This window comes from Agaribacillus sp. DX54 (genome assembly GCF_056858335.1).
Genome location: NZ_JBXEQE010000011.1, coordinates 115,344 through 173,014 on the forward strand (window position 1 = coordinate 115,344; position 57,671 = coordinate 173,014).

The 57,671-nt window shown below is 43.7% G+C and carries 39 protein-coding genes and 1 pseudogene (1 of these 40 only partly in view); 15 read left to right on the top strand and 25 right to left on the bottom strand.

The genetic code is table 11. The features are described from left to right. From nrfA to AC04NP_RS13840, 4 genes and pseudogenes are all read right to left on the bottom strand, one after another. A pseudogene (gene nrfA / locus AC04NP_RS13825) lies at window positions 1–223 on the bottom strand (ammonia-forming cytochrome c nitrite reductase) (it extends 1,283 nt beyond the left edge of the window). Continuing rightward, the gene (gene nrfH, locus AC04NP_RS13830) at window positions 220–828 is read right to left on the bottom strand and encodes a cytochrome c nitrite reductase small subunit (RefSeq protein WP_482860353.1); all 609 of its coding nucleotides are present in this window, start codon (window positions 826–828) and stop codon (window positions 220–222) included. The pseudogene nrfA and the gene nrfH overlap by 4 nt, the downstream one beginning before the upstream one ends. A 47-nt stretch (window positions 829–875) precedes the next feature. Then, entirely contained in the window at window positions 876–1,907 is a 1,032-nt protein-coding gene (locus AC04NP_RS13835; RefSeq protein WP_482860407.1) for an alginate export family protein, read from the bottom strand. A gap of 15 nt (window positions 1,908–1,922) precedes the next feature. Next, window positions 1,923–2,138 carry a hypothetical protein gene (locus tag AC04NP_RS13840; RefSeq protein WP_482860354.1) on the bottom strand — a complete coding sequence of 72 codons (216 nt, stop codon included), beginning with the start codon at window positions 2,136–2,138 and terminating at the stop codon, window positions 1,923–1,925. A gap of 254 nt (window positions 2,139–2,392) precedes the next feature. Here AC04NP_RS13840 and AC04NP_RS13845 point away from each other — a divergent pair, with 254 nt between their 5' ends. Further along, on the top strand, window positions 2,393–3,790 hold the full coding sequence (locus AC04NP_RS13845; protein WP_482860355.1) for a neutral/alkaline non-lysosomal ceramidase N-terminal domain-containing protein: 1,398 nt from the start codon (window positions 2,393–2,395) through the stop codon (window positions 3,788–3,790). A 19-nt stretch (window positions 3,791–3,809) separates the two neighbouring features. On the opposite strand, the gene AC04NP_RS13850 is transcribed toward AC04NP_RS13845, so the two are convergent. Further along, the gene (locus AC04NP_RS13850) at window positions 3,810–4,277 is read right to left on the bottom strand and encodes a hypothetical protein (RefSeq protein ID WP_482860356.1); all 468 of its coding nucleotides are present in this window, start codon (window positions 4,275–4,277) and stop codon (window positions 3,810–3,812) included. Window positions 4,278–4,720: 443 nt separating this feature from the next. Further along, the gene (locus tag AC04NP_RS13855; protein WP_482860357.1) at window positions 4,721–6,157 is read right to left on the bottom strand and encodes a sulfatase family protein; all 1,437 of its coding nucleotides are present in this window, start codon (window positions 6,155–6,157) and stop codon (window positions 4,721–4,723) included. A 568-nt stretch (window positions 6,158–6,725) separates the two neighbouring features. Between AC04NP_RS13855 and AC04NP_RS13860 the strand changes: the two genes are divergently transcribed. Continuing rightward, window positions 6,726–7,919 (top strand): glycoside hydrolase family 18 protein, encoded by a 1,194-nt coding sequence (locus AC04NP_RS13860; protein ID WP_482860358.1) that lies wholly within the window; start codon window positions 6,726–6,728, stop codon window positions 7,917–7,919. Window positions 7,920–8,161: 242 nt separating this feature from the next. Here AC04NP_RS13860 and AC04NP_RS13865 read toward each other — a convergent pair whose 3' ends face one another. Further along, on the bottom strand, window positions 8,162–8,311 hold the full coding sequence (locus tag AC04NP_RS13865) for a hypothetical protein (RefSeq protein WP_482860359.1): 150 nt from the start codon (window positions 8,309–8,311) through the stop codon (window positions 8,162–8,164). Between the two features lie 65 nt (window positions 8,312–8,376). After that, on the bottom strand, window positions 8,377–9,339 hold the full coding sequence (locus tag AC04NP_RS13870) for a Rossmann-fold NAD(P)-binding domain-containing protein (RefSeq protein WP_482860360.1): 963 nt from the start codon (window positions 9,337–9,339) through the stop codon (window positions 8,377–8,379). 333 nt (window positions 9,340–9,672) lie between these two features. On the opposite strand from AC04NP_RS13870, the gene AC04NP_RS13875 reads away from it, so the two are divergent. Further along, window positions 9,673–9,951, top strand: a complete 279-nt coding sequence (locus AC04NP_RS13875) for a type II toxin-antitoxin system RelE/ParE family toxin (RefSeq protein ID WP_482860361.1) — start codon at window positions 9,673–9,675, stop codon at window positions 9,949–9,951. A gap of 29 nt (window positions 9,952–9,980) precedes the next feature. Continuing rightward, window positions 9,981–10,358: a HigA family addiction module antitoxin gene (locus AC04NP_RS13880; RefSeq protein ID WP_482860362.1), complete on the top strand. Its 378-nt coding sequence runs from the start codon at window positions 9,981–9,983 to the stop codon at window positions 10,356–10,358. Between the two features lie 236 nt (window positions 10,359–10,594). On the opposite strand, the gene AC04NP_RS13885 is transcribed toward AC04NP_RS13880, so the two are convergent. The 3 genes from AC04NP_RS13885 to AC04NP_RS13895 form a co-directional block, all read right to left on the bottom strand. Continuing rightward, the gene (locus tag AC04NP_RS13885) at window positions 10,595–11,875 is read right to left on the bottom strand and encodes a hypothetical protein (protein WP_482860363.1); all 1,281 of its coding nucleotides are present in this window, start codon (window positions 11,873–11,875) and stop codon (window positions 10,595–10,597) included. 53 nt (window positions 11,876–11,928) lie between these two features. Continuing rightward, the gene (locus AC04NP_RS13890) at window positions 11,929–12,486 is read right to left on the bottom strand and encodes a YceI family protein (RefSeq protein ID WP_482860364.1); all 558 of its coding nucleotides are present in this window, start codon (window positions 12,484–12,486) and stop codon (window positions 11,929–11,931) included. Window positions 12,487–12,735: 249 nt separating this feature from the next. Then, window positions 12,736–12,969 carry a hypothetical protein gene (locus tag AC04NP_RS13895; protein ID WP_482860365.1) on the bottom strand — a complete coding sequence of 78 codons (234 nt, stop codon included), beginning with the start codon at window positions 12,967–12,969 and terminating at the stop codon, window positions 12,736–12,738. A 69-nt stretch (window positions 12,970–13,038) separates the two neighbouring features. Between AC04NP_RS13895 and AC04NP_RS13900 the strand changes: the two genes are divergently transcribed. From AC04NP_RS13900 to AC04NP_RS13915, 4 genes are read left to right on the top strand one after another with little or no spacing between them, the layout of a single operon-like run. Further along, a complete protein-coding gene (locus AC04NP_RS13900; RefSeq protein ID WP_482860366.1) occupies window positions 13,039–13,212 on the top strand; it encodes a hypothetical protein in 174 nt (57 codons plus the stop codon). Between the two features lie 15 nt (window positions 13,213–13,227). Beyond that, window positions 13,228–14,532: a hypothetical protein gene (locus tag AC04NP_RS13905; protein WP_482860367.1), complete on the top strand. Its 1,305-nt coding sequence runs from the start codon at window positions 13,228–13,230 to the stop codon at window positions 14,530–14,532. 10 nt (window positions 14,533–14,542) lie between these two features. Continuing rightward, a complete protein-coding gene (locus AC04NP_RS13910) occupies window positions 14,543–15,322 on the top strand; it encodes a hypothetical protein (protein WP_482860368.1) in 780 nt (259 codons plus the stop codon). 8 nt (window positions 15,323–15,330) lie between these two features. Then, the gene (locus tag AC04NP_RS13915) at window positions 15,331–18,414 is read left to right on the top strand and encodes a transglycosylase domain-containing protein (RefSeq protein WP_482860369.1); all 3,084 of its coding nucleotides are present in this window, start codon (window positions 15,331–15,333) and stop codon (window positions 18,412–18,414) included. A 110-nt stretch (window positions 18,415–18,524) separates the two neighbouring features. On the opposite strand, the gene AC04NP_RS13920 is transcribed toward AC04NP_RS13915, so the two are convergent. Genes AC04NP_RS13920 through AC04NP_RS13930 form a run of 3 tightly spaced genes read right to left on the bottom strand, consistent with a single transcriptional unit; the run spans window position 18,525 to window position 25,987 of the window. Then, complete coding sequence (locus tag AC04NP_RS13920) at window positions 18,525–19,874, bottom strand: OmpA family protein (protein WP_482860370.1); 1,350 nt, start codon at window positions 19,872–19,874, stop codon at window positions 18,525–18,527. Between the two features lies 1 nt (window position 19,875). Next, a complete protein-coding gene (locus AC04NP_RS13925; protein WP_482860371.1) occupies window positions 19,876–20,880 on the bottom strand; it encodes a PorP/SprF family type IX secretion system membrane protein in 1,005 nt (334 codons plus the stop codon). 40 nt (window positions 20,881–20,920) lie between these two features. Next, on the bottom strand, window positions 20,921–25,987 hold the full coding sequence (locus AC04NP_RS13930; RefSeq protein WP_482860372.1) for a Calx-beta domain-containing protein: 5,067 nt from the start codon (window positions 25,985–25,987) through the stop codon (window positions 20,921–20,923). A gap of 285 nt (window positions 25,988–26,272) precedes the next feature. Here AC04NP_RS13930 and AC04NP_RS13935 point away from each other — a divergent pair, with 285 nt between their 5' ends. Further along, complete coding sequence (locus AC04NP_RS13935; RefSeq protein WP_482860373.1) at window positions 26,273–28,972, top strand: ATP-binding protein; 2,700 nt, start codon at window positions 26,273–26,275, stop codon at window positions 28,970–28,972. 230 nt (window positions 28,973–29,202) lie between these two features. Here AC04NP_RS13935 and AC04NP_RS13940 read toward each other — a convergent pair whose 3' ends face one another. From AC04NP_RS13940 to AC04NP_RS13975, 8 genes are all read right to left on the bottom strand, one after another. Continuing rightward, the gene (locus tag AC04NP_RS13940; protein ID WP_482860374.1) at window positions 29,203–30,180 is read right to left on the bottom strand and encodes an outer membrane protein assembly factor BamB family protein; all 978 of its coding nucleotides are present in this window, start codon (window positions 30,178–30,180) and stop codon (window positions 29,203–29,205) included. Between the two features lie 564 nt (window positions 30,181–30,744). Beyond that, on the bottom strand, window positions 30,745–32,211 hold the full coding sequence (locus AC04NP_RS13945; RefSeq protein WP_482860375.1) for a Gfo/Idh/MocA family protein: 1,467 nt from the start codon (window positions 32,209–32,211) through the stop codon (window positions 30,745–30,747). A 68-nt stretch (window positions 32,212–32,279) separates the two neighbouring features. Continuing rightward, the gene (locus AC04NP_RS13950; RefSeq protein WP_482860376.1) at window positions 32,280–34,871 is read right to left on the bottom strand and encodes an ABC transporter permease; all 2,592 of its coding nucleotides are present in this window, start codon (window positions 34,869–34,871) and stop codon (window positions 32,280–32,282) included. After that, window positions 34,868–35,206, bottom strand: a complete 339-nt coding sequence (locus tag AC04NP_RS13955) for a PadR family transcriptional regulator (protein ID WP_482860377.1) — start codon at window positions 35,204–35,206, stop codon at window positions 34,868–34,870. The genes AC04NP_RS13950 and AC04NP_RS13955 overlap by 4 nt, the downstream gene beginning before the upstream one ends. Window positions 35,207–35,692: 486 nt before the next feature. After that, window positions 35,693–37,327: a tetratricopeptide repeat protein gene (locus AC04NP_RS13960; protein ID WP_482860378.1), complete on the bottom strand. Its 1,635-nt coding sequence runs from the start codon at window positions 37,325–37,327 to the stop codon at window positions 35,693–35,695. A 477-nt stretch (window positions 37,328–37,804) separates the two neighbouring features. Then, complete coding sequence (locus AC04NP_RS13965; RefSeq protein WP_482860379.1) at window positions 37,805–38,737, bottom strand: PorP/SprF family type IX secretion system membrane protein; 933 nt, start codon at window positions 38,735–38,737, stop codon at window positions 37,805–37,807. Window positions 38,738–38,749: 12 nt separating this feature from the next. After that, a complete protein-coding gene (locus AC04NP_RS13970) occupies window positions 38,750–41,347 on the bottom strand; it encodes a LamG-like jellyroll fold domain-containing protein (protein WP_482860380.1) in 2,598 nt (865 codons plus the stop codon). A gap of 11 nt (window positions 41,348–41,358) precedes the next feature. After that, window positions 41,359–48,018: a T9SS type A sorting domain-containing protein gene (locus AC04NP_RS13975; protein WP_482860381.1), complete on the bottom strand. Its 6,660-nt coding sequence runs from the start codon at window positions 48,016–48,018 to the stop codon at window positions 41,359–41,361. Between the two features lie 782 nt (window positions 48,019–48,800). On the opposite strand from AC04NP_RS13975, the gene AC04NP_RS13980 reads away from it, so the two are divergent. From AC04NP_RS13980 to AC04NP_RS14005, 6 genes are read left to right on the top strand one after another with little or no spacing between them, the layout of a single operon-like run. Continuing rightward, on the top strand, window positions 48,801–49,196 hold the full coding sequence (locus AC04NP_RS13980) for a YbjN domain-containing protein (RefSeq protein ID WP_482860382.1): 396 nt from the start codon (window positions 48,801–48,803) through the stop codon (window positions 49,194–49,196). A 9-nt stretch (window positions 49,197–49,205) separates the two neighbouring features. Then, the gene (locus AC04NP_RS13985; protein ID WP_482860383.1) at window positions 49,206–49,934 is read left to right on the top strand and encodes a PspA/IM30 family protein; all 729 of its coding nucleotides are present in this window, start codon (window positions 49,206–49,208) and stop codon (window positions 49,932–49,934) included. 19 nt (window positions 49,935–49,953) lie between these two features. Then, the gene (locus AC04NP_RS13990) at window positions 49,954–50,508 is read left to right on the top strand and encodes a DUF4178 domain-containing protein (protein WP_482860384.1); all 555 of its coding nucleotides are present in this window, start codon (window positions 49,954–49,956) and stop codon (window positions 50,506–50,508) included. Window positions 50,509–50,554: 46 nt separating this feature from the next. Next, complete coding sequence (locus tag AC04NP_RS13995) at window positions 50,555–51,277, top strand: hypothetical protein (RefSeq protein WP_482860385.1); 723 nt, start codon at window positions 50,555–50,557, stop codon at window positions 51,275–51,277. 38 nt (window positions 51,278–51,315) lie between these two features. Beyond that, window positions 51,316–52,185, top strand: a complete 870-nt coding sequence (locus AC04NP_RS14000; RefSeq protein ID WP_482860386.1) for a DUF350 domain-containing protein — start codon at window positions 51,316–51,318, stop codon at window positions 52,183–52,185. 40 nt (window positions 52,186–52,225) lie between these two features. Then, a complete protein-coding gene (locus tag AC04NP_RS14005; protein ID WP_482860387.1) occupies window positions 52,226–53,764 on the top strand; it encodes a polyamine aminopropyltransferase in 1,539 nt (512 codons plus the stop codon). 26 nt (window positions 53,765–53,790) lie between these two features. On the opposite strand, the gene AC04NP_RS14010 is transcribed toward AC04NP_RS14005, so the two are convergent. From AC04NP_RS14010 to AC04NP_RS14020, 3 genes are read right to left on the bottom strand one after another with little or no spacing between them, the layout of a single operon-like run. Then, a complete protein-coding gene (locus tag AC04NP_RS14010) occupies window positions 53,791–55,308 on the bottom strand; it encodes an NAD(P)-binding protein (protein ID WP_482860388.1) in 1,518 nt (505 codons plus the stop codon). Between the two features lie 12 nt (window positions 55,309–55,320). Beyond that, window positions 55,321–56,772, bottom strand: a complete 1,452-nt coding sequence (locus tag AC04NP_RS14015) for a spermine/spermidine synthase domain-containing protein (protein WP_482860389.1) — start codon at window positions 56,770–56,772, stop codon at window positions 55,321–55,323. Further along, window positions 56,769–57,560: an ion transporter gene (locus AC04NP_RS14020; protein ID WP_482860390.1), complete on the bottom strand. Its 792-nt coding sequence runs from the start codon at window positions 57,558–57,560 to the stop codon at window positions 56,769–56,771. The genes AC04NP_RS14015 and AC04NP_RS14020 overlap by 4 nt, the downstream gene beginning before the upstream one ends. Window positions 57,561–57,671: the final 111 nt, after the last annotated feature.

Genomic DNA, 57,671 nt, shown 5'->3' on the forward strand with positions numbered 1-57,671 from the left:
AGAAGGAAGTATCTCTTGTCAACATATATGATTGATATTGGCGCGGGAAGTTCTTACCCCAGATTTCACTCCTGGGCTCATTTTCATTGATATTTACCTGTGGTTGGTAGGCAAACTGACTTTCCGCTTTTCTGTTGACGATATTATTGGCCAATACACTCAACAGCAAGACGATGATAATAGTAGCTATAAATAACAGCCAGTTTTTCACTTGATTCTTCATGGATTTTTGTTTTGGTTTTGCGTAGCCGCTTTCAGCCACTTAGGAATAATAAGTTTTTGCCCCTCTTCCTCAGACAAGGGCTCCAGATGAAAACCTACAGCAGAAAGACTTTTTACCCTTCCATGCGGTGTTTCTCTATGACACTCCCAGAAGGTACGGTCCAACCGGTCATTGAGATGTGCGTCTATCCATGAGGCGGTTTTAGCATCCGTCACCTGATTAAAATGGCACCTGATACAGTTATTTTGGACCGCCACCTGCCCATCTTCATGCATGACAATAGCTTGTGGCTCTGTCCTTAAGGTATAAACAGTAGCATGATACAAGCCGTCTTTGGCTTTAAATGCATATTGTTTAAAAACATTATCCTGAGGAACATGGCAGTCATTGCAACTGGCTACTTCCCGGTGTGAACTATGATTCCAGGTGATGTATTCTGTAGTCATCACATGACAATTAAGGCAAGCCCGCGGGTCGTCGGTTAAATAGGACGCCACATTAGCTATTTTTATCATGTAAATAACCAGGGCGGTCATTGCCCCTAGTAAGACGATGACTACTGGTTGCCAGGGCCTGGGAGGAATTAGCCTGTGAAAGATTGCCATATTTAAAAATAAATAGAAAGTGTCCGGCAATTAAGAATCGGTTACTATTATCTGTCGCTCGTAAAAATTGTCGGATTAAAATTAATCATCAACCATACCCAATTATTAAAAGAGGTGTGATCACCGGGTGTTGCCTTGACAAGCTCCATAGATGCTCCTGCAAACATTTGGGAATAACCTAAGTTAAAGTTCACATTTTTGTCCGGATTCATGTTAAAAACCAGATCTACTTCCGTACCCAGGTATTTACTTTCCGATTGATCTGCGTCTGTCGGATTGTATAATTCGGCAGCACTGTTAAATATATGGGTGTTGGCCACCAAAGAACTTTTCGCACCGGTTTTAAACCGGGTCTTTACGTGTACATCCAGCAGCCCGGCGATGTTACCTTGTTGCCCATGTGCATTGCCTACGTAGAAATAATCCATATAGCCATAAAACTTGTGATTGGTGCCGTAAAGCGGATTAAAGGACTTGTCTTTATTGTCATTAACGGAAGTTCCCAATACATAATCAAAACCCAGGGTCAGTGGTGTGATACTCGTTTTAATTGTCGCATAGGCAGAAACCAGAAAGGCACTGACATCCGTATCCGCGCCATTTTTGCCCCCTTGAAAATAAAACTCACCGCCAACATCCAGCCCGGCTACTTTTCCCGAGCCAATCAATCCGTAAGTTTGTCTCATCGCTAAAGATGAATCTGAGGCCACCTGTCGCCCATCGTTATGAACAAGCATGGAAAGCTTGGCTCCGGCGAATTTTTTGTGCAGCCAGGCAAATTGCATGGTTTTGTAATTATTCACCCCGGCATAAAAGGTTTCTGAAAGCTTGGTCGGTTCAAAACCGATCTGGTTGAAAGCCCCTCCGACATCCAGGCGGAGATCACTACTATCATTTTTAAAAGAAATAAGGAAGGCGTCATGACTTCTTCCCTGTGCTGCCCAATCCAGATCTCCTAAAAAACGGGCATTGTCATAGTCCAGATCCATTCTACCGATTTTAACAGACCAGTTGGGATTAAAATGGTAAAGTCCCCAGGCTTCATAAATATTGGTCAGTGTGGGATCCGATTTGTAGATCTGACTGGTCGATCCCTAGATACGCACATCCTGGAAGTTGATCTTAACCTGAAAGGGGCCAGCCTTATAATCAGCAAACAGCCGGCTTCTCTGCTCAATGAAAAATGCCGGGTCACGTCCTTCTTCTGTCAGGGTTTTAAAACCATTTCTAAATTCTGCCCTTGGACGAATTTGGGTTCCGATGATCAACTGGGCAAATAGCGCATGGTGGAAAAATAGTATTCCGACCAAAGGCAACAGGGTTTTGACTGGTTTTATGGTGTTTTTGTTCGGTTTAATTGAATCGGTTATAGGATGGTTTAAGGCCAACTTCGCCAGCCAATCATTGACGGCATTCCTTCACTGGTAACCACTTCAGGAAACTATCGAAATTTTGTTTAGCATCCAATTTATCGTAGTGATCAAATTTGGTCAGGCAAACAAAATAATTTTGTTTTAATTTGAAACAGCTTTCAATATTTTTGTTTTTTGGCATTCAGTGAACAATGATTAAAAAAATTTTAAAGGTTCTTTTTGTAATCGTTATACTGATTACAGTCTTTCTTTTCTGGGCATTAAAAAATGTAGACAATACGCCCTACCTTCAATCAGATTATTATTCCTCCACCAAGGTACGATTAGACAGCATCGTTTCGGATCTTGGTATTTCCGGAGGGCGTGTCCGGATAGGGCTGAGCAAGAACAGTATCACACCCGTATTGTTGGGAGATATGGACGATCCTTCTGCAGGAAAATTTGTGGTAGTACCTTTGTCAGGTTACGGAGGCAGAAAAGGAGCACCGGCTACCGGAATTCATGACAGCTTGTTTGTTAAAGCCATCGCCATCGAAGTTAATGAGAAAATCATGGTTTTTGTTGGCTCGGATTTATTAATCATGCCACCGGATGTAAGCAACCTGTCGGACAAGACGGTTGCTGAAAAAACAGGGTTAACGCGGGAAAACATATTTTACTCTGCAACACATACGCATTCAGGGCCGGGAGCCTGGTCCGGCAGTGCTGTTGGAAAGATGTTTGCCGGTGAATTTAATCCAAATGTTGTTGACTGGCTTTCCCGGCAGGTTTCCAAAACAATTATTGAGGCGGTCGAAAACCTGAAGCCCGGGAAGATTGGCATAGGAAATTTCCGCGCCAGGGAATTTGTGAAAAACCGGCTTGTAGGTGATGAAGGTACTGTGAACGATGATTTTTTAATGATTGTCGCCGAACAGCCTGGCGAAAAAAAGGTGATAATGGGTTCGTATGATGCCCATGCCACCACCCTGGGTGATTCGAATATGGAGATCAGTGCCGATTATCCCGGATACTGGCAGCGAAAACTGGAGGCCAACGGATTTGATATGGCCGTGTTTTTTGCCGGAAGCGTTGGAAGTCATGGCTATCGAAGCAAAGGCGAAGGGTTTGAAAAACCGAAGTACATGGGGGAAGCCCTGGCAGACAGTACGATTAAATATGTACAAAAAATCACTACAAAAGATAGTACAGTGGCTGCCTCTCTCACCCTTAAAATCGATTATCCGGAATTTCAGATTCGTGTATCAGATGGACTCCGCTTAAATCCGGTGATTGCCCGGAGATTATTTCCTGAGGTTGGGGATGTTTTTTTACAAACCATCCGCCTCGACAGCCTGATTTGGACCACTACACCCTGTGACTTTAGCGGGGAAACAGCAATTACCATTAAAAATGCCATGCATATAAAAGGCTTCCGGGCCATGGTCACAAGCTTTAATGGCGCCTACACGGGTTATGTTATCCCCTGTAAATATTATCACCTCAACGAATACGAGTCAAGAATGATGAATTGGTTTGGGCCGGGATACAATCCATTTATCAATCATATGGTTGGGGAATTGACCGAAAAAGTATCCTCATCCCAATAAACATGGCCGGCTAATCCAATTATAAAACCTGAACACTATCGACCACAAACATCCTGGTGCTTTGGACAAATTCTTCCCCATTGGGAACAACGGCCTTATTTTTTTTGACAAGTATCACCATATTCTGTGTAAGCTCATCATCATATCCCTTCAGCCCGGGTTTCCCATTTTTGAGACTGCCACCCGTAATAAATAACAGTGCCCCATCGTGCACTAGCTCATCAGGCACCAGCATTGTTAATTGATGCTTCCGGACAAACTCTCTCCATTGCCGGGAGGTAAGTATCAAATCATAGGCCGTTACTGACTCGTCACCGGTTTGGTAAGATTCTATAACATGCCATTGAAAATTATCATCATCATCATTGTTTACATAGCTTTGCAAAGCTGTTTCCGCCGTAACCGGGACCTCTTTTTTCGAGGTACAGTGATTAAAAGATAAAAAAGAGGTGATTGTCAGCATAAGGTAAGTGCCTTTTTTTTTCATTTTCTTGTTTTTAAAAATTTGATGCCGATGGGTTTTCCCGAATGAGGGCCAGTGCTTCTTGAATCGCAACGTTTTCAACGATAGATAAAGCCTGATCTGCTAATAGAAAGAAAACAGGGACCATTCGAAATACTTTGTTGAGCATGGCAGATAAAAGATTGTATGATTGTTTCAGCGGTAAAAATTTACTTGTGATTACGGCATTGGTACAAACATTTTTAATAATTACTTAAATAAGTGGCCGACAGGCTATTTAACTACACGAAAATTTCTATTTATTTCCTGCGCTTTACCTTTATCAGGCCAAAAACAGACAAGGAAAAAAGCAATGCCCAAAGAAACTATTTACACCAGTGTCCTTGCTATGTGCCCTTAACCCGGAGATGGCCAGCTACTGAAGATTTGGGTATCTCATTCCTGGCAGTTTCCGTGTCCGAATGACTTTAAAAAAGTTCCCGCTTGTCTTTTTTTCTTTGTTTCACAAACATAGCATGAAGCAGTTCCAACTTTTCCGGGTGTTTCGATGCTAAATTTTCTGACTCCATCGGATCTTCCCCAAGGTGGTACAGCTCCCAATCCTCAGGGCTATCCGGCTCTTCCAGGTCGTATTTCACGATTTTATAGTCTTCGTAGTAAAGGGCCCACCGATTGGTGCGCGTATGCCAAATCCAATACAAGTCACGTGATTCCAGGGATTTATCCTCGAAAAGCACCGGGCTAATGTCCACACCATCAAGATCATATTGTCCCACTTGCGTGAAATTAATCAAGCTGGCAAGCGTCGGGAACCAATCGATGATATGCAACGGTTCGGATATTCTTTTGGGTGGCAACGTACCGGACCAGTTGGCAAATCCAGGCACATGTATGCCTCCTTCCCAAACATCCTTTTTGGATCCTCTCATAGGAATGGGTTGGTTGAAGTCAGTTAAATGCAGGTCGTCCGGATAGGCATTTCCACCCCAGTTTACCTGAGGGCCGTTATCCGATGAAAACAGTATCAACGTATTTTTTCGCTGCCCGCTTTCATCCAAAGCCTTAATGACTTGTCCGATGGCATCGTCAAGATGATTCACAGCAGCGAGGAACAATCGCTTTTCCGGATCCGGTTCTTTTTGAATGATTCCTCGAGGATCGTTAAACCATTTTATTTTGTCCTCATTCAACCAACGGCCGGGGTTTTCAGGATCCAATTGTGTGGGTATGTCGACAAAAGTTCCCCTTTCATCAAGCGGCGTATGAGGCGCATGGAAGGCCAGGTACAAAAAGAAAGGATCATTACCCTGGTTGCCGATGATTCGTTTAGCCTCTTCAGCGACAAGGTCCGTGGCATGCACGCCATTATCGCTGCCTCCAATCAGTTTAAGGTTCCGGTGCCAGGTGTTTTCGTACGTACCTTCCCGGTAGCGGTGGTCATACATGCCTACCGCCCCGGCCAAAGATCCGTAACTTTCGTCAAAACCAAAATGATTGGGGCCGTGGTCTATGGAAGAGCCCATGTGCCATTTTCCACTTAGATAAGTCTTATATCCGGCTGCCTTGAACATGCTGGCCAATGTTGGGGTTCCCTTCGAAAAAACAGTATCGTTACTTGCCTGGAGTCCGGCTGTCCCAAAACGCCCCGGATAACGTCCCGTGAAGGCAGCCACGCGCGTCGGGGTACATTGAGGCATGGTGTAGTGCCGCTCAAAAGTGACACCTTCCGCAGCAAGCCTGTCAAGATTTGGCGTGTACACATTTTCCGGGTTATTGTACCCAATGTCGCCCCATCCCATGTCGTCAACCAGTATGACCACAACATTTGGTTTTTCCGGCGACTTTTTTTCCCCGCATGAGGAAACCAGAAGTAGAACAGCCACTATAATTCCTATGTTTTTCATAATTTTTTTAGACACAACCTGCCAGCATCCACTTTTTTGCCTCTCTCCTCCTTCAATGTTGTTTAAATGCCAGCTTTAACTCCTTTACTTCCTGCTTCTTTCCAATAAATAGCATGCATAACAGTACGTGTTTGGAAAGTATAAAAATTATTTCCTTTTTCAAAGCCAAACTTTGCCGCTAAGATGGCTATACCGCCCTGTCGATATAGTGCCACAGCCTGGAACACAGAGGGAGTCGGTACAATCTGTTCAAGGTAAAATATTTTACAATGGAAAATTTACAATTGATAGTTGACAATGGACAATTATTTTATGGTGGCACCCTTGGGGGCGGCGATTATGAAATCATCGCATCCTCTTATTAGTAAGGCTATCGGATAGGGTAGGTAAGTGTCTTGTGGGTGTTGGATAACTTTTACCGCCATTGATCTGTTTTGAAGAAAATTGTTTCTATATTACCTTTTTGTAAGAGGATAGCAATTCATCTTCACGCATAAAACCCAGTCGGGGCTTTGCCGAAAAGCGGGGCTGTAATAAAAGGGTAACACCATAAAGAATCTCAAATAAAATGATTAGAAACTGCATTTTTTTATTCCTGGCATGGCTGTTTTTCTGTTGCTCTCCTAACCGGAAAGCGTCGGACAAACAAGAAAGGCCCTTTGCCGTCATGGCTTATTATGTCCCTGAAAAGGATTATCATCCGGATCAACTGCCTTTGGATAAGTTGACCCACATCATCTTCTCATTTACCCATGTTATTGATGGGCAAATGAATTTCAGCAACGAAAAAGCAGCGGAAAAATTAAAATTGCTCGTAGCGCAGAAAAAGAACCACCCCCACTTAAAAGTTATGATTGCCTGCGGTGGCTGGGGGGCCGATGGTTTTTCGGATATGGCGCATACGGAAGAAAACAGAACCAAGTTCGTCAATAGCGCCATCAGGTTTATTGAAGCCTATCGACTGGATGGACTGGATATTGACTGGGAGTATCCGGGCATTCCGGCCGCCGGGATAAAGCACAGAAAAGAAGATAAAGAAAACTTCACTTTACTCATGAAAGCCCTGAGGGAGGAAATGAATAGCCTGGACCGGCCGCAGGTTCTCACATTTGCGGCAGCCGGGTGGAAACGTTATTACAAGCATATCGAGGTGCCGGAAGTGATGAAGTATGTGGATTTTATTAATGTGATGACTTATGATCAAATTGTGGCTACCTCACCTTACACCGGGCATCACACCGCTTTGGGTTGGATCACGGAGGAAGATATTGAAAAATATCCATATGGGAAATACATGGCAGCTAGAAAAGAAGCAATGGCTAAGCGGGGATATACCTGGGAGCCCCGGTCCGTGGAAAGGATTGTATCATTCTGTATCGACCAGGGCATTAAACCTGGGCAGATTGTCATTGGCGCGGCCTTCTACGGCCGTGCCTGGAAGGGAGTGCATCCGGAACAGCATGGATTGTACCAACCGAATGGAGGTTCCTACATAGGGTGGAGTGCATACCATCAGATCAGGGAGGAATTTGAAGGAAAAAATGGCTTTCAACGACACTGGGACCCTGTTGCCAAAGCCCCTTTTTTGTATCATGCTGAAGATAGCCTATTCATTTCTTATGATGACACCGTATCGGTCAGGTTAAAAACCCAATATGCCCGGGATCAAAAACTGGGGGGTATCATGTTTTGGGAATTAGGCAATGACACCAAAGACGATAACAGTCTGCTGGATGCGATTTACAAAGCTTCCAATCTATGAGAACAGGTCAATTTTTTTTAGATTATTAGACCTGTTTATCCGGTATATGCCATTATTTTTTTAAATTGCGAGGCAAACGGTGCATCGGGCGATTAGAATATTGCAGCGTTTTAAAGGGGCATACCGGATTTTGAAGGCCTGAAACCATGTTTTGAACACTACACAAGTCACGTAGCGCCTGGATGGTCCTACGGAAAACCAAAACCATCGGCGGCCAGGTTTTCATAATGGATGGGTATTCATCATTCCAAGTACATTATCAGTGAATTGGCTCCCAGGCTTGCATCCAATGCCATCAGGTCGTGATGAAGGCGGGTGGTATCTTTAATCGCTTTTCTTCCCACCACTCCCCTACCATGCCTGATCAGCACCCTTGAAAGTGTACCACCCATATCATAGCAATTTTGAAGTGATAGATCCAATGCTTTCAAGGTCAAAAATTCTAATGTTCATAATGTTAAATTTTATAGTTACTAATTATTGCTGTAGCTATCATAATGTCTTGTACTGCAACTCCGGTTAAATCTGCTACAGTTATTTGATTATTAGTTTGCCTACCCAATGCAGGATTCTTTATAAGATTTCCTAACTCAATAAGTGTATCTTGATTTAAGCAATTATCTTGTCTTGCTCTAAAAATTTCTCCTCTTGTTTTAGATTGCTCAATACTATCTGAAACTACGATATCTGCTTTTTTCATAATGGTAGATTCTAGTTCTGTTTTTTCAAAAGTATCAGAACCTATGGCAGTTATATGCGTTCCTTTTTTGATTTGCGATGCAAGTAGTAATGGTTTTTTAGAAGGGGTAGTAGTAATGATAACATTGCAGTTGTTTGTCAATTCTTCTATAGAAGAAGCTATTTTAATCTTATAGTCAGAATCTTTAAAAGAATTTTTGTAAGCTATTACCTTTTCCGCTGTTCGTCCCCAAACAAATATATCTTTACAATTACTTACTGTATTAAGATATTTTAATTGAAGTTTGCCTTGTATGCCAGTGCCTATAATGCCGATTTTGATATTTTGTTTAGGAGCTAAATATTTTAAGGTAATCATACTGGCGATAGCAGTACGAATGTCGGTAAGATGTCCTTCGTCCAATAATATGGCTTTAAGTACACCTGTTTGTTGACTAAAAGCTAACATTAACCCTTGGCTAGATTTCAACCCTAGTTTTGGGTTTTCATAAAACCCAGATGCAATTTTTATAACATAATACGGCTGATTGAGAATATAACCGTATTTGATATGCGTTTCACCTCTTGGGTTTTCAAACAGTAATTCGCCTACAGGAGGAACAATAGCCTTGTTAGATGACAGAGCAAGAAAACCTTCCTCTATTAAAGGAATTAAATTTAAGGTCTCTAAAATGCTTGTTATTTGAGATAAGGATAAAACTAAAGGTACTTTTGTAGTCATTCTAATAAAAAATTAATTTTATTAGAGTAGCACAATAGTTGTACAAGAATGAAACTTATTTCCCAAAATCTTCTCTAATGTTAGAAATAAGCTCAACACAAATTAATGTGTCTAAAATTCTCCCAGAGCAAATATAAAAATACTTTTTAAAAGAGTCCCGTTTTGAGTTGTAAATTACTACGAATCCAAAGATGTCGTTCAAAGTAGATTCGATAGTCTGAAAAACGTCTTGTCAGCAAAAGACAGCAAAGCGTCAGGCGACACTTGACACTTCATATAATTGATTATTGAATAAAGGTTGCTGAAATATGAGATTTTTACTCATGAGAAAAAATGATTTTGACATTTCGACACAAAGATCTAAGAAAGTTCTTTGAAAAGGGTGATCCAAAAGGTTTACCCGCACAATATTTAGCGAAAATAAGGCTTGTATTGACTGTTTTAGACACTATTTCTGAGATAAATGAAATTAACATACCAGGTGGTAACCTGCATCCATTAAAAGGAGATCGAAAGGGACTATGGTCTTTAACCATTAAAAAAAACTGGAGAATTACATGCCGCTTTGAAAATGGAGACGCTTTCGATCTTGACTATGAAGACTGTCACTAACCGGAAGATAAGAAAACGACAATTAAATCATGGAAAAGAGGGTAAATCAAATCCAGGAAAGAAGTAAAATGCATAACCCGCCCCAACCAGGCGAGGTCTTAAAAGTTCTTTACCTGGATGAGTTGGGGTTAACAATTACAGCAACTTCAAAAGCGTTGGGGGTATCCCGCCAAAATTTGTCTGAAATTATCAACGGGCATACCGGCATAACCCCCGAAATGGCCTTGAAGCTGGCCAAAGCATTAAATACCAGTGCCAGTATGTGGTTGAAGATGCAACAGCACTATGATCTTTGGCAAGCGGAAAAAAATAGTAATTCGGCATGCTCCAATAACAATTTATTGGGTTCTCGTGGCACCACCCTTACTAACAACGTATCTGAAAGGCTTTTTACATATTGGCAATGAAATTTAGTGAGATTGGTCCTGCCATGAACAATTAAATAACTACCCCCATTAATGTGTACTTTCACTAATGGGGTGTTATGTTTATGAGGCTCATCATTACATAATAAGGTGGCAAATGATACTATTGGAATCAAAAATGATTTTATGGACATAAGTTGGGGATTTACACACCTGATTCGAGTTATAAGGTAAAAAAGGCGGGAAAACGATTTTCCCGCCACCCGGAAGCGCATGTATTAAAAACTGATTACCGCTTCGAATACGAATCCATCAAATTCGCCACCATCGTATTTGCTACCTGTCCAGCCATCTCCGGAATATTCCTGTCTTACATATTCAAGTTTTGCCATTATGTTATTGGTAAGATACCACCCCCCGACAAAGTTCAATCTACTAATTTCACTGGTACTGGCTGTTTCTGTCATCTCACCTTCTATCGTATTGTACTTGCTGCCAACGTACAATTGCTCCTTGCCACCAAATCTGTAAATAAGTTCACCGGCCACCTGGGTGAACGATCCGTCACCCATATCATCCCCGTTGCCAATTCTTTCATAAATTCCAAAGAATTCGAGGCCCTTATATTTAATAAACGGATTAATCTGAATAGAGGTTAACTGCAGGAATCTCGGATTGAAACGACCATCAAAATCACTGCCTGAGCGTGTCGAAGCTTCTTCCAGCGATTGCATTACCTGATAGTATCTTGTGCCTGCCCTGTCGCCACCATACAGGTAAAAGCCTGTACTTGTACCATTATTTGTGTACCAGGAGCCGGTAAGTCTGACACGCAGATCTTCATCCATCTGTCTGTCAAAACCAAGTTTTCCGTAGAAAGATGCTTGATTGTCAGAGTTGTCATTGACCACAACATTCTGGTTGAGTTTACCATTGGATATACCAAGCACTCCGATAAAGCCATTCATTTGGAAATTTACCTCTCCAAAGGCCTCGGTAGTGAAAGAATCCATGAGATAATTACCCACAAACGGGTTAAATATTGCCCTGGCGTTGTCACTTCTTCTAAAGTGTGCATCCCCATAGTTAATCTCATCCAGGCCTATGATAATGGTTACCTTGTCCATAATTTCAGCAGCAAAGCCCGGCTTTATAAAATCCAGCTTGTCAACTTTAAAGTGACCTCCTTTTACCCAGGCTTCTTCATGATGCCTGGATGACAGGTAAGTTCTCAGGTGCATAGTCAATCCATCGTATATCTGTACATCCAGGTTTAGGTTGGCATTTGGCAGGTTAAAGTCGGTACCCAGTTCAACGAGACTGTCTGTGCTGTTGCGTTGATTCAGGCCTTGAAACTGCATGGCAAAGTCGCCTCCTACGCGCACTTTGAAACCATCGAAGGTGACTGTGTCTTTTTTGGAAGTTTCAAAAACGTTTAACCCTCTTTTGTCGTTGTACCGGTAGTACTGTATGTCAGGCTGGAAACCCTGTGCCATGGAACTGGTGGCCAACAAGAAAACGCTTATTTGTAAGGTGATTTTTAGTAGTTTGATCTTCATTTTTCCATATTTATAATTGAACAAAAAATACTTTAAAATTTAGTAGTGATCTCCTATCCTGTTTTAATTGCACCTGGTAATGCTGTCGGTGGGTCTACATTAAATCCGGTCATATTGATCTTAATTTCGCTTGTAAACGCTGCCTTTTCAGGGGCGTGAATAGGGTAGTTTACTTGCCTTTGTACTTGCTTTGTAAGACGGGCTATTTGTAGTTCACCGGTGGTATTCAGCACATTGCCAGGCTTTAAATCATCACTGGTCAGGACATATTCGATTTCAGGATGCTCTGCGGATTTTAGAGCTACGCAGGTGTTTTTGTCCATACTCCTTGTGCCACTTTTTATGGCTGTTACAGGTATGGTGACCTTCAGGCCTTGGATATCCTGAAGTTTTTCTTCGTTAAGACCGATGTTTGCCTGTCCCTCAATCCTATTCACAGTAGACACCCGGTCGTGCAACGAGGAGGTTCCGCTGATGGTTACTTCGCTTGATGGACCTGGTTTTAATGTGACTTGCGACCATGACAAATGAGGTAAAAGGAGCAAAAAAAAGATAGCTTTCACCCATTTCAGGCCACCAATAGCCGGAAACCGGGTTTGGCGGATTTGCATCGTTAATTAATTTCGTTTCACAAGTATAAGGCAAACATGGTGTTGTTAATCAAAGCCTTATAAAAAGTAAATATATGATGATTGTAGATTTAATCGTGCAATGAGAGCTGATTAATTTAAAAAAAAGTCACCACCAAGGCACAAAGAAATGTGCCTACTTACGCACTAGCGCAAGCGTCTCGTGACTGTTGCACAAAGTGTCGGACAAAATCCTTTGTGCCTCTTGGTGTCTTAGTGGTTAACCATTGTTCACCACGGAGGCACAAAGGCACCAAGAGACACAGAGGGTTTTGCCTCTAAATAAAAATAAAGGTATATTTTGATGTTGTGCAACAGCCATGCAACGCTGGCACTATCTCTTATCTGGCTTTCAATACATCCGGAAGTATTCAAGGTGTTAACTTTCTCCGGATTGTCCATCACCGGACAACTTTCAGGTTTTCTTCCGGTGGAGTATATTATCTCACAATAAAGCCAGCCCATTTACAGTTATTATACACAGAAAGTTGCTACGCTATCTAAAATGTGTTGTGATTAAAATGTGTTATGTAAATGAAAACCACCGAAAAGTATGTTGACAAGGTGAAGCAAACTGCTGCACCCGATACTTCTGAAACCAAAACGCAAATAACTGAAGATTTGCCGCCAACGCCTTGCCCCCGGGATATTGTATTGATGCGCATCCACCATATTTTAAAATCAGCGCAAGATGTTTCGTCATCATAACTAAATTCCCGTAGCATGAAAGATTTGCAAAATTATACCATCGTCCAACGGGACGTTGGCCTGGATAGTACACCCCTGAGAAACGAGTCTGGCCAGTATTGCTGGTCTAACGGGCAATTGGAAATACTCAACCGGCCGGAGTTTAATGAACTGTGTATCAATAAGGTGAAAATCGCTCAGGCAGACACATCCCTTAAAAACTTAAATGAGGAAATACTGGCGTTTGAGGCACCCACCCAGGCCTTGGAACAGGAAGGCAATGGATTATTGACCGGAAACCAACAGGAGATCGAAGACCAGCAGGCCCAGCTTGAACAATTCAGGGCCTCATTGGATCAACTCGATAAGGATATGCTCCTGCGGGGTTACATTCCTCCCGCAGAAGAACCACCAGCCAAACCGTCAGAACCACCAGCCTTACCACCCAAAAAGCGTTCCCGGGTCACTGTTAAAGAAGTTTTAGGCTTTCTTTTGATATGGCTGATCGGTGAGGTATTTATGACTTACGTGCAGTGGAACAGCCTGCGGGATGGCAGGGGCATTGAAGACATGATTGTGCGCAGTATTTCACTAGGGGTGGTGCTTTTCCTGATCCATTTGGTAGGGCGGTTTTTTAAACGTGATGGGCGCCCTGTGCAAATAGTATTCCTGGGTTTCAGTTTTCTGATGCTTTTTACCATGCTTTTAGGTCCGTTGTTATTGAATGAAGCCTATCCGCCTCCGGAAGGGAACACCGATAGTGCATCGCTATGGGCTTTGCAGGATGAAACCGTAGTCCCACAGGCTGATATAGCGTCACCTTATCCCTGGTGGGTCGGCTTCTATCGTAAAAACGATATGTTGCCGGGTATTTTTGTGTTTTTGTTTTTTGTCATTATGCAAACCTTTGTAAAACACAAACCTGTGGTTTCCAAACCTATCGCCCCCCTGCCCGCTCCTCCAACTGATAAAACGCAGGTGACGGATAAAACACAAATCGAGGAAAGGAGACAATATTACCTGCAACAAATCCAACGTGCGGAAAAGCGGTTAAAGGAACTACACCAGATTCAAAACAATGCCATAGTGCCCAACACCAGGCAGCTTCAAAGCATCCTCGATGAACTACAGGTCAAGAAGACCGAAATGATGGCTTTGAAAAAAGAAAAAGACCGCTTATTGATGGACAACGACCAACTGTTGCGAAAGTTGGAAATGCACCTGAACCATTATCAGACAGAATACCTCAACGTGCTGAAGAATGATGCTGTCAAGGCTTTGGTGGTACAGCCCGGCTGGCCTACCAGACAGGACATTAAAGCTTATTTTGATTTACCATAAAGACGAACCCATGATGCGATTCATGAATCTTTTCATACCGATGGCTTTCCTGGTATTTCTCGCAGGATGTAATGCATGGACAGAATGTGAAAGTGTTAAATCCCGTGAAGCCATTCTTTTGATCGATGTGACTGATAAACAATTATTTGCCGATATTGAATCAGACCTTCATGCCAACCTCCCCACATTTATGGCAAAAACCGGATTAGGTGATATTTCCCCCTGTGAAAGTTTTACCCTGACCCTGATACCTATTAGTGCCAAAGAAGGGTTGCAAACCGCTTCTGAAACCATTGCGATTACACGAAAGGGTCAAAGCTATCAGACAGAAAGACAACAAGCCAGTCCGGCACCTTTGGTCAACCTTCTGAGGGCTCAGTTGACTGCGTTCAAAGCCCTTACCGATGATAAAGGCAGCACCTCGGGCAGCAGCATTGCCAACGTAATGGTGAAGGCTTTAACTCACGCCAATATCGGGTCAGAGACCACGTTGATTATTTTTTCAGACATGATTGAAAATAACCGGTACCTGAACATGTACCGGAATATTCCAGCCCATGAAAACCTGGCAGAAGTAGTTCCGAAACTGATTGATCCAATGGTGCTGCAGGAATTTGAAGTGCGGCAAAGAGAAGGGTTGGATGCCAATATAATTATCGTATGCAAAGACAGTGCAAACGAAAAGGTCAATGCCAGACAACGGGAAGTAAAAAGCTTCTGGGCCGGTTTGCTGGCCGAAATGCGGCTGCGGAACGTCCGGTTTATGGATAATCTCTCTAATGTAAATTAAAGTCACCCATGGTAGTGGTTATTGCGATCGCTGGCTGGCTTTTATTACTGGCCGCTATGTGTTTTATTCTTCGTGATTTTTCACAGTTTATCTTCCGTAAAACCTTTTCCCGCCAGCGCCAGGGTGATTTTGTAGACCTCGGGGAGTACACCACCACCTGGTTTGGTGTGCTGGTCATGGCTGTGGCGGGTTTTATCTTTTATAAAGTGGGCACTGCGTTGCTGGCTTACCTGCTTTCGGCTGACTTGATTTCTTTTTTCCGGATGATGAGAGGTGTATTTACTGTCAACAGTACCGTGCAGAACCCCTTTACGCTCAAGCACTTTATCTCAGGCATGTTAGGACAGTCTGTCTTGCAGTTGGCCACCTGCTATGTTATCTACCGTGGTCTGCGATCTTTTATGCATTGGGTAAATACAAAGTATGGGAAGCCTGCTTACAATGAGGGCGATGTATTGTATTTTGGATTTTTTGCCGTAGTGTTGTTTATGGCTTTGGAAATCCTTTCTTACAGCCAACACATGCCCCGGGTCTCGGGTGTGGTTCACCTGATTTATTTGTCGATGGCCAAGCTCGCCCTGGTTTGTTATTTTGTGGCGGTTTCTCATTTGCACCTGCTCCGAAGCGAGCAATATCGCGCGTCGCTACCTCAATACATCCGGCTGGGGTCCATAGCAAAAATTGTCGTTTTTCAACCTTTGGCAACGGTCATATTTACGCTGGGAATAGGAATGGCATTAAGTATCCCCCTGTATCTCGGCACACAATTTCTGGAAAACAACTGGCTTGTGATCGGCTTTGCCCTGGTATCTTGTTATTTGCTGTATAAAGTAGTACGGAGTTTTATTGCCAAGGGCTACAATTACTTTGGCGCTATCATGTTCTTTGACGCCGACAGCCCGTTGGTTCAGCCAATGCAGCATGTCAAACCGATATTGTTGCGACAAAAGAATCTATATCCGGTATCGATAGGTTTGACCTTGGTACTCCTGGTGTTAAAGCCAAAACTATGGATCTTCCTGTTGTTCTTTGTGATTGTTATTGCCCTTCTTTTTGGCTTTTTACATGTTGTTACCTACGGAGTGGGATTAGGTACGGCACTACTATGGACTTTCATTCGTGGCAGACGGCTTCCTCCAATCAGGAAAAATACCATGCTGGCCTATCTTCACACTACTGCCAGGGGGCTTGGACGGGCCGTAACACCTATCGGAGTTTTGGCGGCAGGAGCCTTTGTCCTCTTTAGCATCTTTCCAAAAAAATATGATTATGCAGCCGATGAGCACTATGTGAATACTGTGATTGATAAGAATTACTATCCATTGCTAATTGGCCGCTATGACTATGATGGCAATATTTGTGCCCCTGCAAGCTCCGGAAACTTGCCGGAGTTCCTGGTGCGATGTCTGATATTGCAGGAAGACCGGGATTTTAGCCGGCAACAAAGCTGGTGGCCCAAATGGTCAAATTGGCATGGGATATCCATCGCCTCACTGTACCGTATGGCAACGGGTACCGGAGGAGGTTCTAATCTAAACATGCAACTGATCAAAAACGAGGCTTTTCCCGGACGGTTTCCGCAGGACTTCCAGAGAAAATACACGGAAATGCTTTCCGCCTACCAGCTCTCGTTGCAACTGTCGGCAGAGGAAATTGCTACCCAGTATTTCAATAAGGTAGGCATGATCGGAGGAAATGGTCAGCAAGGGGTGGTGATGGCCGGGCTTACCGCTTTTAAAAGGCCGCTGCCGGAGCTCAATCACTTGGAAATGATGTACCTGGTGGCTTCTTTAAAACGCAGCTCCCAATTTAAAACCCAAAATGGCTTTGTCGACTACACAGCAGCAGCAGATTACGCCATCGAAATCAAACAAGTCTTAGTGGATCAGGCCAATATATGGGTACAACAAGGGTTGATCGAACCAAAGGAATTAAAACTGCTTAAGCAACAGGAACTGCGATTCAGTGATCATACACTTTTAGGCAACATAGCTACCACTACCAAGGAGTTTTTAAAAAAACAATTACCTGATAAGGAGCATGCCGGCTATACTTATGTTACTACACTCAACCATAAAAACCAGATGCGAATGGTCAAAGGAGTGCGCCGCTTTAAGCAACACTTTCGCCAATATCAAAAACAATCGGACTTCGACCTGTACTCAGCGGCGCTGGTCGTCGAGGTGACCACCGGTAATGTTCTGGGGCATCATGGAGGTCAGGGAGTCACCGATCTTACTACTTTCGCAGGAGGCAATCCTATGGGCAGTGTCATCAAACCTTTTATCATCCTGGAATTGTTGGAAAACAACATGGCTTCCAAAGAATTGAAACTCTACGATGGTAAAATCAAAGGAAAATTCACCCCCAATAATTACAGCCGCCGGTATTCCAAACGTATGATCGGGATCAATGAAATTTTAAGTAAATCCTTAAATGCACCCATGGTGAATGTTCGCCAGGTAACCGAACCTGTGCCTTTGTACCAGCAATTGGAAAACAAGTTTGCCACACTGGGTATCAGTGAAGATGCATTTTTGCAGATCGATGACCCCGACAAATCATCAGAGCATGAGGTAAACTATCCATTGGGTTCACGCAACATGACCCTCTTCGGTATCGCTCAGGCCTATCAGGCACTTTTCAACGACGGCAGGTACCGTGAACTCAGGGTCTTCGAAAAGGCCTATGACCCCTTCCGCACCAAGGAACAAGAACTCTACCAACGGCGAAAGCCGGTCTATGCACCGGAAAACACGAGAATCATCAAAGAGGCCCTCCACCATACCATGCTAAAGGGAGGCACCGGGACGCATATCACCCATTTGTTGCCTGAAACTCCTCAGTTTTACGCCAAGACCGGCACCTCTGACAAAGCGATTCACGGATACACGGTCTTGTGCGATGGCCGGTTGCTCATTGTATCCTATGTGACCTACGGGAAAGTGACCGGCGATCATTTGGAACTGAATGAAACCCCACCGATTCCTTTTGAGTCGGGCGTAAGAAGTGCCGGAGTCCTGGCCGCCTATATTTACAGAGCGTGGGAGCATTATGATGAATATAAACCTCAACTCGCGATGAAGTATTAAGCCCTGGAGTTGAATTAGGGTTATATCGAAAAGGATTTTTGAAGCTTGAAAAGGCTTAAAGCGAAAAGCCAGCAAAACCATGTATGATTAATTCATGGTTTGCCTGCAATTCAGTTAAGTTGCTGATAGATTATTTCCACTCTTCTATTCAGTCGATGGTGATGGTGATCATCGGCTTCGGCCCCACTGGCTGTCGGTTTTGTTTCCCCATAATAGAATATTTTCAGCTTTGAAATAGCTGATTGATTTTCAGACAGGTATTTTTTTACAGCTTCAGACCTTCTTCTGGACAAGTCATAGTTAAAACTTTCATTGCCGCGTTCATCGGTATGACCATGCAATTCCACTATAAGATCCATTCTGCTGCTGATTATTTTCAAAACTTCCGTTAGTGTATTTTTGGACTCAGTGGTTAGTACATCACTACCAAAATCAAAATATACAATTTGTTGAACTGGCAGTGGCTTGGGGCCCGGGGTCTCAATAGCCTCCGTAACAGCTTCCGGTTCTTTCCTTTCAACCACTTGATTCGCAATCATTTCTTTTTTCCCGGCTTCTTTTTCCTGCTCTTCAATTGTTCTGATCTTTGATTGAAAGATATCACACATACCCCCGCCTCTGTTGCTGCTGAAGTAAGCTGTTCCATCATCTCCTATAATAAAGTAAGCATCGAAGTAGGCAGAGTTGATCTTTTCTCCCAGGTTCTTCGGACTACTCCAATTGGTCCAACTATCATCCAGTCTCTTTGCAGAGAAAATATCTGCATCGCCAAATCCTTCAAAGCCGGTGCTGGAGAAATACAATGTCTGCTTATCTGATGATAAAAATGGTGAAATCTCATAACCTGCTGAGTTAACGATGGCCCCCAAATGTTCAGGCTTGCTCCACTCGCCTGCTTTATTAATGGTTACGTATAAATCTTCTTGTCCCAATGATTCTTCTCCCATCATGCTGATGATCAACACCTGTTCATCTGGTGTTAGGTAAAAACCATAATGATCATCAGGCACCTGAACCCTGACCGGTAGTTCTTTCTTTTCCCGCCATTGCTTCTTGCCCTCTCCTTTGTTTACGACTACTAACCCTAACTCCCTTCTCGCCGGTGAGGTATAATTATTGATCAGGTACAGTTTATCCGCCTCTTTGTTCAATCCTAAGACGGCATTGTTATCCCTATCATTGAGCGCTTTCAGGTTCTTCGCCTTGGTCCATTGCTGCCCTGATCGTTCACTGTACCAGATGTCTTGTCCGGCATACTGACCTCCTATATTTTTCTTGTAAAAGGCCCGGGTGAAGTATAACCGTTTACCGTCCTTAGTGATTTTTGGGTTGATTTCTTCTGCTTGTGTGTTTACCGTACTGTCAAGCTTAGTGGTCTGTGTAAACTCAAGCCTTTGGGCCTCTAGTGATAAATGCCCCGACATAAGCATTACGGCCTTTAGTATGATATATCTCATCATCTTACCAAATTGGCGTATAGCTCCCATAGTTAAACAATCTTAGGCCTAAGGTAATTTCATGACTTCCCCCATTGAAATGATCAAAGTCGGAGTTTTTATATTCATAAGCATAGCCAAAGTTGATCTTATCATTGAAAGAAAGCCCTAACATCCATACAATAGTTCGATCATTTCTGTAAGATGCACCGATCCATAGGTTTTCATTGTACCTGGCCCTCAAACCTGCCTCAAAAAAGAAGGGTTGGTTGCCTTGTATTCTCAGGAAAGTATTCGGGATCAGCTCCCATTTTTTCCCTGCAAAAAAGCGATAACCACCCAGAAGGTGATGTCTTGTGCCCGCTCCATCACTGTTGACCTGTTCGTTGCCGGAAAGGAGTGTTCTGCTCACCTGCATTATACCGTAACTGAAATAGTACCTGGTTGAATAAATACCTAAACTAAAATTCAGATTGAAATATGAGTTGGACGCCCCGTTGTTTACATAAGAAAGGTAGGTGGCATCATTGATCTCATCGACCACCGTAATCTCATCCAAGTCAATGCTGTTATTCAGCAAACCACCCGAAAAACCCATGCTCAGAAAGGTATGCTTCGTCATGGGGACATGTACCGCCAAACTTGGCATAATTTCCAATTCGGTAAATGGTCCTTTTTCATCCATCAAAACATAACCGCCAACTCCTAGCTTTACGCCTGATTTTTGGATGCCGTCTTTGTAATATTGTCCATTTGAACTGCCTCTCAATGAATTCCGTTGGTAGGGGTTACGCTTCTGTCTGATCGGACTGTAAGCACTCAAAAAAATCGTATTGGGCGCGTTGTCAAAGCCGGCCCACTGCTTTCTGAATCCCGTTCGAATATCCAGGTAATCATTGGCCCCGGTAAAGGCAGGGCTAAATGCCGGCAGATTTTGAAAGTATTGCCCAAGCAAAGCCCTTCCCTGACCATGGGAATGGGTGATGCCAGCGAGCAGAGCAAATACAAAAAGATATAGTTTTCTCATCATTACTTATTATTTCCTATCTGTAATTTCTTTCTTGTTTTCTTTATTTCAATATTGTTACAAAGCCCTTATACTTGCGATTACCATTAAGGTCTATGATATAGTAATAGGTATCTTGCGGCAAGTCTTTGCCTTTATAAGTGCCATTCCAGGGTTCTTTGTAGCCTACCGAACTGAATACTTCACTCCCTTCCCTGTTGAGGATGGAAACTCTGGCATTGGGATGAAGCCTGATGTTATCGATGATCCATGTGTCGTTTACCCCGTCCCCATTCGGTGTAAAGGCGGTTTTGATCACCAGTTCGAGCGCCGGATTTGCCTCCAGGGTGATCACAAAACTTTGTTCTATGAAATCACCTGAGGCATCTGTTGCACGCAACCTTATGGTTCTGGTTGCTCCATCCTCAAAATCAAGCGTGGTATTGGTCAATAAAGCATCGCCGGAAATAGTAAAAGCTTCATTGTCGGTATCTCCTGATCCGCTTACCAGACTATAAGTATGTGTATCTCCAACATCTGCATCTGTTGTGGTTAATGTTCCGGCTTCAAAGCCTACTGCCACATCTTCTCCAATGCTTTGATTTGACAAACTCAAGGCAGTTGGTACATCATTCACTGCGTTGACAGTAATAGTGATTTGTTCAGTAGAACTAAGTACCCCATCGGAAACCTTTACATCAAGTATTGTCACTCCGAATTGATTCGTTTTCGGTGTCAGGGTAAGTATTCGGTTCGATCCATTTCCACCAACAGTTATTCCTGAAATATCAAATACAGTGTTGTTGTCAGTAATAAAACTGAATTGTAAGTCAGCTAAATCAGTATCAGGATCGGCCACGGTGAAATTGATTGCTCCCTGAGTATCTTCGTCAAAAGTAGTGTTTGTCAATCCTGAAATCGAGGGGCGTTCATTAGCATCCGTTACGTTGATCAATACATTTTCAACCCAACTGGTATTAATCCCATCACTCACTGTAATCCCTAAAGTATAGCTTGCAGTAGCTTCGAAATTCAGTAATGTATGATCAATCACACTTAATTGGCCGCTTCCTGTATCAATTCCGAAGATGTTGTCTTCATTTCCGCTTACAATGGTCCAGTTACCGAAAATGGTTGCTGTAACATCCCCATCTGTGGCTACCATGGTTCCTAGAACGGTTCCATTCTCAGCATTCTCATTTACTTCAAAACTTTGTGAAACGGCAATTACCGGACTAACATCATTGACATCATTCACATTGACTATAACAGTTTCTCCGACACTCGCATTCATGCCATCACCGACTGTCAATGTTAAAGTGAAGCCTGCACTATTCTCTCTGTCAAGGTTGCTGTTGTCAGCGATCGTGATTTCTCCGGTTGAGGCATTGATGGCAAATACGCCCTGATCATTCCCTGAAGTAATAAGCCAGTTGTTAAATGTCGTTGCAGTAACATCCCCATCGGTTGCCGCCACGATTCCAACACTTGTTGTATTCGCCAGATTCTCGTCAATAACAAAGTTTTGACCAACAGTGATCACAGGTATAACATCGTTGACATCATTGACATTGATTAATACTGTTTCGGCAACACTTGTATTCACGCCATCACTTGCTGTGACAGATAAGGTAAAACCTGTTGTCCCCCTTTCAAAATCCAGGTCTCCGGAATCACTTACTGTTATTTGCCCGGTACTTGCATTGATGGTAAACGGTGCGATCATATCATTATCCATATCATCATTTCCACTAATGATCATCCAACGCTGAAAAGTAGTGCCCGCATCAGCATCGGTTGCTATTACAGTGCCGACAGAAGAAGCATTTGTTAGGTTTTCCGGAATATCAAAAGACTGGCCCGCAGTAACTACGGGAATATGATCATCATTGGTGATCGTCACTGAAGCACCGTCACTTATATCTATCACAAGTGCTGTGGCTCCTAAAGATGACAGGCTTACTGACAGGATTTCATCTGTTTCCACTTTATCATCAGCCATAGGGCTTACTACAAATGTTTGTATCTCACCGGCAGCTCCGGTAAAAGTTAAAGTCTGGCCGGTAACGGCCGTATAATCGCCATCGGCTGTGGTGGCAGTACCATCTGCCGTACGCACATCCACCGTAAAGCCGCCCTGAACCGCATTGTCCAAAACCGCAGTTACCGTGATCGCACCATCGTTCTCATTCCCGCTGATATCGGCTAGGGTGACCGAGGCATTGTCATCGTTGGCTATGGTGATCGTTGCGCCATCAGTAATTATTACACCTAAAGTTGTACCCGAAAGATTGGATTGACTAACCGTCAAATTCTCATCTGTTTCTAATTTACTGTCACCGGTTGGCGTCACCGTAAAGGTTTGGGTCTCACCGGCAGCTCCGGTAAAAGTTAAAGTCTGACCGGTAACGGACGTATAATCGCCATCGGCCGTGGTGGCCGTGCCGTCAGTCGTATTCACATCCACCGTAAAGCCGCCCTGAACCGCATTGTCCAAAACCGCAGTTACTGTGATAGCCCCATCGTTCTCATTCCCGCTGATATCGGCTATACTGACCGAGGCATTGTCATTGTTATTAATTGTGTAGGTATGAGCTATATTCGTGCCTAAAATTGCATTAGCGGGAGATGACAAAGTAACAACCACGATTTCATCGGTTTCTAAAATGGCATCATCAACGATACCGGCTATTGTGATGTTTTTATTCACTTCTCCCGGGTTGAGGGTCAATGTACCCGCTGCCAACATGTAGTCCGTGCCAGCCATCGCGGTGCCCGAAACAGTGTAGTCTACTGTTACAGTGAGTGTACTGGCTACTGAAAGATCTACTTGCAAATTGGCCGTGTTTACTGATTCTGCACCGTTGGAAGCGGTCGTATTGAACTGTACCGACGGGATATCATCATCGGTGATGGTAACCGTTTGCTGTTGAGTCCCATTCTCCGAACCATTGGTTACCCCGATAATATCGATGATAATGGTCTCACTTGCTTCCGGGACCATGTCATCGATGGCGGTTATGCCGGTAATAGCATTGGCCGACAAGCTGCCAGCAGTGATCGTGATGCCGGTACTGGCCGAGTTGTTATAGTCGGTCCCATTAGTGGCAGTACCTGTATAGTCAAGCGTGACCGTTACATCTCGTCCTGAAACCGCTGAGAGCGTCGCTGTTATACCGGATGTTCCCGCAGCCTCTAAAATTGAGGTAGAACCAACCGTTAGGGTAACGGTTGGTGGATCGTCATCATCTGTGATATTACTGGTTACTTCCTGGGTCCCCGTTTCTGAGCCATTGATTACTGAGGTGACTTCTATGGTGATGGTTTCAGGCGCTTCATCCTGCGTGTCCTGTACCGCGGTCAATGTAGCCGTTCCCGTCAGGTCTCCGGCATTGATGACAATACTGTTTGCTGATAGAGTGAAGTCATCGGTAAGGGTGGCAGTGCTGCCCGCTTTCACACCGAGCATGACGGTGACATTCTTACTACTGGCTGACGACAACGTAGCAGTGAGGGTATTGGTACCTGAAGCTTCTGCCACTGTTGTGGTGGATTGGGACAAGGTAACGGTTGGTGAGGGAGTAACAAAAGATTGTACCACACCATAGCCTGTGCCTACGGAATTAGTAGCATAGGCCTTAAAAGAATATTGTATACCTGTTGTTAAGCCGGTAATTGACTCACCGAATATTCCTGTTGTGGCACTTGCGTCAGCCACTTTAGTTACGCCCGAACCACCGATTTCCGGGTTGTTATTAGCACTTGTTATGGCATACACTATTCCTCTTTCGACTATTGCTGCGCCACCATCTGCGGTAACATTACCTCCTAAAGTGGCTGATGTCGTTGTAATGGATGCAGCAGCTACGGTGGTAACGGTGGGTAGCACAGGGTTGGTAGTATATACCCTCACATGGCCGGCAGCGTTGCCGTTACCGTTATTCAAATTAGCTCCAATGGCCACCATGGAGCCATCGGAACTCAAACTTATAGTACGACCTGATTGATCATCCTCCGCTTCTCCATCGATATCTGCCCCTTGTTGAACCCAGGCACTGCCGTTCCATTGATATACCCGTACATGACCGGCATTGTTGCCGTTACCGTCATTCAAGTTGGCCCCAATGGCCACCATGGAGCCATCGGAACTCAAACTTACAGCAATGCCTGACTGGTCACCCGCCGCTTCTCCATCGATATCTGCGCCTTTTCGAGCCCAGGCACTGCCATTCCATTGATACACACGTATATGGCCGGCATTTTCACCGTTACCGTCATTCTCCACTGCCCCAATGGCCACCGTAGAGCCATCGGAACTCAAACTTAAACCAGAACCTGACGTATCACCTCCTTTTTCTCCATTGATATCCGCACCTCGTTGAACCCATGCGCCACCGTCCCATTCATACACCCGCACATGACCGGTAAATAGGCCATTCCATACTGCTCCAATGGCTACAATGGAGCCATTGGAACTCAAACTTACAGCAACGCCTGACCGGTCATCCGCTGCCTCTCCATCGATATCTGCCCCTTGTTGAACCCAGGCGCTGCCATTCCATTGATATACCCGCACATGACCGGCCTTGTTACTATTCCACAGTGCCCCAATGGCCACCGTGGAGCCATCGGAACTCAAACTTACAGCAATGCCTGATCGATCATTCGCCGCTTCTCCATCGATATCTGCGCCTTGTTGAATCCAGGCACTACCATTCCATTGATACACCCGTACGTGGCCGGCATTTCCGCCGTTACCGTCATTCTCTACTGCTCCAATGGCAATTGTGGAACCATCTGAATTCAAACTTACGGAAGAGCCTGACCGATCACCCGCGGCTTCTCCATCAATATCCCCTCCTTTTTGTACCCATCCACTGCCGCCCCATTGATACACCCGTACATGACCGGCACTGTTGCCATTGTCGCTATTCCCTTCTGCTCCAATAGCAAGGGTAGAACCATCTGAACTAAAACTTACAGAAGAGCCCGATAAATCATTCGCTGCTTCCCCATCGATATCTCCCCCTAGTTGTCTCCATTGAGCATTTAAGGGGATATGAGTACTTATCCCTAAAAAAGCAAGTATAATTGTGTGCTGAAATGCTCGTTGAATAGTGTTTTTTAACATTTTAAATTACTATTTTGTTAACAATGAGGTCAAACTGATCATTCGAGCCAGTCTAATTCCAGTTTGTGCAAGCAGTTCTCATCATTTTTTGGTAAGAAGCGCAATAATCCCGTTGATGCTCGACGCGGCCCTGCCTGATGATAAAATGATGTAACCGGCTGCAAAGGTGCAGCATCTATGATGTTGAATTCCTGTCGATTTTTATCGAAAACCAACCAATTGCCCACCCGACTTTGCATTTTGCACAGTTCATTATACCTTGTGCGGGAAAAAGAATAGTTCTCAATGACGCAGGTTTTGACCGTCTCATTTCTTTTCATAAGTACCCTCCTGCTTGCACAGAATAACGCATCTGTCAGTGTCCTTTCTATTGATATTCATAAGGGAGACATTCCATTGGAAGACCCTCCGGAAAGCGTGAAGTGGGAGACGCTGGAGGAATTTGGTACTATGGATAATACAACTCCTGTGCATTGGCTGAGGTTGACTTACCAGGAACCAAGCCATGAAATGGGTGATTCCATGCGGCAGGGCGTATTGTTATTATCTCTTTTCTTCGACAAGGTAGAATCTTTCAAAAGCCTGAAAGACAACAAGCCCGTTTCCATAACCGGTAAAATGGTTGAATTCCAGGACAGATCCATTGCCAAAGGCTTTTACAAAAACGCCCTTCCACTCCATTTTGATGATAGTGCAATACGCTACATAAAATTGACCTGTTATCGACCTAATTCCCTGGTTAGCCGCTCTTTGACCGACCTGGAGTACCTCTCCCGGTCAAGGTTTGAAAAGCGCTATACCCGGATCCAGTTTTTGTTTGTGCTGATTACCGGTATGGAAATACTTCTGTGCCTGATCTTTTTGTACATGACCTATCTCAACAGATCCTGGGAATATATTTTTTACACATTGCTAATCCTGGCAAGCACATCTGTTTCGATTATTCACTTTCAGGTTTTTGATGAGTTGCTGGGCTTAAGTGCATTAACCCTTTCCATTTTGGAATTTTCCTCCATGGTAGTCATGATTTATAGCTTTTCGGCTTTCGGCGCATATTACCTGAAGTTGTGGACACATGCTAATTTTTGGCATAAGATGATGGTTTCCCCCTATATTCTTATCGTCATTCCTCTCTATATCTATACCGACTATTTCTACCTTGGCCGTATTGTCCAGATCTATTTTTTCATAGTAACCATAAGCATTGCGATCGGTTTAATTAAGTCTTACAAAAAGTATGCTCACAGAGTACGCATATTTCTGCTTGCGCATGGGAATAATTTTTTGATGGCCATTGTGACAATCATGGCCTTAAAAGATATCCTTCCACATAATTTTTTTACAGTTAGTATCATGTATCTCAGTTTTGTTTTGCGCGATGTGATTTTTGTCATTGACCTGGTGAAGGATTTTTTTAATAATAAAACCAGGATGATAATAAAGGAAGCGGAGGTAGCCCGACTTCAAAAGGAAAAAGAAGAACTGAAAGCAATTGAAAGGTCTAAAACTACTTTTTTCAACAATATCTCCCATGAACTTAGAACACCACTTACCCTGCTTTTGGGGCCCTTGAAAGATATACTCACGCATGAAAAACTTCCCGGGAATCTGAAACAGGAACTGAGTATGTCCATGAGAAATGGCACATATCTGCTACAACTGGTCAATGAAATACTGGATCTATCCAAACTTAATCATGGAACGATGCGTGTCTTGAAGGAAAAACGGGAAGTTGTTCCTATTTTGTCAGGCATTATTGAATCTTTTAAAAAATATGCCGATGAAAAGGAGCAGACCATCTCTTTCGAGTATCCCTCTGATAAAGTATCAGTACACATAGACCAGGTAATGTTTGAAAAGATCATTATCAACCTGTTGTCAAATGCCATAAAATATAGCCAGCCTCAAAAGGACATTCAGGTAAAAGTAAAGGAATATGAGCAGACCGTTATCATTGCTGTAGAGGACTCAGGAATTGGGATCTCCCGGAGCGACATCGATAAGATATTTGACCGCTACTATCAGGTAGATCCCGATAGTTCTGCCGGCGGAACCGGACTTGGTTTGTCTATTGTAAAAGAATTCATGGAAATGCATGGAGGCCAGGTACAGGTAAAAAGCGAAATTGGAAAAGGATCGGTGTTTGAGCTAACTTTTTTTAAGGTGATTTACGAGAACGGAGCACTGGAAAAAGATGCCACATCACAGGCCATCAATTCACTCAAGTCGATAGATCCCTCCAAATCAACGTTATTGCTCGTAGAAGATAACCATGATATGAGACAGTACCTGGACCATCAGATGACGGAGTACAATATATTTGAAGCGGCCAATGGTCTGGAAGCTTTGGACCTGCTAAAGTCTATTCCCCGGCCGGACCTCATTCTTACTGACTACATGATGCCTGTGATGGATGGTGCGGTATTTATACAAAAACTGAAGCAAGATGAAGTATTCTCTATGATTCCAGTGATTTTCCTTTCAGCCCGCACGCTTCAGCGTGACAAGGTAGATATATTGAACCTTGGTGTAGACGATTACATCATTAAGCCATTTGATATGCAAGAGCTTAAGTTGCGAATCAATATTTCATTAAAAAATTCGCGGAGCAAAAATAAAAGTACAACCATCTCTGTCGACGGGTTTCCTCTTTCCGAAATGGCACAGTTTAAAAAAAATCTGGATACTTATATTATTCAAAATATTCAAAACCAAAAGCTGAGTGTTCTGGATTTGGCTTATCATTTTGCTATAAGTGAAACCAGCGTAAGGCGTAAAATAAAAACGGTAACCGGACAAACCCCGGCTGCTTACATCAGGGAAATTCGCCTGCAACTGGCAAAACGTAAGATTGAATACAACGAACGGTCCAGCATTAGTGAGATTGCTCATGAACTGGGCATGAGCAACTTATCGCACTTTACACAAGCATTTAAGAAAAGGTTTGGGAAACTGCCTTCGGAGTATTTTGAGAAGTTTTATTGAACCCCAAGTGTAGCTTTCTCCGGAAACCCGCTGTTCCCGGTCTACCGAAAGGGGACTGTTACCTACCGCACTCTCCGGAAGCCTCATGGGCTTTTAAGAAATGCTGTTCGAAGAAATACGTTGGCAGGAAAAAGATTTAGTGAAAGAAATGTAGCTATAGAAAGGAAAGGCTTAAAAAGGCACCGGTTTTATATTCCCGGAACTGTGGACGCTGACAAACTAAGATCATTCTATAATTGTGCGATAATCACCGAATAGTCATATGGATAAACCAATAGATCGTCTTTTACAATAACCCCTCCGTAGGCACTGCATTTTATCGAATATTTATAATTCAAATGAGGTTTTTCATAAAAATTAAGACTATGTCTGTCCCTTGTAATAAACCACCCGTTTAATTCCCAGTATTGTAAAAAACCTGGCATAAGACCTGCGCCCTCCAATATATCACCATTTGATTTGTTTATTAAATTAAAGGTTTCACCCGATCCTGCTATTAACTTATCATCGAAAGCTAAAAGCGTTTTTATATCATAATCCTTTTTCCATACAGTATGGGCAGTAAAAGCGTCTAAGCAATAAACAGTTCCTTTTTGATTACTAAAATATATAAAACCTTTGTCTACTATCAGGGAATTTGCCACAGACAAATGATCAATATCCTTCATCCAGTTAAGCACACCATGATGAATATGAATGGAATAAAGGTTACAATTATTGGTAAGCGCAAATAAGTTGTTATTATTCACCTTTATATCGCTGGATAAGTAAGAATCAATTTTAACCTCCCAGTTAATTTTGTTTTTTTGATAGTCAAAAGATTTAATAAAACCATCTGACGTGGAAAAATACAAACATGAGTCATGCCATAAGATTCTAAATAATCCTTTGCCACTACTAAAACCATCGACGGCTTTTTTTCTCAAACTTGTAAAGTCTCGTTCGAATAACTCCGCGCCATTTTCATGATCGAGCATGAAAAACCTGGTTCTTAATGTATCATCTCGCAGACTTGCTACAGTATCGAATTCAAAAACAAACAAATTATTCGCGTTACCTAAAATGCTATTACTATAGCCGATCTTCTTTGTCCACAATACAGAATCCGTATCTCTGATGTGAATGGCAGCCAGCTCCCTTTTTGCATCATCGAAGTAAAACAATATCGAATCTTTTAATACTACTTCCCTATTGTAGGTTCGATTCAATTTCTTTTTTGAAATGATACCGGGTTTTACAAAATTTTTGTTGACATCCGAACATCCTCCAATCCATAGTATGGAGGTTATATAAAAAACTAAAAATCGGATACAGGCTCCTGAACACATACTTTCCGAATTGTATTTTTAGTCAAAGGCAGATATTATGAAAACTTCACTGCGCCCGGAGGCGTTGAAAGGAAACTTTTTAAATAGTCGATAACAATTCACACAATTTATGTCGAGGCTGTCTCATAAGCGCAATCGATGCCGCTTAAACCACATTTCCTCTGACCCGGCCCGGCGTTTGTTAACACAAAGCTGTCCAATAAATGTCATATTTCGACTTTTAGCCAAATTTTATCCGGATCAACAACCAAAAATTCTCCCTACTACCCTCAAGAAGAAAGCCAACCAATGTTAATCCAAACAAAATTTGGTTAAAAGTTCTACGACAACACTTATAAGACAATATCTTCTTTTATATGTAAATGAGTAACTTCCTTTACCCCTTCCACCCATCTCATTCCTCCAAACCAATAAGCTCCCTCACACCCACACCCAAACTCACACTCAAACTTCCCAGCCTTTTCTGTAGGCCCTTCCTACGAATTGATTCGCAGCTTCCAGGTTGGTGATTTTCATGTTTTCTCCATCCCATAACAGCTTTTTCCGGGCATAAAACTCCATTTTTCCCTGGCTGTTTTCCCGTCTCAACATGTAGCTGCGGATGGCCAGATTTCCCATTAAAACAGTTTCGGTCATGGGGCCGGCGTAATCGAAAGATGAAGTTAACGCATGGTGTTCTTTACTGTCAAAGCCAGCTTTGCAAGCATCCACCCATTTGCGGTGGTGACCATATTCGGGCTCATCTTGGGGCTCTGCCTCAGGGCCAAATTCGGTGGTTCCGTCGTTAAGGTAAAGTTTTGGCATCAGGGGTGAACTATCATTGATGTTTGTAGAAATGAGCCCCTTATCGCCCATGATTAACACGCCATTGTTACTGCCACTTCCACCTATATCACTGTTGGCGGGGATGATTTCAGGATGTGATGGCCTGATACCTCCATCGCTCCAGGTCATCTCAATGGGGGATTTGCTTTTATCCGTAGCGGCAAAGTGCAGGGTGATAAAGGAAGCCGGTGGGCATCCTTCCGGATGATAATCGGGTGTCCACATCCGGGAATAAACAGAAGCCACACTGCACTCGGCATCAGTAGGGTATTTCAACCCCAAAGTCCTGAAAGGGATATCGATCAGATGGCAACCCACGTCGCCGAGCGCGCCTGTTCCGAAGTCCCACCATCCTCTCCAGTTAAACGGGTGTAAGTTAGGTGTAAAGGGTCTTTTTTCGGCAGGCCCCAGCCATAAATCCCAGTGCAAATCTTTGGGTTTCAGACGCTCATCCGGCCTGGGCATGGCAAAACCTTGTGGCCAGACCGGGCGGTTGGTCCAAACCTGAACTTTCGATATTTTTCCCAGCACACCCGAATCCACCCATTTCCGGACCTTATTCAGAAGCGGATTGGAAGCTCCCTGGTTGCCCATCTGGCTGACAATTTTGTTTTTTCTTGCCATTTCGGTAAGCATTCTGGCCTCTCTGATGTTGTGGGTCAATGGCTTTTGGACATACACATGTTTTCCCCTTTCCATAGCAAAAGCAGCGGCGGGCCCATGAACATGATCAGGTGTAGAAATTGTAACAGCGTCAATGTCCTTCTCTTTGTCCAGCATCACCCTGTAATCAGGATACTGTTTGGCCTTGGGGAAGTTCTTGACAGACCGTGTAGCAGAACCAGAGAAATCTACATCGCATAGTGCCACTACTCTTTCACGTTTGTCGACAGATGCATTCAGAATATCGCTGGTTCCTTTTCCTCCTACCCCAATGGCCGCCAGGTTTAACTGATCACTTGGTGCCAGAAACCCTCCGCCTCCCAGCACATGTCTGGGTACAATAAAAAAGGAGGAGGCAATAGCTCCGTTTTTAATAAAAGATCTGCGGGATGTGGTTGATTGCCCTGTTTTTCGTTTCTTCATGTTTTTGTAATCTTTTGTTTTTTCAGCTAAGACTACAATGTACGAAATGTTTTTTTTATTCACCACCCCTACTCACTTCTTAAGCTTTGCGAGGGATTTGTGGCGGCAGCCCTGAATACCTGAATACTCACGATTATACAGGTGAGCAAAAGCGTCAAAATTCCTCCACTGAGGATCATCCATATTTCTATGGTCACACGGTAGGAATAATCCTGCAACCACTGGTACAAAAGCCACCAGGTAACAGGTGCGGAAAGGAAAAAAGCAATGAATATCAGCCTGATAAAGTCACTGGAAAAGAGGGAAAGAATACTCATTACGGAAGCTCCGAATACCCTGCGGATACTTACTTCCCTGGTACGTCTCTCAGCGGTAAATGCGGTCAGACCGAAGAGCCCCAGGCATGAAATGGCTATGGCTAGTATAGCAAAAAGATTGGCAAGCTTTCCTATGAGCTCAACGGTTGCGTATTTTCTGTTAAAATCCTGGTCAACAAATGAATATGAAAATGGAAATTCAGGGTTATACTTTTCAAAAACTTCCTCGATACCTTCCATGACGGGCCTGACACCTGTATTGTCCGGAATCCGGATCAGCATAAAATTCATCCAATCCGCAACAAATAAGAAAAGTGTCCGGGCTGCCGGTTGGTAAGGTAAACCCATAATAACATCATCAATGACACCTATAACCGTGTAATCTATACCCCCTAATTTTATCTGGCTGCCTAGGGGATCTTCCAATCCCATAAAATCTAAAGCCGACCTGTTTAAAATAACCGAAGCGCTATCATTAAAAGCTGTATTAAAATCCCTTCCCTGAATCATATTGGCGCCCAAAGTGGTTATATAATCATGGTTAATGCTAATGATCCCAAAAAAAACTTGCTGTTCCTCGGTTTGTCCCGCCCATTCAGGTTTGCTCCATGCGCTAATCCGGGTTAACGGGCTTGAAGATTTACTGACAGCGGTTGCAAGTGACTGATCAATCAGTTCCCTTTTGATAGGTCCATAGTTTTTTTGAATATCACCTGTAACCGGCACCATGAGGAGATTATTCATATTGTATCCAAAATCGCGATCCTTGATATGATGGATCTGATTGTAAATCACTATAGTGCCGATGATAAGTCCGATGGAGAAAAAGAATTGGGTCGTTACCAAAACTTTACGGGGAAGGTTGCCCTGCTTTTGGCGGCCAACCCGTCCTTTTAAAACACCGATCGGTTTGAGTGAGGAAAGAAAAAGCGCCGGATAACTTCCGGATATAAGCCCTGTCACTAAAATGAATGCCAGGGCCATGAACCACAAGAAAGGATCTGCATAATCGATAGATAACTCCCTACCCACCAGCGAATTGTAAAAGGGCAGTGACGCCTGAACCATTCCAAAAGCCAGCCCCAGCGAAAGGACGGTCATTAACACCGTTTCACTGAGAAACTGGAAAACAAGTTGCCTTCTGCTCGACCCGACTACTTTGCGGATACCTACTTCTTTTGCCCGTTTCTCAAGCCTTGCGGTAGATAGATTAATAAAATTAATACATGCCAACCCGAGAATCAGCAGCGCGATGATCGAAAAAATCCTAACATACACAATGGCTCCCCCCACACTTTTGCCGTCACGAAATTCTGAATGTAAATGGGAATCTTTTAACGGAAACAACAGCAACTCATTATCAGAATCGGTAAGATGCCTTTTGATGATATCCCGGATCCGGTTTTCGAGCGCCAAGGCATCTACCTCTTTTTCTAACTGAATGTACATAAGCCATGAGCTGTTATTCCATTTTGTAAGCGCTTCCTGCATCTCCGGATAAAGCCTCATCATCACCTGAAATGGTATCAGGCACTCAAACTGCAACGTTGAATTGTCGGGTGGATCTTTTACCACGCCTGAAACAATAAGATCGGCACGGTTATCCATACGAAGTACTTTGCCTAACGGATCTTCCTTACCGAACAAAGCAGCAGCCGTCGACTCAGTCAATACAATACCGGATGGATTATTAAATTGCTCATCGAACGCCCCCTTCACCAACGTGAAATCAAACATTCGCAGAAAATCTTCACTTGCGTAATGAAACGACCTTTCCAGTCTTACATCCTCGTATGAAAGTACAACACTGCCTTGAATATCGTCGGTTGGGCTCACATACCTGATGCCCGGTGTCGTTTTTAGTTCCTCCCAGAGGGCCAGGGGAACAACATTTTGAGTAAAGATACCGTTGTCACCGGCACGGTTAATATAGACCCGGTACAATCTGTCGATGTTGCTGTGAAATTTGTCCCAGGACAATTCATCATACACCCATAAACCGATTAAAATAGTAACGGCCATGCCTACCCCAAGTCCACCAATATTAAGAAAGGAGTAAACCTTATTTTTTACCAAATGCCTCCATCCGGTTTGAAAATTACTCTTGATCATAGTAATATGATTTGTTTTATTAATTCCACTGAAATTTTTGATAACAGAAGGTCTCAGCAATTTTAAAATCTCGTACCTGTATTTCTTACGGGCATACTTCAGTCCATGTGTTCTAAAATTTTTATGAAAAGTTTCTTCCAGATCACCCTGCAATTCTTCATAAAGGTGCTCCTTGCAGCACCATTTGAAGAGTCTGGCATAAAAGGCCGGAATTTTGTCCTGAGTTTTCATGCATTGGAAATGTTTGGCAACCGTCCTGGGATGGCCTTATAAAATTGTATGCGCAACTGTTCTGCATTGTGTAGTGCTTCCCTTCCTGCCTTGGTTAATTCATAAAATCTTTTTTGACGCCCTCCCCTTTCTGCAGTAGCTCCGCCCATGCCGGATTTTAAAAACCCTTTTTTCTCGAGTCGTGATAAAGCACTATGTAACGCACCTCTACTGATACTTCTGCCAATACGATTGGCAATTTCCTCCTGAATGGAGACTCCATAGGCTTTTTTATCCAATACCACGATGGCTAATAAGACAATCTCCTGAAATTCCCCCAAATATGATCCTTTCATAATACGTATTTTGTATTCATATACGAATATAATTAACAATTATTTCTTTCGCAAATGAATACATAATTAATTCAAAACCTTTCAAAAATGTTTAAGGGGCAAATTTGCCGGTTTAAAATGAACTTGATCCGGTGAAAGGATCATTTTATATACTGGTAGGCATTGAGAAGGCTTTAATCGATTTTTTTTCACTAAGTGCCCGCGATTGGTGGGATCGAACCTCAAATTCAGATCACCTCACACCCTATAGCGTGAGTATCTGGGTGTGTTGCACAACTTAAGAAAATGCCCGTATCTTTCGGTGAAAATCGCTGTGGCTCTTTGTGTCTTGGTGCCTTCGTGGTGAAAAATGGTTAACCACAAAGGCACCAAGACACAAAGAATTTTATCGAAAACGTTGTGCAACAGCCATAGACGCTCGTGCTTCCCTGCTATTGGTGGCATACACCAACGCACGCTGGCGCAAGATACTTTGAAATAAACCCATCAGAATACATGATTGTCCCGTTTTTCTGTGATGTAAAGTTCATCCACATCTCTGCCCGGTCCTTCGGAGAGCTCGCTGTATCGCTCCACAAGTCTCAGGAATGCATCACCATAACCTTTACTTCTAATTTCTTCGAGTTTTTCTAAAGCATCCTGTAGTCCGGTGTACTCCCCATAGGTGTACCGGTGGAGGCCATCCTTGCCATCATGTTTGAGTACATCCCGGAGGTCCTGAAGAAAGCTTTTATGGACAGTGATGGGATTTAACAGGGCCAGTATCTGGATCGTATAAACTTTCTCCGGCTCCTTTTCTTCGACAATGACGGTATCCTCAGCGATTACTTCAGGCTCAGGTTCCGATGGTTTAACCGAGAAGTGGTACAGATCGTCATCGCCCATGCCTCCGGGGCGGTTTGATGAGAAATAGCCCCAGTTTCCTTCCCCGTGCAAAACAAAAGCAAAATCATCTTTTCCGGAATTTATCGGCGATCCAAGATTTTCAATGGTTCGCTCTGAATGAAGGTAGGCACGGTAAATATCTAAACCACCCAGTCCTCCTTTACCATCGGAAGAAAAATACAGGATACTATCCTGGGTGACGAATGGAAACATTTCATTGCCCTCTGTATTGATTTTATCCCCCAGGTTTTTCGGTGCTCCCCAACCTCCGTCTGCATACTGGCTGACATAAAGGTCGGTTCCCCCTTCCCCACCGGGCATATTAGATGAAAAATAAAGCAGCTTTCCGTCCTGGCTTGCTGCTGCATGGCCAACGGAATAGTCACCATCCCCAAAAGATATCGGGGCCGGTTCATTCCAGGACCCATTTTCGGTTTTATGTGTTTGAAAAAGCTGGAAACGGATCGTTTGAAAGTCTTCTTCTTTATCACTTTTTGCCTCGATGCTGTTACGTGTAAAAATCATTTTTTCACCATTTTCATAAATGACGGCCGGCCCTTCATGGTATCTGGTATTTATACTTTTTGGAAGTTTGGTCACCTGACCGGGGTTTCCTTCCTCATCATATATGCTCTGATACAGGTCGAGGTAGGCACTGTTGGTCCGCTTATAGCGCTTTCCGGGGGCTACTTCTTCCCTGGCCGAAGCAAAAATGATCCCATTTTCCATAAATCCTGCACCAAAGTCAGAATAAGGCGAGTTAATATTCAAGGGTGTAATCGTGTAAATATCTTCATGTTTATAGTAGTCGGATAAGTTGGCCAGAGCGGCAAGTTTTTTCACGGAACGGCTGTCATCAGGGGCATTCTGAGCATGAAGCTTGTACCATTCAAGGGCTTCTTCGTATTTTCCGTTACTCATGAGTATTTCAGCATATTCAAACTGGTTTTGTACGGGTAGTTCTTTTGCCGATGCTTTCCGGTACCATTCTTCGGCCGATGGCAAATCCCCAATATTTTTATAGGATGAAGCAATCCTTAATTGTATGAACTGATCATCCCTCTCCTGAGCAATTTTCTCATACAAATTAATCGCATTAATGAAGTCCATCTTGATGTAGAGTGCTTCTGCCCGTTGAAGCTTTCCACCTGCCCTGCCCTGATCATTTTGCTGTGCTTTAATAAACGGCGGCAGCAAAAAAAGGAAAGCTATAAAGAGTATATCGAATGCTTTCATACCACTTTGTTTAGAAGGTTGATAATATCTGATTTATAAACCGAAACCTGGCGCAAGCGTCCCGATCGTGCCTTTCAACGCCGGGAAAACACAAACGAGACACGCTCGCTATCAGAAATTTCAGGGAAACGCCTGCGCTTGCGACTCTTAACGTTGTGGTAGACACAAGCGGAACATGGGTGTTGCACAACTCAAACACGTGCCTGTATTTTTTTTTATCGGCAAAAATCGCTGTGTCTCTTCGTGCCTTTGTGCCTTCGTGGTAAAAAATGGTTAACCACAAAGACACAAAGGCACAAAGAACTTTGCCTAAAACGTTGTGCAACAGCCACGGAACGCTTGCGCCATTTGTGTGCCATGTGAAGTTTGTACCTCTCCGCGTCTTAAAAGCACGAACGAAACGCTCGCGCCATAAACGCACATGCTGGTAAGCTGCTAATGTTCTATTTATTGCTTTCATGGCTACACCAAAAAGTTTTAAAAATAACGGGGCGAAAGGATCCTTTCGGGCACTTTTTTAGCGACCCGGTAATTCAACATGATCTCTCCTGACCCTGAACTGACATTGCCTAACTCAGAGTTAATAAAGTCATAGGCAAATCCAAGTCTCAGCTTGTTGTTGAACTGAATTTCCAAAAGCGCATTCAATGAGTTGAGATTTCTGAATGATAATCCTAACCACAATGATTCCCTGATCAACAAATTGGCATTCAGGTCGATGTTAACCGGCGCCCCCGGGACTGACTTGACCAGCACATGGGGCTTGAGTTTCAGAAAAGGGTTCAGGTCAAATAAATACCCAGTGGTTATAAAATAATGGCGCAGTTGCCTTGCCTGTAGCACGATATCACTTTTGTCAAATGAATTTTGCAGCAAAAGTGGTACGGAAAAACCGGCATAAAACCTGGATGTGCTATAATAGATACCGGTACCGAAATTGGGGAGCAAAGCAGATACATTTTGATCAAAACTCGGATCGGTTATACCCGGGGGCAATGCCAGGCTGGTTAATTCCTGCGTTTGGCTTGTGAGGCCTGCCTGAAGTCCCAGGGCTAAGTTGCCATTCCTGACAGGTATTTTGTAAGCGTAAGAGGCGTAAAAGTTCAATACCTCGGTTACTGCTATCTTTTCCCTTTCCGCCAATAAACCTATACCCACTTTTTTTTGCGGCCCTACCGGCATATGCCCTGAAAACATTTGATTGGAAGGCCCTCCGTCAAATCCCAACCACTGCTCCCGCGCCAGAACTGTCAGATTCAGTGTTTCGTCGCTTCCCGCGTACGCAGGATTCAGTGCCAGACCATTAAACATGTATTGAGTGAACATAATCTGCTGCTGGCCCCGGCAAATATGACCTATACAACAAAGGGCAAGGCTCAATAAAAAATTCCACAAAAATCTACTTTTCATACCCGTTAAAATTTATCTTTTAAGCACCACGTAACCTTTCAGTGCCGGTTGCCTGTTCCCCAGGTCAATGACATAAAAATAGGTGCCATCAGGTGCCAGGCTACCACCGATTCTATTCCCCCCGGTGGTCTGGCCCAGCCAGGCTTTGCTATGATTATTGTATCCGGTCTGCTGAAAAATCAGATCTCCCCAAATATTAAATACCTTGACTACACTGTTTGGATATGCCTCTATCCCGGCAATTTCCCAATGATCCAGAATTCTGTCCCCATTCGGCGACAATGCCTCAGACACAAAAATTGCTTGCTCTTCGGGTAGGTCTACCGGCGGCGGTGTCGGAGGAGGTAGTGATGGTGTGGCCTGAGTATTAATAACGATCACTACTTCATCACATAGCTGATTAGGACGGTTATCGCAGACCATAACCCTGAACGTCTCTACGCCGGTAAAACCAGCCGCCGCGTTATAGGCAATACAGGTCTCGGAAGGATTCACGAGATCAGCAGTCCCCCCTTCTGACAATGGTCCCAGAGAAGAAATAAACAGGCTGTCCAAATCAACGTCTATAACATTCAGGCAAACATTTAAGAGAGAATCCGGGGCAATCGTAAAATAAAGTGAATCCACTTCCATTCCTGCCTCATCTGTAATCGACGGATGGTTATTAGGAAATGCACACCAGGTGAAATTGCCTATTCCCAAACGCTGTTCTGCGGGGTTGGCAGGGGCGTTTTGCGCATTGGTAAAAATGACCTGCACCGAATCAACCGGAACGAAGTAGCATATAGAGACATTACCATCGGTACCTACCGCATCGTCCACAGGCGCATTCCCGGTAAAGCTATTATGACTATTAAAATCTACGGCTGTTCCTGCTGTAAAGTTAACAGGCATTAAATCAACCCTATTTCCACCCCGATAAGCATTGACAATGACCGAGTCTGTAAAGCCCCCGGGGTTGGAATCAATATCCAGCAGATCGAGGCAGAACTGATCTACCGGCCGATTAAATGATATCCAGGTGCTGGCAGCTTGCGTGTTTGTAGTTGCATCCTGTTTCCAAACTGCTGAATTAATGCCCTGGAAAACATCTTCATTCATAAAACCGGTTTGAATATTATCAGGATCATCGGTCCGAAAGTTAATAAGTAATCCCTTTTTAATAAGTCTCAGCTTATCAATATGCTGCGCTGCCTGCCGGTCGTTCCAGTCAATTGTATCTTTGCTGCTGCACGCCACACGAACGAGCACAGTGGCCGTATCTGTTTTAGGAAGTGAATTACAAAAAACCGCTGTATCAGATAAAACATATTTCACCGTATCAATACCAATGAAGCCAGGGCCGGGAGCGTAACTGACGGTGCTATCATTATTAATCAATGTGGCACTTCCCGACAAAGGATAACCTGACAATAAATTGACTATGACTGGTTTTGTACTAAAGTTCGCATCGTTGTCGCGAATGTTAATATCCCGGGAGCTGTTTTCGATAGTACTTCCCAGGTCGTCCACTGCTTCCGGCTTAAAATCTGTAATCCTGGTATTCTCCCCACCGTTATTGCCATTTGGGCTGTAATCGTAAACTACCGGCGTGGAAGCGCCTTCTTCATCAAAACGCCATAACCCAATTATACCGGCTTCATCACCTCTGAACATGGTACATCTGTTATTGGTGATTTCAGCGGCTGTTCGCGCTACGCTCCAAATACGAAGTTCGCTCATATATCCTTCGAAAAAATTCGGGCTTGGAACAGCATCTCCTCCTATCACCAGCTTACCTCCCGCACTTTCCGGAGGGTCGATCAACTGTGCGGAGGTACCAACGGCATTGGTGGTAAGTGCGCCATTAATATAAATCGCAACGTCATTGGTGCTTACTACCGGACCGGCAACATTTTCATAAGATACCGCAACGTGATACCATTCGTTTTCCCGGAGCACTTCTGTGGTTCTTTTGGTAGATGAAGGCTGCCCGCCAAATGTTCTGAACTCCAGTTGTCCTGAGTTCAAAAGCCGCAGGCAAAAAGCTTCAAACTGAGGTGAACCGTTCGTTCTGTACCGGCTTACCAAATGGGCTTCATTAGCTGACAGTGGGAGCTTTTTAATCCTGAGCCAAAGTTCGATGGTAAAGGATTGATTAAAAAGTTGCAACTCATCACTATTGAGGATCGTCAATGAATCTTTCAGGGCAAGGCCGTTGAACTCAATGAACTTACCAAAATCACTTCCCGGCACACTTGCATCCACCAATGACGGGCCACTCTCCCCTGACGCATTGGTGGCTGTGATATGGTAAAAATAAGTTACCCCGTTTTTTACATTATTGTCTATATATTGTGGCGCCGGGGTTGCTGTAACGGTTGTCAGGTTAACAAAGTTTACCTTATCCAGCGAACGATACACCGTATAGTTGGAAACATTCTCTGCTCCGGGATTGGCCGACCAATTCAGTTCATTTTGACGATCATGTCTTACAATATAAAAATTGTCAGGAGCCGTAGGAACCTGGGCTTCTGCCGCGCTGAATACCCACCAACCTAGCACAAGCAGGAGCGCCCGCCTGAGCGGGACTCCTGTTATTTCCTTATTTGACTTGACAGTAAGTTTCATATTAAAATGGATTATCGTATCATTACTTTTTCTTCGATGATATTTTTCCCATAAATAAGTCTGCACAGATACAGGCCTGTTGTCAGGTTGGCCGAATACAAATCAAGTTCATAGTTCCTGTTTGCTTCCACTTTTCCTGCAAACAATGGCTGTACCATCATGCCATATGTCGAATATAACTCAACGCTTACCTCTGTGGCTTCAGGGACAGAAAAAAATAATTTTGCAGCTTTTTGAAACGGGTTAGGATAAACCCCCAGGCTAGCGCTTATTGGCGTATCAAATATGCTGCTTTCATCCCATGTTGCCTCCAGCGATGAAGGCTGGGAGGTACTCCTGCTCAATGGAGCTGCTCCGGCAGTGGTTACTACTCCGCTGCCGGTATTTTCAAGCTCTATACTACAACTTTCCGTACAACCGTTTGCGGAGTTGGTTATACTAATGGAGAACAATGCAATGGATCCAACAGGGCCCGGTGAAAATGTTATAACAGACGTTCCCTGACCTCCGGTTATTTGCCAATCAGGATTACCCAACACCCATTCATAGATGCCATTTTCTATAGTTCCTACCCTAAGCGTGTTGTCTGTTTCAAGTACAATATTACACTCAGGCAATGCCGTGTTATCTGTGACGTTAACGGTCTTTGAATTGATGCAACCGGTAGCCGGATCGGTCAAATTGACTGTAAATTCCCCAATAATGAAGCTAAATGGAACGGTAAGATTCCGAACGTTCGTATCAGGAAAAAAGATTTCTGTTCCCGGGGGTACTGTCCAAGAATATTGCGCACTGGCAATGGTGGAATTTGCCTCAAGTACTAATCCACCTTCTGCGATATTAGTACAGGTATGCTGTCCATCCGCAGCCGTCAGATCAGGTACCACGACATTTTTCACCACTTCTACGGAAGCCTCGCTTATGCAACCGTTTTGAGGGTTCGTCACTGCTAAAGTGTATAAACCAGCCACAGATACGGAAGGGTTTTGAGCTATAGAAGTAAAACCTTCGGGACCAATCCAGGCATAGCTTACACCGACTGTCGGTGAACCACCTTGAAGAGAGACACTGGCTACTGTACAGGTAAGTAAACCGCTAACACCAGCAGTCGCGCCTGGAGCAGTGGTATTCTCCTCTACCAGAACTTGAGCAGTAGAGGTGCAACCATTGACTAGATCTGTCACTGTCAATGTGTATGAACCAGACACAGACACAGAAGGATTCTGAGCTATTGAAGCAAAACCTTCGGGGCCAATCCAGGCATAGCTTACACCGGCAGTCGGTGAACCACCTTGAAGAGAGACACTGGTTACTGCACAGGTAAGTAAACCGCTAACACCTGTAGTCGCGCCTGGAGCAGTAGTATTTTCCTCGACCAGAACTTGAGCAGTAGAGGTACAGCCATTAACAGGATCGGTCACTGTTAAAGTGTATGTACCAGATAAAGACACAGAAGGATTTTGAGCTATTGAAGAAAAGCCTTCGGGGCCATTCCAAGCATAGCTTACACCAGCAGTCGGTGAACCACCTTGAAGAGAGACACTGGTTACTGCACAGGTTAGTAAACCGCTAACACCAGCAGTCGCGCCTGGAGCAGTGGTATTTTCCTCGACCAGAACTTGAGCAGTGGAGGTACAGCCATTAACAGGATCGGTCACTGTTAAAGTGTATGTACCAGATAAAGACACAGAAGGATTTTGAGCTATTGAAGAAAAGCCTTCGGGGCCAATCCAAGCATAGCTTACACCAGCAGTCGGTGAGTCGCCTTGAAGAGAGACGCTGGTAACTGTACAGGTAAGTAAACCGCTAACACCAGCAGTCGCGCCTGGAGCAGTAGTATTTTCCTCTACCAGAACTTGAGCAGTAGAGGTACAGCCATTAACAGGATCGGTCACTGTTAAAGTGTATGTACCAGATAAAGACACAGAAGGATTTTGAGCTATTGAAGAAAAGCCTTCGGGGCCATTCCAAGAATAGCTTACACCAGCAATCGGTGAACCACCTTGAAGCGATACACTGGTAACTGCACAGGTTAGTAAACCGCTAACACCTGCAGTAGCGCCTGGCGCAGTAGTATTCTCCTCTACCAGAACTTGAGCAGTAGAGGTACAGCCATTAATAGGATCAGTTACTGTCAATGTGTATGAACCAGACACAGACACAGAAGGATTCTGAGCTATTGAAGCAAAACCTTCGGGGCCAATCCAGGCATAGCTTACACCGGCAGTCGGTGAACCACCTTGCAGCGATACACTGGTAACTGCACAGGTTAGTAAACCGCTAACAACGGCAGTAGCGCCTGGAGCAGTAGTATTTTCCTCTACCAGAACTTGAGCAGTAGAGGTACAGCCATTAATAGGATCTGTCACCGTTAAAGTGTATGTACCAGATAAAGACACAGAAGGATTTTGAGCTATAGAAGCAAAACCTTCGGGGCCAATCCAAGCATAGCTTACACCAGCAGTCGGTGAGTCGCCTTGAAGAGAGACGCTGGTAACTGTACAGGTAAGTAAACCGCTAACACCAGCAGTCGCGCCTGGCGCAGTAGTATTTTCCTCTACCAGAACTTGAGCCGTGGAGGTACAGCCATTAACAGGATCTGTCACTGTTAAAGTGTATGAACCAGCTAAAGACACAGAAGGATTCTGATCTATAGAAGCAAAGCCTTCGGGGCCAATCCAAGAATAGCTTACACCAGCAGTCGGTGAACCGCCTTGTAGGGATACACTGGTTACTGCACAGGTTAGTAAACCGCTAACAACGGCAGTCGCGCCTGGCGCAGTAGTATTTTCCTCTACCAGAACTTGAGCCGTGGAGGTACAGCCATTAACAGGATCTGTCACTGTTAAAGTGTATGAACCAGCTAAAGACACAGAAGGATTCTGATCTATAGAAGCAAAGCCTTCGGGGCCAATCCAAGAATAGCTTACACCAGCAGTCGGTGAACCGCCTTGTAGGGATACACTGGTTACTGCACAGGTTAGTAAACCGCTAACAACGGCAGTCGCGCCTGGCGCAGTAGTATTTTCCTCTACCAGAACTTGAGCCGTGGAGGTACAGCCATTAACGGTATCGGTCACTGTTAAAGTGTATGAACCAGCTAAAGACACAGAAGGATTCTGATCTATAGAAGCAAAGCCTTCGGGGCCAATCCAAGAATAGCTTACACCAGCAGTCGGTGAACCGCCTTGTAGGGATACACTGGTAACTGTACAGGTAAGTGCATCGCTAACACCAGCAGTAGCGCCTGGCGCAGTGGTATTTTCTTCGACCAGAACTTGAGCCGTGGAGGTGCAGCCATTAACAGTATCGGTCACTGTTAAAGTATACGCTCCTGCCACTGATACAACAGAATTTTGATCCAGGGAGGTGAAACCTTCCGGCCCCTCCCAAGAATAACTCACGCCCTCAACATTTGAGGAACCTTTCAAAGACATGCTGGTAACTGCACAGCTAAGAACTTCTTGAACGATGGCTATTGCTTCAGGGGCAGTGGTATTTGCCATTACTGTAACAGAAGCTATACCCTTACAGCCTGATGCCGGTGCGGTGGCAGTTACGATATATTCTCCAGGCACACTTACTACAGGCTGTTGTTCAGGTGAGGTAAAACCACCGGGACCTGTCCAACTGTAAGTAACACCCGGGGTAGTACTGGAAGCAGACAGTGTGACTTCGGTTATGTTACAGGTAATCTCTTCACTTACAGATGCCGACACATCTACCGACCCTGCGCTGGCATCCCCCCTGACACTTACGTTATCAAAGACATAATGCTCTTCCAGTCCCGTGTTTTTAACCCTTAAAACAATCTGAAGCGTGCTCCCTGAAATATCTCCCGATGAGGTAATCGTAGTAAAGGGCAACGCACCATCGAAACTGGCAATGTTTGTTTCCGCTCCGCCGTCCAGAATGTAAAACACACGGAAGTAATCATACTGGTTAGAGCCCGGATCACCATTAAGGCCCCCAAAGCCTTCTGCATTTAAACTAATGGTAACATTCCCCGCACCGCTGATGTCTATCGTTTCAGAAGTCCAGACTCCTTCGCCATCCAGGTTGAATACATAAAATTCACCTGAACGCACTTCAAAAAACGTGGGACCAGCAGCCCCTACATTTTCGATAGGGGTAATCTGTGTAGACCAGGCTGTAGAGCCAGTATCTTGGGAAGTACCATCAGCCAGGTCAAATGCCTCAACCCAGATAGGCTGACCATCATTATCGGTCACCGCTACTGTTTTCTTTGAAAAGCAACCATTGACTGGGTTAGTCACTGTCACAACATATTGGCCCGCAACACTTACCCCAGGATTCTGTTCAGTCGATACAAAGCCTCCCGGGCCGGTCCAGCTATAAGTCACTCCGGGAGTAGACGAACTCGCCGTCAGGTTGATGGTCGTAGCATCGCAACTCAGGTTGCCACCTCCGGCACTTACACCCGGTGGGGTAATGTCCTGGCCAACAGTCACAATCGCTGTGCCCACACAGCCTGAAGCAGTCCTAACAGTTACCGCATAATCACCTGCCGCACTGACAAAGGGAGAAGCCTGGGCAGATGAAAAACCGCCCGGGCCAACCCAGCTAAAGCTCCCATCGGAAGGATTGATGTTGGTGGACAAGTTAACCTGGGTAATGCCGCACGTCAGGATACCTCCGGCCGTAGCAGTAACTTCCAGGCCAGCATGGGTATTAGCGCTTACTTTTACATCATCAAAAAAGTAACGCTCATTATTCACTGACGTTACCCCCCGCACAACTATCTGAAGGGTATTCCCACTCAGCCAACTGGCAGTAGCCGTCGTATTTACTCCCTTCCCTACATGGATACCATCCTGAAATGCTATTTCCCCACCACCATTTAACCGGTAAAATACTTTGATGTGATCCGTGTCATCCCATCCCGGATCGCTAGCCGCTATGCTGCTGGTAAGCCTCACACTGGCATTCACGGACGCCTTGTCCGATATATTTATCACCTCCGACTGCCAAACACCTTCATTGTCATTATTCGATATTGTAAATTTATTGTTTTGAACCGAAAAGGCACCCCCTGAATTTTGTACCGACCAACTGGTTGGGCCATTATCAACTGTGGTACCATTCGAAAGACCCGCAAATCGCTCCTCCCAAAGGAGCTCAACTTCATTTGATGGAGCGGTTAACGCGACTGTGGCTGACTGCGAACAACCATTAGGGGCTGTTGCTGTGACCGTATATGATCCGGGGGTCGAAACCAACGGGTTTTGCTGGCTCGAGGTAAAACCACCAGGACCTGTCCAACTGTAAGTAGCACCCGGAGTAGTGGCACTGGCGGTAAGCGTCACACTATTTGTATGACAAGACAGGCTGCCTCCTGTAGCCACAAGACCCAGATCAACACTTTCAGGGAAAACACTCACCTGATCAAAAACATAGTGTTCTTCCAGTCCCGTGTTTTTAACCCTTAAAACAAGCTGAAGCGTGCTCCCTGAAATATCTCCCGATGAGGTAATCGTAGTAAAGGGCAACGCACCATCGAAACTGGCAATGTTTGTTTCCGCTCCGCCGTCCAGAATGTAAAACACACGGAAGTAATCATACTGGTTAGAGCCCGGATCACCATTAAGGCCCCCAAAGCCTTCTGCATTTAAACTAATGGTAACATTCCCCGCACCGCTGATGTCTATCGTTTCAGAAGTCCAGACTCCTTCGCCATCCAGGTTGAATACATAAAATTCACCTGAACGCACTTCAAAAAAAGTAGGACCAGCAGCCCCTACATTTTCGATAGGGGTAATCTGTGTAGACCAGGCTGTAGAGCCAGTATCTTGGGAAGTACCATCAGACAGGTCAAATGCCTCAACCCAGATAGGCTGACCATCATTATCGGTCACCGCTACTGTTTTCTTTGAAAAGCAACCATTGACTGGGTTAGTTACTGTCACAACATATTGGCCCGCAACACTTACCCCAGGATTCTGTTCAGTCGATACAAAGCCTCCCGGGCCGGTCCAGCTATAAGTCACTCCGGGAGTAGACGAACTCGCCGTCAGGTTGATGGTCGTAGCATTGCAACTCAGGTTGCCACCACCGGCACTTACATCCGGTGGGATCAGCGCCTCGGAAAATACCCTGACATTATCAAAAGTATAGAATTCATTATTTGCCGAATTTTTTGCCCTGACAATAATTTGAAGGGTATTTCCACTTAGTGGTAGTGCATTGATAGCCACAACTGGATCAAAAAAATTAACCTGTGCTCCATTTTGCAAAAGAGTTTCCGCCCCTCCATTCAGCTTATAATAAACCCTGATGTAGTCATTATCTTCCAGGGAGCCGGTGGCTTTCAGATCAACAGAAACAAACAGATCGGTATAATTCGATATGTCAATAAGTTCTGACAGCCAAACAGCTTCCCCGTCTGTGTCGTTAAAAGAAAACTCCCCGTTGCGTACTTCTACATGATCATCATTATTTAAAATGGTACCGGAGATATTCCTGCTCCAGCCGGTGGCACCATTGTCCTTGGTGGTTCCTTTTTTAAGATCATTGAAGTTTTCCACCCATAAATCAGGAGCGCAATTAGAATTACTATTATGGTTGTTAAAGTTGGCAACAACGACCAAAGGAATAGTTGAAAGGTTACATAACATGGCCAGGGTCAGACCAAATCGTACTTTTTTATTCATTAGATTTGGGGTTTGTGTTAGAGATTAAACTCTAATAAAAAATATAAACTCACCTAATAGGGGATAACAAAAAATCCACCCAAATCCCAAACGTAACTATCAGGCTGATAACTTTTCTTTCGTTTTGTGAGGATTTACTATCCCTGTCATATTTTGATGATAAACCAATTATTTAATGAAACAAAAGCTGCTATTTTCTCAAAAAGGTAAAAACAGACCAACGTAAAGAAAGAGTAATCACTACACAAAGATTTTTGATGAGCTAAAAACCGGGAAAACAGACTATTTCATATATCTGGGAAGCTTTTAAAGCATCTTTCTCTTTTCATTGGTTCGGTAAAATCTGTTTTACCAGGTGACCGTTTTGTGACTGATGCCGGCATGTAATTCCTGCAATATTAGCTTTGTAAGAAAATGGGAATTATGTAAGAAATAACGGCATTCCAAACCCCTGGCATTTTTTAAGTCACCTACCCTGTTCTGGCGGATAAACCTGGCAGGCAATCGACAGAAGTGGTCATATAACCGCTTTTCACCATCAATGGTTGTACGGTTGGTACCCTTCTTAACCTAGCGACAGCGTCCGTGGGTGTTGCACAACTTAAGCATGTGCCTGTATTTTTATTTTATAAATGAAAAAATCTGCTAATTATATTGGCGCTGCCAAAACTATTTGCACATTTATCCCGTAAACATATCTGAAAATCATCTAAAATGAAATTAAATCATTACATTTAGGTTCATATATACAAAACCATCTTTAATTAAAACCATAATTTATAATGAATGACTATTTTTCAAAGGTAAAAGACTTCATACTCGACCTAAGTTTTACCATTACCCATGAGGATGAGGAAAATGGAGTAATAGTTATTGAAAATGAATCTGAAGGTATCAAAAATCTGGTATTAGCGCTTGCCGACCCACTGCTTATTGTGGAGCAGTTTATCTTTGAATTGGAGGATACACATCCGGATATTTACAGAAAACTTCTTCAAAAAAACCGTGATATCATCCATGGCGCATTTGTGCTGGATGAATCAGGCCACCGGGTGATCTTCAGAAACACCCATGAGCTGGAAAATCTTGATCTGAATGAATTACAGGCAACGCTTAACTCACTGGAATTACTATTAAGCGAGTATTCTGAAGAAATTATTGAATTATCTAAAAGTTAAAATTAAAAAATGGGAATATTTAAAAGATTATTTAAGATCGGACAGGCAGAGGCGAACTCGGCCATTGATAAATTGGAAGACCCTATTAAAATGACCGAGCAGGGCTTAAGGGATTTAAAGAAGGATTTGGATCAGGCACTTCATGGTCTGGCAGAGGTAAAGGCCATGGCGATACGATCTAAAAACGATGTCGAAACCTATAAAAGCAAAGCCAAGGACTACGAAAACAAGGCCATGCTGCTCCTCAAAAAAGGACAGTCAGGTGATATTGACCCCAATGAGGCTGACAGATTGGCCAGTGAAGCGCTGGTTAAAAAAGAAGAGACTACGGAGCATATGGCCCGGTCTCAAAAAGAATATGAGCAGTTTGAGGGTAATGTAACACAACTCGATAGTAAGGTCAAAATGATCCGCAAATCCATCAGCGAGTATGAAAACGAGTTAAAAACGCTGAAAGCCAGGGTGAAAGTAAGCGCAGCCGCTAAAAGTATTAACAAGCACTTGTCACAAATTGATAATTCGGGTACAGTGGCCTTGTTGGAACGCATGAAGGACAAAGTAGCCCAGGATGAAGCCCTGGCGCAATCGTATGGGGAAATCGCCAATGAAAGCAAAAGTGTGGACGAGGAGATAGACAAGGCATTATCCGGTTCAACGGCACAAGTCAAAGCTGCTGACGACCTCGCTAAAATGAAAGCCCGGCTTGGTCTCGACAAGGATGATGGTGAAAAAGAGTGATTAACTGGCATCTGACAACATGGGTATATTTGATTTATTCAGAAAAAAGGCAAAAGCACCGAAATATGATGTAACAAATTTGAAGGTAACTGATCTGGATCAGGGCTTTATTTTTGATTACAACATGAAATCATGGCAGGTGAAAGAGGTATACCAATATGACTGGGGAAATCATAACTTTTCAAAGGAATATAAAATAGACGCCGGCGACGAGGTCATGTTTTTGGAAATAGAAGAGGGTGCCGAGTTAAGTTTAAGTGTGATGAAATCCATTAAAATTCAAACACTCGGCAATGACATCATCGATAAAACCATCAAAAAAAACCGTCCGCCTAAAAGGCTGATACTGGATGGCACGGAATATCATCTCGATACCGATAGTGCCGGTTATTTTAACAATATAACCAAGGGTGCCGGCGAATGGGAAGAGTTAATCTCCTGGACCTATTATGACGATACCGACAAAGTCATTAGCATAACGCAATGGGGTGAACGTGAATTTGAAGCTGCAGCCGGAAAATCGATTAAGCCTTTTGAAATCTCCAACATTATTCCCGCATCGGGGCAACCATAATACGGTAAATATGTCTATATTGGCAAAATGAATCAACTCAAATTAAATGAAGCTTTTTATAAGTACGCTGATAATTATATTGATTTTTGGGTTCAGCGGATGTGGCGGTAAAAAATATGTAAGAAACCCTATTGATGACATCATCAAAAATATGCCCGGTGACCGCATCTTCTCCATTGTATTACATGATATGGATGTCAGGGGGTCTTTCTTCAGGGATTATTTCCATCAATACAGAATTATTGAGGAAGTGACTGAGGGAAAACCCGAAGAACGTATCACTGAATGGTATAAAGTCGAAGAAAAGGTATTTAAACGACACGTCAATGACATGGGCATGGAGCTTGCATCGAGGGGTGAAGATGGTAAATTGCAGAAAGGCGCTGCGCCACCAGGGTTTAACAACTATGTCGGCAATGAAAAATATGGGTTTTGGGATAACAGAGGAGGAAACAGCTTTTGGGTTTTTTATGGCCAATATGCATTGCTAAGCAACCTGCTTGGCACATTGACTTACCCCGCGCGAAGATCTTATTACGATGATTACAGGAGAAATTTTTCTGGCCGGGGCCGTCCTTATTATGGGCCTACAGTGGGAGGAAAACCTTATTACGGGACAAGAAGTGCCTATAATAGCAGAAGGACTAACACGGCATGGAACAGAAACAGATCCGGCTTTAAGCAAAGAGTATCAAACCGGACGTCCAGATCGGGTTCCCGGTACGGTGGATCGAGTTCCCGGTCAAGAGGAGGCGGGTTTGGCAAATAATCTTTTTTTAACAATATCAATCTCATAAATTAGCTCCTATGATAGCTCTTTTAGATGGTGTTTTGACATCATTGGTTTACCTGGCAGCTTCCTTTGTTTTGTTTTACGCCGGGAAAGTTGCTTATCAACTCTTTCATCGTGATATCAAAGTAGTACACGAACTGGCGAAGGATGATAACTTCGCCTTTTCGGTGGCCTACATTGGCTATTATATCGGGTTGCTCCTGTCCATTGGGAGCGCACTAATGGGCGAAAGCAACGGCTTATTATTGGATTTGATGGATATTGGGGTCTATGGTATTTTATCAATACTGCTGCTGAACCTGTCAGTCATCATCAATGATAAGGTCATTCTCAACAAATTCAGCCTGAAAAAAGAAATAATCGATGAACACAATGTTGCCACGGGCTTTGCCGAAGGTGCTGTCAACATCAGCACCGGCCTGATCATTTTAGGGGCGATACACGGAGAAGGTTATGGCGTGGGAGGTCCTGTTGTAACGGCCATTTTGTATTGGTTGTTGGGCATGGCTATACTGTTTGTTACTTCCAGGGTATACAACTTTATTACGCCATACGACATTCACGAGCAGATCAACAAGAAAAACGTAGCCGTGGGAATCGGGTTTGCCGGTGCACTCATCGCTATCGCCAACCTCATCCGGTTTGCCTTGATGCACGATTTTGAAAGCTGGTTGGTAACGCTTGAGGATGTGGCGGTAGATGTCATCATGGGTTTGGTGTTTTTACCCCTGGCCAGGTTTCTGACCGACAAAATCTTACTGCCGGGACATGACCTGACCCATGAACTTGTACACCAGGAAAAACCCAACCAGGGCGTGGCGGTGATAGAAGCCTTTGCCTACATTGGAGGTTCGGTTTTGATTACCTGGGCGCTCTCATCATGAGATCGGACTGCCTGCAACCCCGGTAAGTATTTTTAGGTGCATGAGTAGATCAAACATCCTCAAGTTAGCGTTGTTTGCTACCGGATTATCCGGCATAGTAGCAGAATACATCCTGAGTACCCTGGCTACTTATTTTTTAGGAAATTCGGTATTTCAATGGACCATGATCGTATCCATCATGCTTTTCTCCATGGGATTAGGCAGCCGATTCAGCAGATTCATACAAACTAACCTGCTCCAAAATTTTATCCGGATAGAATTCATCCTATCTATTCTGGTGGCTTTTGTTTCGGTAATTACCTATTCGGTCTCGGCCCTTTACGGAAGTACAGGGTTTATCATCTATTTACTGAGTATCATTATTGGATTATTAATCGGTATGGAGGTACCGCTGGTCATCAGGCTTAACAATGAATATGAAGCGCTTCATGTAAATGTTTCGTCTGTCATGGAAAATGACTATTACGGCAGCTTGTTGGGAGGCGTGTTTTTCGCTTTTATCGGGTTGCCCTTCCTGGGGCTCACCTACACCCCCTTTATTCTGGGGAGCATTAATTTTATTGTGGCCTGCAGCTTGTTTGCCATGCTCAGGAAATCAGTCACCCTGCCACAAAGAAGGCGGTTGATGGTTACCACTTTTATGGTATTCCTGTTCATCTCTATGGGCAGTCTCATGGCCGATAACATCATAAAATATGGAGAGGAGTTACGTTATAAAGACGAGGTTATTTTTGAGAAACAAAGCAAATACCAGAAAATTATTATTACACAATCCCATAATGATTTTTGGTTGTTCATCAATGGCAATCAGCAACTGAGCTCCATCGATGAGGTGATGTATCACGAACCGCTGGTGCATCCGGTCATGGGTTTATCCGGATTTCCAAAAGATGTGCTAATCATCGGTGGGGGTGATGGCGGTGCAGCACGCGAAGTATTGAAATATAACACTGTTGAAAGCATCACCGTTGTAGACCTGGACCCGGCTATGACAAAGCTGGGACAGGAGCACAGCCTATTGGTGGAAATGAATCAAAATTCGATGAACCACGATAAAGTGGATATCATCAACACCGACGGTTTTAATTATCTTGAAAACAATAACCGGTATTTTGATGTAATCATTATCGACTTACCCGACCCCAAGTCCATAGAACTGGGTAGACTGTATTCGTTTGAGTTTTATAGTCTCTGCAGCAAAAGGTTAAGGACACATGGCCTGATGATCACGCAGGCAGGAAGCCCCTATTTTGCAGCAAGGGCATTTAATTGCATCGACCTGACGATGCAGGAGGCCGGATTTACCACACTACCTTTGCATAACCAAGTGGTCACTCTTGGTGAATGGGGCTGGGTAATGGGCGCAAAAAATGTTGACAAGGAGCAACTGAAAAAAGCTTTGCAAAACTTGGACTTAAAGGGCATACCCACAACCTGGATCAACAAAGAAGCCATGACACTGATATCTTCTTTTGGCAAGAAGGCTTTTATGCAGGACTCCATGCAGGTCGAGGTGAATAGAATACATCATCCGGTATTGTACCAATATTATCTGGATGGAAGGTGGGATTTATACTGAGACAATCAATATTGATGTAATTTACTTTAGCTAGATAGAACAAGTTTGGAAGCCTGTATACCACTATCGAGCGCTTCGAACAGTAATGGTAAACGGCCGTTATCTACGCCGGCATAAACCAGGTTTTTATTTTTGCTGTAAAAGTTTCTGTCATTAAACAAATAGCCGGGCCCGGGGATAGGCATAGCATGCCCCCTAACTTTAATGAATACCTTTTGTACTGCGTCCCCGATATCCATGCCAAAATAATCGCTGATGTAATCAATCGTGGTAGCAGCGATTTGATCTCGACGGCTATTTACCATCACGAGGTCATTTCGCGCACCTGGCGGCAGGCAGTAGAATGCCGTGAAAACCCTGTTACCATCCTTTAATTCCCTATCCTGAGCGGCTGAATCCACAAAACCTAAAAAAGTGGCATCTGCACCCAGTATTTCATTTTGCCAATAGGCCGGCAGAGACAGAGCGCCTTTAGTGACTATGTTTAACACCATCCAGGGTGCATATATATTGTTTTTGAAATGTGCATAGCCTTGTGGATAGACATATTTCAACGCATGTTTTTGTCCGGCATAGATTATTTTTTTTGTTTTGAATGTATGGATAAGCCTGTTGTGTATATCAAGTACTTCCACGGTAAATCCATCCTGATTACCGGTGATTTTTTTAACCAAATGTCGTGTCAACAATTGCGCCTTAGGAAGCGTATCGGCTATTTTACGGATAAAATAAAAATTACCTTCTTTTGGAGAGAAAAGCTCGACCACTTCCATGTTGTAAGGCCTGCAGGCATAATAATGTATCCCGGCCAGGGCGGAAACTGCCGAACAGCCCGCTCCGTAATCATCGCGCATGTGATAGTCTACCTCTGCAATAAAGCGATCTGTCAGGTCAAATTTTTCGGTCAGATAATCCAAAAAGGACACCTGATTGAGTGTGTGTAAATTACTGTTAATCAACCGTACAGGGAGAGGCATTTTACCCTGGAATGAGGCAATGTGTTTAAAAAAGCTGTCTTTCAAAGCGCCATCTGAAATCACCTCGTTTCTATACGCCCCGCTGGCATAAACCCTATTTTTCCTTCTGTTAAGGATAATGTGTTCCTGATCGGTAAAATTCCAGTTGTTTTTCCATGGTTGATAATCAATGATCTTCAATGCTTCCAACATGCCCAGTACCTCCCGGCCATAACCTTCCGGATAAGAAAAATCATAAAGGGCACCCTGAGAAAACCTGCTTCCTTCATAAGTGAACGCTGAGGAGGAACCGCCCAGTTGGTCAGACAACTCGCACAGGACAAACTCCCGGTTTTTAAGATGGTACGCGGCACTCATACCAGCTATCCCCCCTCCCACAATCAACGTTTCGATTGAAACAGTCTTTCCTGTTTCAAAGGATTTACTCTGCATCAAAAGGTGGCCGGTAGCTACATCCGATTGCACTTCAACCTCGTAGCCGGGTTTGCGGGTCGGCAGATGGCAGGATGGCAGGATCGAAGGTAAGGCCAGTAATGATGAGGTTTTTATAAAATCTCTTCTTTCCATTTTAATACCAGATTAAAACTTCCATGTTCCGGATTTGTAATAGGAATGAATGACCGGATTTTTAAGGCTGTTAACAGCAACAGAATCGATAGGCTGATAAGGTTTTCCAAAAGAAATCAACAATTGCATCGCTTCATTGTTAATCCAGCGCGTATCCAGATGGTTGAATTTTAACTTTTTGGCAGTGTTCCGGAGCATTGCCCGATTCATTTTTTTTGATCCGATAACCCATCCCCACTCTCCCAATGTCAGTATCTGATTATGTAATGGCAAAGTCGCAAAATTGGCAGCAATAATGGTTTTTTCGATGGCTATGAAAGCTTTGGTGGCAAAGTATGGGCTGCCGGCCTGTGTTATCATGATACCATCGGTCCGAAGTGCATCATAACAAAGTTGATAAAATTCTTTGGTATAATATTCGTTAAGCTCCAGATCCAAGGGGTCCGGTACATCAATTAAAATCACATCGTAGCGGTCTTTGCGGCTGTGAAGAAATCTGAAGGCATTGGTGTGATGAATTTCCACTCTACTGTCCGTTAACGCATTTTTATTTACACGGGTAAAAAAACGATTACCGACGCCCTCCTCTATTAATTCAAAATCAAGCGGAACAATGTCAAGCATGTGTACGTCATGCTTCAATATCTCCCGGGTTATGATACCATTTTCACCACCTATGACCAGCACATCCCTGTCAGACTCAGATAACTCCATCACCGGATGCACCATAGGCTCGGCATATAACCATTCGTCGATTGAACTGAACTGGTTGACATTGTTATAATAAAACCAGTAATTTCCCTTCCATTCAGTCACATCAATCTGTTGAAACGAACCGGTTCTTGAGTAAACGACCTTATCATAGTAACGGGACTGACGTGCATCAGGCACAGCGGTATTATTGTAAATAACAGCAACGACAACCACAGGAACAGACATTATCAATAATAAGCTATGCTTGCGTTTTATAGCCAGGTAATTTCGTAAAAGCAACAGTAAAAGGCCTGTTATCACAAGATAGCTGTTCAAAAATCTGTCGCTTTGGTAGTATTGGTACAATATGCCTGCTATCAACAGGATACTAATGATGAAATACCATTTATAACTTATTTCAATAGCATTTAAAGATAATCCTAATACGAAACCTGTGGCAAACAGAATTAGGTAAGGAACAAAGGAAGCAACCTGACTTTTACCGTATGTTATGAAAGATAGTTCGAAAGCGATGGTTGACAGACACAATACTGCCATCTGAAGGGCTGTCACGGTTAACGGTTTTGTGTGCAGATACAAATGCCCAACGCCCGCAGCCATGCCCATGATGCCGATCAGAATCACCCAGTCCAAAAAAAGTGCTCCTTCAAATACCATAAAAAAATGTATTTGATGACTGATCATGGTGCCGCCTAAAAATGCCAGCAGACAGAGAAACCCATAAGCCGCCGTTTTATGATACAAGCTCATTCCTTCCTTTTATTTTTTGACCTGTTTTTCTCTCTTTTGGAAATCTCACTTTCAAAGCCGGCTGCCAGTATGCCTGCCGGAAGCGCAAAAATGCCTATGCCTAATATGGCAATGAATGCAGCGAGCACTTTCCCAAGGGGAGTTACCGGATATACATCCCCATATCCCACCGTAGTGAGTGTGGCCACCGACCACCACATTGTGGCAGGTATGCTTGTAAATGCTTCGGGTTGAACCTCATGTTCTATATAATACATCAGGCTCGAAGACAAAATCATGAGCACTAATACAAGCGTAAGGGTAATCATCAACTCCTCCTTTCTTCTTTCTATCACCTTTACAATCATGATAAAAGCAATCGAATACCTGCCCAACTTAAATATCCGCAATAATCTAAACAGGCGAAGCAGGCGAATTACCCGCATATCCATGTCAAAGAACAAAGGTAGATAAAATGGCAGAATAGCCATCAAGTCGATAAGGGCTTCAATGGAAAAAATGTATCGTATTCTTCCCCATACCGGATGGGCATATTTTTCTTTGGCCGTGCAGGCCCAAAGTCTCATGAAGTATTCAATCGTAAAAATAATTACGGAAAAATATTCAAAGACATCAAAATAAAACTGGTATTTTAGGTATATACCCTCAACAGTTTCTATGATCACCGCCACTACATTGAGTACTATCAATGTCATGATAAAAACATCAAACCAGCGGCTTATTTTATTGCCTTCTTCGGCTTTGTTGATGGTAGACAGTAATGCTTCTTTGTAACGTTTATCTCTCACCTTTATCGTTTTTAGACCAAAACAGGTTTGGGATAAATTTACTACACATTTTCCGATTACCGCGACTTACTGCGATATATGTTTTGTTTATTTGAAAAAAGGCTCATCCCG

What these genes read in the sequence shown, in the direction of transcription:
- AC04NP_RS13955 (WP_482860377.1), bottom strand. Translation starts at nt 35,206, where the DNA reads ATGAAAGGATCATATTTGGGGGAATTTCAGGAGATTGTCTTATTAGCC.
- AC04NP_RS13945 (WP_482860375.1), bottom strand. Translation starts at nt 32,211, where the DNA reads ATGAAGAAACGAAAAACAGGGCAATCAACCACATCCCGCAGATCTTTT.
- AC04NP_RS13875 (WP_482860361.1), top strand. Translation starts at nt 9,673, where the DNA reads ATGATTTTGACATTTCGACACAAAGATCTAAGAAAGTTCTTTGAAAAG.
- AC04NP_RS13975 (WP_482860381.1), bottom strand. Translation starts at nt 48,018, where the DNA reads ATGAATAAAAAAGTACGATTTGGTCTGACCCTGGCCATGTTATGTAAC.
- AC04NP_RS13915 (WP_482860369.1), top strand. Translation starts at nt 15,331, where the DNA reads ATGGTAGTGGTTATTGCGATCGCTGGCTGGCTTTTATTACTGGCCGCT.
- AC04NP_RS13900 (WP_482860366.1), top strand. Translation starts at nt 13,039, where the DNA reads ATGAAAACCACCGAAAAGTATGTTGACAAGGTGAAGCAAACTGCTGCA.
- AC04NP_RS13850 (WP_482860356.1), bottom strand. Translation starts at nt 4,277, where the DNA reads ATGAAAAAAAAAGGCACTTACCTTATGCTGACAATCACCTCTTTTTTA.
- AC04NP_RS13845 (WP_482860355.1), top strand. Translation starts at nt 2,393, where the DNA reads ATGATTAAAAAAATTTTAAAGGTTCTTTTTGTAATCGTTATACTGATT.
- AC04NP_RS13870 (WP_482860360.1), bottom strand. Translation starts at nt 9,339, where the DNA reads ATGACTACAAAAGTACCTTTAGTTTTATCCTTATCTCAAATAACAAGC.
- AC04NP_RS13960 (WP_482860378.1), bottom strand. Translation starts at nt 37,327, where the DNA reads ATGAAAGCATTCGATATACTCTTTATAGCTTTCCTTTTTTTGCTGCCG.
- AC04NP_RS13985 (WP_482860383.1), top strand. Translation starts at nt 49,206, where the DNA reads ATGGGAATATTTAAAAGATTATTTAAGATCGGACAGGCAGAGGCGAAC.
- AC04NP_RS13890 (WP_482860364.1), bottom strand. Translation starts at nt 12,486, where the DNA reads ATGCAAATCCGCCAAACCCGGTTTCCGGCTATTGGTGGCCTGAAATGG.
- AC04NP_RS13880 (WP_482860362.1), top strand. Translation starts at nt 9,981, where the DNA reads ATGGAAAAGAGGGTAAATCAAATCCAGGAAAGAAGTAAAATGCATAAC.
- AC04NP_RS13950 (WP_482860376.1), bottom strand. Translation starts at nt 34,871, where the DNA reads ATGAAAACTCAGGACAAAATTCCGGCCTTTTATGCCAGACTCTTCAAA.
- AC04NP_RS13930 (WP_482860372.1), bottom strand. Translation starts at nt 25,987, where the DNA reads ATGTTAAAAAACACTATTCAACGAGCATTTCAGCACACAATTATACTT.
- AC04NP_RS13885 (WP_482860363.1), bottom strand. Translation starts at nt 11,875, where the DNA reads ATGAAGATCAAACTACTAAAAATCACCTTACAAATAAGCGTTTTCTTG.
- AC04NP_RS13980 (WP_482860382.1), top strand. Translation starts at nt 48,801, where the DNA reads ATGAATGACTATTTTTCAAAGGTAAAAGACTTCATACTCGACCTAAGT.
- AC04NP_RS14000 (WP_482860386.1), top strand. Translation starts at nt 51,316, where the DNA reads ATGATAGCTCTTTTAGATGGTGTTTTGACATCATTGGTTTACCTGGCA.
- AC04NP_RS13970 (WP_482860380.1), bottom strand. Translation starts at nt 41,347, where the DNA reads ATGAAACTTACTGTCAAGTCAAATAAGGAAATAACAGGAGTCCCGCTC.
- AC04NP_RS14010 (WP_482860388.1), bottom strand. Translation starts at nt 55,308, where the DNA reads ATGGAAAGAAGAGATTTTATAAAAACCTCATCATTACTGGCCTTACCT.
- AC04NP_RS13855 (WP_482860357.1), bottom strand. Translation starts at nt 6,157, where the DNA reads ATGAAAAACATAGGAATTATAGTGGCTGTTCTACTTCTGGTTTCCTCA.
- AC04NP_RS13860 (WP_482860358.1), top strand. Translation starts at nt 6,726, where the DNA reads ATGATTAGAAACTGCATTTTTTTATTCCTGGCATGGCTGTTTTTCTGT.
- AC04NP_RS13935 (WP_482860373.1), top strand. Translation starts at nt 26,273, where the DNA reads ATGACGCAGGTTTTGACCGTCTCATTTCTTTTCATAAGTACCCTCCTG.
- AC04NP_RS13925 (WP_482860371.1), bottom strand. Translation starts at nt 20,880, where the DNA reads ATGATGAGAAAACTATATCTTTTTGTATTTGCTCTGCTCGCTGGCATC.
- AC04NP_RS13905 (WP_482860367.1), top strand. Translation starts at nt 13,228, where the DNA reads ATGAAAGATTTGCAAAATTATACCATCGTCCAACGGGACGTTGGCCTG.
- AC04NP_RS13995 (WP_482860385.1), top strand. Translation starts at nt 50,555, where the DNA reads ATGAAGCTTTTTATAAGTACGCTGATAATTATATTGATTTTTGGGTTC.
- AC04NP_RS13910 (WP_482860368.1), top strand. Translation starts at nt 14,543, where the DNA reads ATGATGCGATTCATGAATCTTTTCATACCGATGGCTTTCCTGGTATTT.
- AC04NP_RS14005 (WP_482860387.1), top strand. Translation starts at nt 52,226, where the DNA reads ATGAGTAGATCAAACATCCTCAAGTTAGCGTTGTTTGCTACCGGATTA.
- AC04NP_RS13965 (WP_482860379.1), bottom strand. Translation starts at nt 38,737, where the DNA reads ATGAAAAGTAGATTTTTGTGGAATTTTTTATTGAGCCTTGCCCTTTGT.
- AC04NP_RS13990 (WP_482860384.1), top strand. Translation starts at nt 49,954, where the DNA reads ATGGGTATATTTGATTTATTCAGAAAAAAGGCAAAAGCACCGAAATAT.
- AC04NP_RS14015 (WP_482860389.1), bottom strand. Translation starts at nt 56,772, where the DNA reads ATGAGCTTGTATCATAAAACGGCGGCTTATGGGTTTCTCTGTCTGCTG.
- nrfH (WP_482860353.1), bottom strand. Translation starts at nt 828, where the DNA reads ATGGCAATCTTTCACAGGCTAATTCCTCCCAGGCCCTGGCAACCAGTA.
- AC04NP_RS13865 (WP_482860359.1), bottom strand. Translation starts at nt 8,311, where the DNA reads ATGGGTGGTACACTTTCAAGGGTGCTGATCAGGCATGGTAGGGGAGTG.
- AC04NP_RS13895 (WP_482860365.1), bottom strand. Translation starts at nt 12,969, where the DNA reads ATGGGCTGGCTTTATTGTGAGATAATATACTCCACCGGAAGAAAACCT.
- AC04NP_RS13920 (WP_482860370.1), bottom strand. Translation starts at nt 19,874, where the DNA reads ATGATGAGATATATCATACTAAAGGCCGTAATGCTTATGTCGGGGCAT.